Annotated in this window: 49 protein-coding genes, 1 tRNA gene and 1 pseudogene (2 of these 51 cut by a window edge); 21 read left to right on the forward strand and 30 right to left on the reverse strand. The window is 65.3% G+C overall.

Going from position 1 to position 57671, the window contains the following annotated elements:
* The 3 genes from RI03_RS04240 to RI03_RS04250 all read left to right on the forward strand — a co-directional run.
* A protein-coding gene (locus RI03_RS04240; RefSeq protein WP_010215456.1) for an ABC transporter ATP-binding protein crosses the window boundary here: on the forward strand, positions 1 to 398 show its 3' end. 415 nt of this gene lie to the left of the window's left edge; 398 of the gene's 813 nt are visible here — the last part of the coding sequence; its start codon lies off the left edge, out of view; it ends in the stop codon at positions 396 to 398.
* A 130-nt stretch (positions 399 to 528) separates the two neighbouring features.
* A complete protein-coding gene (locus tag RI03_RS04245; RefSeq protein ID WP_010162509.1) occupies positions 529 to 1737 on the forward strand; it encodes an ABC transporter permease in 1209 nt (402 codons plus the stop codon).
* Positions 1738 to 1909: 172 nt separating this feature from the next.
* Positions 1910 to 2842 (forward strand): 50S ribosomal protein L11 methyltransferase, encoded by a 933-nt coding sequence (locus RI03_RS04250; RefSeq protein WP_010215458.1) that lies wholly within the window; start codon positions 1910 to 1912, stop codon positions 2840 to 2842.
* A gap of 148 nt (positions 2843 to 2990) precedes the next feature.
* On the opposite strand, the gene xylA is transcribed toward RI03_RS04250, so the two are convergent.
* The 8 genes from xylA to kdpF all read right to left on the reverse strand — a co-directional run bounded on the left by xylA (position 2991) and on the right by kdpF (position 12402).
* The gene (gene xylA / locus RI03_RS04255) at positions 2991 to 4301 is read right to left on the reverse strand and encodes a xylose isomerase (protein ID WP_010215459.1); all 1311 of its coding nucleotides are present in this window, start codon (positions 4299 to 4301) and stop codon (positions 2991 to 2993) included.
* Between the two features lie 20 nt (positions 4302 to 4321).
* Entirely contained in the window at positions 4322 to 5776 is a 1455-nt protein-coding gene (gene xylB, locus RI03_RS04260) for a xylulokinase (RefSeq protein WP_010215460.1), read from the reverse strand.
* An 8-nt stretch (positions 5777 to 5784) separates the two neighbouring features.
* Complete coding sequence (locus RI03_RS04265) at positions 5785 to 6891, reverse strand: glycoside hydrolase family 43 protein (protein WP_010215461.1); 1107 nt, start codon at positions 6889 to 6891, stop codon at positions 5785 to 5787.
* Between the two features lie 369 nt (positions 6892 to 7260).
* Positions 7261 to 7953: a response regulator gene (locus RI03_RS04270; protein ID WP_010162514.1), complete on the reverse strand. Its 693-nt coding sequence runs from the start codon at positions 7951 to 7953 to the stop codon at positions 7261 to 7263.
* Between the two features lie 10 nt (positions 7954 to 7963).
* The gene (gene kdpC / locus RI03_RS04275) at positions 7964 to 8551 is read right to left on the reverse strand and encodes a potassium-transporting ATPase subunit KdpC (protein WP_010215462.1); all 588 of its coding nucleotides are present in this window, start codon (positions 8549 to 8551) and stop codon (positions 7964 to 7966) included.
* 11 nt (positions 8552 to 8562) lie between these two features.
* Complete coding sequence (gene kdpB, locus RI03_RS04280; protein WP_026046438.1) at positions 8563 to 10584, reverse strand: potassium-transporting ATPase subunit KdpB; 2022 nt, start codon at positions 10582 to 10584, stop codon at positions 8563 to 8565.
* A gap of 11 nt (positions 10585 to 10595) precedes the next feature.
* Positions 10596 to 12299: a potassium-transporting ATPase subunit KdpA gene (kdpA, locus tag RI03_RS04285; protein WP_010215464.1), complete on the reverse strand. Its 1704-nt coding sequence runs from the start codon at positions 12297 to 12299 to the stop codon at positions 10596 to 10598.
* Positions 12300 to 12312: 13 nt separating this feature from the next.
* Positions 12313 to 12402, reverse strand: coding sequence for a K(+)-transporting ATPase subunit F (kdpF, locus tag RI03_RS04290; protein ID WP_138995611.1), 90 nt, complete (start codon positions 12400 to 12402; stop codon positions 12313 to 12315).
* Positions 12403 to 12921: 519 nt separating this feature from the next.
* Here kdpF and RI03_RS04295 point away from each other — a divergent pair.
* On the forward strand, positions 12922 to 15549 hold the full coding sequence (locus RI03_RS04295) for a sensor histidine kinase (RefSeq protein WP_010215466.1): 2628 nt from the start codon (positions 12922 to 12924) through the stop codon (positions 15547 to 15549).
* A 10-nt stretch (positions 15550 to 15559) separates the two neighbouring features.
* Here RI03_RS04295 and RI03_RS04300 read toward each other — a convergent pair whose 3' ends face one another.
* The 4 genes from RI03_RS04300 to RI03_RS22595 form a co-directional block, all read right to left on the reverse strand.
* The gene (locus RI03_RS04300; protein WP_010215467.1) at positions 15560 to 17074 is read right to left on the reverse strand and encodes a lipopolysaccharide biosynthesis protein; all 1515 of its coding nucleotides are present in this window, start codon (positions 17072 to 17074) and stop codon (positions 15560 to 15562) included.
* Positions 17075 to 17211: 137 nt separating this feature from the next.
* Entirely contained in the window at positions 17212 to 18306 is a 1095-nt protein-coding gene (locus tag RI03_RS04305; protein ID WP_238542260.1) for a glycosyltransferase, read from the reverse strand.
* A 100-nt stretch (positions 18307 to 18406) separates the two neighbouring features.
* Positions 18407 to 19078, reverse strand: coding sequence for a transglutaminase-like cysteine peptidase (locus RI03_RS04310; protein ID WP_010215469.1), 672 nt, complete (start codon positions 19076 to 19078; stop codon positions 18407 to 18409).
* Positions 19079 to 19884: 806 nt separating this feature from the next.
* Positions 19885 to 20945 (reverse strand): IS630 family transposase gene (locus tag RI03_RS22595; protein WP_170318340.1). Its coding sequence is split into 2 segments (ribosomal slippage): positions 19885 to 20453 and positions 20453 to 20945, totalling 1062 coding nucleotides; the frame shifts between segments, so codons are not numbered across the junction.
* Between the two features lie 108 nt (positions 20946 to 21053).
* Here RI03_RS22595 and RI03_RS04325 point away from each other — a divergent pair.
* From RI03_RS04325 to RI03_RS04345, 5 genes are all read left to right on the forward strand, one after another.
* On the forward strand, positions 21054 to 21539 hold the full coding sequence (locus RI03_RS04325; protein WP_010215473.1) for a polysaccharide biosynthesis/export family protein: 486 nt from the start codon (positions 21054 to 21056) through the stop codon (positions 21537 to 21539).
* A 79-nt stretch (positions 21540 to 21618) separates the two neighbouring features.
* A complete protein-coding gene (locus RI03_RS04330) occupies positions 21619 to 22101 on the forward strand; it encodes a hypothetical protein (protein ID WP_238542262.1) in 483 nt (160 codons plus the stop codon).
* Between the two features lie 24 nt (positions 22102 to 22125).
* Complete coding sequence (locus tag RI03_RS04335) at positions 22126 to 23439, forward strand: outer membrane beta-barrel protein (RefSeq protein ID WP_010215475.1); 1314 nt, start codon at positions 22126 to 22128, stop codon at positions 23437 to 23439.
* Positions 23440 to 23464: 25 nt separating this feature from the next.
* Complete coding sequence (locus RI03_RS04340) at positions 23465 to 25639, forward strand: GumC family protein (RefSeq protein WP_010215476.1); 2175 nt, start codon at positions 23465 to 23467, stop codon at positions 25637 to 25639.
* Positions 25636 to 26322, forward strand: coding sequence for a hypothetical protein (locus RI03_RS04345; protein WP_010215477.1), 687 nt, complete (start codon positions 25636 to 25638; stop codon positions 26320 to 26322). The genes RI03_RS04340 and RI03_RS04345 overlap by 4 nt, the downstream gene beginning before the upstream one ends.
* Here RI03_RS04345 and RI03_RS04350 read toward each other — a convergent pair.
* The 6 genes from RI03_RS04350 to epsC form a co-directional block, all read right to left on the reverse strand.
* Positions 26268 to 27692: an O-antigen ligase family protein gene (locus RI03_RS04350; protein ID WP_238542263.1), complete on the reverse strand. Its 1425-nt coding sequence runs from the start codon at positions 27690 to 27692 to the stop codon at positions 26268 to 26270. The genes RI03_RS04345 and RI03_RS04350 overlap by 55 nt on opposite strands.
* 47 nt (positions 27693 to 27739) lie before the next feature.
* On the reverse strand, positions 27740 to 28396 hold the full coding sequence (locus RI03_RS04355; protein ID WP_010215480.1) for a sugar transferase: 657 nt from the start codon (positions 28394 to 28396) through the stop codon (positions 27740 to 27742).
* 214 nt (positions 28397 to 28610) lie between these two features.
* Positions 28611 to 29495 (reverse strand): cell wall hydrolase, encoded by an 885-nt coding sequence (locus tag RI03_RS04360; protein WP_010215482.1) that lies wholly within the window; start codon positions 29493 to 29495, stop codon positions 28611 to 28613.
* Positions 29496 to 29728: 233 nt separating this feature from the next.
* Positions 29729 to 32212, reverse strand: coding sequence for a TonB-dependent receptor plug domain-containing protein (locus tag RI03_RS04365; protein WP_010215483.1), 2484 nt, complete (start codon positions 32210 to 32212; stop codon positions 29729 to 29731).
* Between the two features lie 224 nt (positions 32213 to 32436).
* Positions 32437 to 33453 (reverse strand): gamma-glutamyl-gamma-aminobutyrate hydrolase family protein, encoded by a 1017-nt coding sequence (locus tag RI03_RS04375; protein WP_010215484.1) that lies wholly within the window; start codon positions 33451 to 33453, stop codon positions 32437 to 32439.
* Entirely contained in the window at positions 33450 to 34421 is a 972-nt protein-coding gene (gene epsC, locus RI03_RS04380) for a serine O-acetyltransferase EpsC (RefSeq protein WP_010215486.1), read from the reverse strand. Before epsC ends, RI03_RS04375 begins: the two co-directional genes overlap by 4 nt.
* A 171-nt stretch (positions 34422 to 34592) precedes the next feature.
* On the opposite strand from epsC, the gene RI03_RS04385 reads away from it, so the two are divergent.
* Positions 34593 to 35933 (forward strand): dicarboxylate/amino acid:cation symporter, encoded by a 1341-nt coding sequence (locus tag RI03_RS04385; RefSeq protein WP_010215487.1) that lies wholly within the window; start codon positions 34593 to 34595, stop codon positions 35931 to 35933.
* 229 nt (positions 35934 to 36162) lie between these two features.
* Here the strand turns inward: RI03_RS04385 and RI03_RS04390 are convergent, their stop codons facing one another.
* From RI03_RS04390 to RI03_RS04395, 3 genes and pseudogenes are all read right to left on the reverse strand, one after another.
* Complete coding sequence (locus RI03_RS04390) at positions 36163 to 36603, reverse strand: Csu type fimbrial protein (RefSeq protein WP_443208544.1); 441 nt, start codon at positions 36601 to 36603, stop codon at positions 36163 to 36165.
* 3 nt (positions 36604 to 36606) lie between these two features.
* A pseudogene (locus RI03_RS25335) lies at positions 36607 to 36810 on the reverse strand (spore coat protein U domain-containing protein); the annotation flags it as partial.
* Between the two features lie 208 nt (positions 36811 to 37018).
* A complete protein-coding gene (locus tag RI03_RS04395) occupies positions 37019 to 37573 on the reverse strand; it encodes a FimD/PapC C-terminal domain-containing protein (protein WP_010215489.1) in 555 nt (184 codons plus the stop codon).
* A gap of 386 nt (positions 37574 to 37959) precedes the next feature.
* Between RI03_RS04395 and RI03_RS04400 the strand changes: the two genes are divergently transcribed.
* From RI03_RS04400 to RI03_RS04415, 3 genes are all read left to right on the forward strand, one after another.
* Complete coding sequence (locus tag RI03_RS04400; RefSeq protein WP_010215490.1) at positions 37960 to 38265, forward strand: hypothetical protein; 306 nt, start codon at positions 37960 to 37962, stop codon at positions 38263 to 38265.
* Between the two features lie 625 nt (positions 38266 to 38890).
* Complete coding sequence (locus tag RI03_RS04405) at positions 38891 to 39793, forward strand: phosphotransferase (protein WP_010215491.1); 903 nt, start codon at positions 38891 to 38893, stop codon at positions 39791 to 39793.
* 137 nt (positions 39794 to 39930) lie between these two features.
* Positions 39931 to 41139, forward strand: a complete 1209-nt coding sequence (locus RI03_RS04415; protein WP_238542265.1) for a glycosyltransferase — start codon at positions 39931 to 39933, stop codon at positions 41137 to 41139.
* Positions 41140 to 41500: 361 nt separating this feature from the next.
* Here RI03_RS04415 and RI03_RS24510 read toward each other — a convergent pair whose 3' ends face one another.
* Entirely contained in the window at positions 41501 to 42166 is a 666-nt protein-coding gene (locus RI03_RS24510) for a hypothetical protein (protein ID WP_238542267.1), read from the reverse strand.
* 78 nt (positions 42167 to 42244) lie between these two features.
* Between RI03_RS24510 and RI03_RS24515 the strand changes: the two genes are divergently transcribed.
* The 5 genes from RI03_RS24515 (at position 42245) to RI03_RS04440 (ending at position 48229) form a co-directional block, all read left to right on the forward strand.
* Positions 42245 to 42778 carry a hypothetical protein gene (locus RI03_RS24515; protein ID WP_238542269.1) on the forward strand — a complete coding sequence of 178 codons (534 nt, stop codon included), beginning with the start codon at positions 42245 to 42247 and terminating at the stop codon, positions 42776 to 42778.
* 301 nt (positions 42779 to 43079) lie between these two features.
* Entirely contained in the window at positions 43080 to 44714 is a 1635-nt protein-coding gene (locus RI03_RS04425) for a Na+/H+ antiporter (protein ID WP_026046445.1), read from the forward strand.
* A gap of 319 nt (positions 44715 to 45033) precedes the next feature.
* Entirely contained in the window at positions 45034 to 46098 is a 1065-nt protein-coding gene (locus tag RI03_RS04430; RefSeq protein ID WP_010215497.1) for a DUF47 family protein, read from the forward strand.
* Between the two features lie 12 nt (positions 46099 to 46110).
* The gene (locus tag RI03_RS04435; protein ID WP_010162549.1) at positions 46111 to 47124 is read left to right on the forward strand and encodes an inorganic phosphate transporter; all 1014 of its coding nucleotides are present in this window, start codon (positions 46111 to 46113) and stop codon (positions 47122 to 47124) included.
* A 295-nt stretch (positions 47125 to 47419) separates the two neighbouring features.
* Positions 47420 to 48229 (forward strand): response regulator transcription factor, encoded by an 810-nt coding sequence (locus tag RI03_RS04440; RefSeq protein WP_010215498.1) that lies wholly within the window; start codon positions 47420 to 47422, stop codon positions 48227 to 48229.
* A 177-nt stretch (positions 48230 to 48406) separates the two neighbouring features.
* On the opposite strand, the gene RI03_RS04445 is transcribed toward RI03_RS04440, so the two are convergent.
* Positions 48407 to 49189, reverse strand: a complete 783-nt coding sequence (locus RI03_RS04445; protein WP_010215499.1) for a winged helix-turn-helix domain-containing protein — start codon at positions 49187 to 49189, stop codon at positions 48407 to 48409.
* Positions 49190 to 49338: 149 nt separating this feature from the next.
* Here RI03_RS04445 and RI03_RS04450 point away from each other — a divergent pair, with 149 nt between their 5' ends.
* Complete coding sequence (locus tag RI03_RS04450; protein WP_010215500.1) at positions 49339 to 50109, forward strand: class I SAM-dependent methyltransferase; 771 nt, start codon at positions 49339 to 49341, stop codon at positions 50107 to 50109.
* A gap of 96 nt (positions 50110 to 50205) precedes the next feature.
* Here the strand turns inward: RI03_RS04450 and RI03_RS04455 are convergent, their stop codons facing one another.
* Both RI03_RS04455 and RI03_RS04460 read right to left on the reverse strand, forming a co-directional pair.
* Positions 50206 to 51378, reverse strand: a complete 1173-nt coding sequence (locus tag RI03_RS04455; protein WP_010215501.1) for a hypothetical protein — start codon at positions 51376 to 51378, stop codon at positions 50206 to 50208.
* A 230-nt stretch (positions 51379 to 51608) separates the two neighbouring features.
* Positions 51609 to 51699, reverse strand: a tRNA-Ser gene (locus RI03_RS04460).
* 112 nt (positions 51700 to 51811) lie between these two features.
* On the opposite strand from RI03_RS04460, the gene RI03_RS04465 reads away from it, so the two are divergent.
* Positions 51812 to 52711, forward strand: a complete 900-nt coding sequence (locus tag RI03_RS04465; RefSeq protein WP_010215502.1) for a peptidylprolyl isomerase — start codon at positions 51812 to 51814, stop codon at positions 52709 to 52711.
* Positions 52712 to 52886: 175 nt separating this feature from the next.
* Here the strand turns inward: RI03_RS04465 and RI03_RS04470 are convergent, their stop codons facing one another.
* From RI03_RS04470 to RI03_RS04485, 4 genes are read right to left on the reverse strand one after another with little or no spacing between them, the layout of a single operon-like run.
* Positions 52887 to 53486 (reverse strand): ABC-type transport auxiliary lipoprotein family protein, encoded by a 600-nt coding sequence (locus RI03_RS04470; protein ID WP_010215503.1) that lies wholly within the window; start codon positions 53484 to 53486, stop codon positions 52887 to 52889.
* The gene (locus RI03_RS04475; protein WP_010215504.1) at positions 53483 to 54454 is read right to left on the reverse strand and encodes an MlaD family protein; all 972 of its coding nucleotides are present in this window, start codon (positions 54452 to 54454) and stop codon (positions 53483 to 53485) included. Before RI03_RS04475 ends, RI03_RS04470 begins: the two co-directional genes overlap by 4 nt.
* Positions 54455 to 54457: 3 nt before the next feature.
* A complete protein-coding gene (locus RI03_RS04480) occupies positions 54458 to 55288 on the reverse strand; it encodes an ABC transporter ATP-binding protein (protein WP_010162558.1) in 831 nt (276 codons plus the stop codon).
* Positions 55288 to 56385 carry an ABC transporter permease gene (locus tag RI03_RS04485; protein WP_010215505.1) on the reverse strand — a complete coding sequence of 366 codons (1098 nt, stop codon included), beginning with the start codon at positions 56383 to 56385 and terminating at the stop codon, positions 55288 to 55290. Before RI03_RS04485 ends, RI03_RS04480 begins: the two co-directional genes overlap by 1 nt.
* A 62-nt stretch (positions 56386 to 56447) precedes the next feature.
* Here RI03_RS04485 and RI03_RS04490 point away from each other — a divergent pair, with 62 nt between their 5' ends.
* Entirely contained in the window at positions 56448 to 57119 is a 672-nt protein-coding gene (locus RI03_RS04490) for an HAD family hydrolase (RefSeq protein ID WP_026046447.1), read from the forward strand.
* Between the two features lie 58 nt (positions 57120 to 57177).
* Here the strand turns inward: RI03_RS04490 and RI03_RS04495 are convergent, their stop codons facing one another.
* Positions 57178 to 57671, reverse strand: the end of a protein-coding gene (locus RI03_RS04495; RefSeq protein ID WP_010215507.1) for a DUF445 domain-containing protein. It continues 724 nt past the right edge of the window; only the last 494 of its 1218 coding nucleotides appear in the window; its start codon lies beyond the right edge, outside the window — the gene reads right to left on this strand; its stop codon occupies positions 57178 to 57180.

A 57671-nucleotide genomic window follows, 5' to 3' on the forward strand; every position in this document is an offset into this window, starting at 1 on the left:
AGAATGTCGAGCTGCCGCTGCTGTATCGCGGCGACGCCAAGACCGCGCGACGCGCGGCGGCGATGGCGGCGCTCGACAAGGTGGGCCTCGCGAACTGGTGGGACCATACGCCCGCCGAACTGTCGGGCGGACAGCAGCAGCGCGTCGCGATCGCGCGCGCGATCGTGACCAGCCCGGCGGTGTTGCTGGCGGACGAGCCGACGGGGAACCTCGATTCGGAACGCTCGGTCGAGATCATGGAGCTGCTTTCCGGGCTCAACCGCGATAGCGGGATCACGGTGATCATGGTGACACACGAACCCGACATGGCTGCGTTCGCGCGGACGATCGTGCATTTCAAGGACGGGCTGGTGGAGCGGATCGATACGCAGCATCGTGCTGGGGAGGAACCGGCATGACCCGCGCAACGATTAAGCCCCTCCCCTTCAGGGGAGGGGTTGGGGTGGGGCCGTGCCGCGAATCTAGGGCCTCGGTTCTGCTGCACTGCCCCACCCCCAACCCCTCCCCTAAAGGGGAGGGGCTAAGATAATGCTCGGCACCACGCTCCTCCTCGCGCTGCGCTCGATCGCGCGGCACAAGCTGCGCTCGTTCCTGACCACGCTCGGCATCATCATCGGCGTGGCCGCGGTCGTGACGATGGTGACGCTCGGCAAGGCGACCACCGCCGCGGTGCAGAAGTCGATCTCCTCGCTCGGCACCAACATTCTCCAGGTCCGCCCGGGGCAGGGCTTCGGGCGTGGCGGCGGGGGCCCGCGTCCGCCCGATTTCAAGCCGCAGGACGCGATCGCGATCCGCGACCAGATCGCTGGCGTCACCGCGGTCGCCGCGCAGGCCGGCACCACCGCGACCGCGATCTACGAGGGCGCGAACTGGTCGACCACGCTTAACGGCACTACCAACGCCTATTTCCAGGTCCAGCCATGGCCGCTGACCGAAGGGCGCACCTTTACGCCCGCCGAAGAAGCCGCGGGCAAGTCGGTCTGCATCATCGGGAATACGGTCAACACCAACCTCTATCGCGGCGGCTCCCCGCTCGGCACGCGGATGCGGATCGGCGGGATTTCGTGCGACGTGATCGGGCGGCTGTCGGCGCGCGGGCAAGCCGGGTTCGGCGGCGATCAGGACGATGTCGTGATCATGCCACTCAAGGCCGTGCAACGCCGCTTCACCGGTTCGACCGACCTCAAGCTGATGCTCGTCGGGGTCGATCAGGCCTATTCGAGCGCGACGGTCCAGGCCTCGATCGAGGATCTGCTGCGCGAACGGCGCAACATCAACGGCGGCAAGGACGATGATTTCAACATCTTCGACACCGCGCAGATCTCGGCGACGCTGACGCAATCGACCACGCTGCTGACCGGGATCGTCACCGCGGTGGCGGGGATCAGCCTCGTCGTCGGCGGGATCGGGATCATGAACATCATGCTCGTCTCGGTGACCGAGCGGACGCGCGAGATCGGCATCCGCCTCGCGATCGGCGCGGTGGCGGGGGAGGTGCTGCTGCAGTTCCTGGTCGAGGCGATCGCGCTGTCGATGCTCGGCGGACTGATCGGTCTGGTCGTCGCGCAGATTGCGGTGCTGTCGCTCGCGGGGGTGATGAAGGTCGATTTCCTGTTCGATCCGCAGATCAACATGATCGCCTTTGCGATCTCGGCGGTGATCGGGGTGGTGTTCGGCTATTTCCCCGCCCGCCGCGCCGCCGCGCTCAACCCGATCGACGCCCTCCGCCACGAATAGCCGCGCGCAGCGCAATACCTGTTCCTTCTCCCTTCGTGGCTTTGTGGCTTTGTGCGAGGCCAATCTTCTTCTGAAGAGGACAGGATGGACTCGCACAAAGGCACAAAGCCACGAAGAGAAGCAGGTTTTTAGGACGCTTGCGCGTCGGTGCGTGGGCGGTCAGGAACACCTCATGACCAGCTGGAAATTGAGCCTCCCCTGCACCCGCGCCGAGGCGGAGGCGATCGACGCCGCCGAGGACATTGCCGAGGGCGTCGTGCTGATGACGACCGAACTCGAGGAGGACGACCGCGAGCATTGGCGGCTCGACGCCTATCTCGAGGCCGAGCCCGATGCCGCGACGATCGCCACGATCCACGCGCTCGTCCCCAGTGCGGCGGGCGTCGCGCCGCAGGTCGAGGCGTTGCCCGAGGAGGATTGGGTGACGCTCAGCCAGCAGGGGCTCGAACCGATCACCGAGGGTCGGTTCGTCGTCCACACCAGCGCGCATCCGGCCGATGTGCCCGCAGGCGGCCGCGCGTTCCTGATCGAGGCGGGGCAGGCGTTCGGCACGGGGCATCATGCCACCACCTCGGGGTGTCTCGCGATGCTCGACCGGATGGACGGGCAATCCTTCGCACGGGTAATCGATATCGGCACCGGCACCGGCCTGCTTGCTTTTGCGGCGCGGCATCTGTGGCCGGAGGCGGAGATCGTCGCGACGGACATCGACCCGCGTGCGATCGTGGTGACAGCGGAGAATGCCGAGACGAACGGCGTCGAAGCGGTCGATCTGACCGTCGCGGACGGGACGCTCGACGACACGATCGTCGCGCGCGCGCCGTATGATCTGGTGATCGCGAATATTCTCGCGGGACCGCTCGTCTCGATGGCACCCGAGCTTGCCGCCATCGCCGCGCCGCATGCGACGATCGTGCTGGCAGGGCTGCTGGAGACGCAACGCGCCGACGTCGTCGCTGCGTTTGCGGGGTGCGGGTGTGTGCTTGAGGAGACCGATCGTCGGGGCGACTGGTCGATCCTGCGGCTGAGCGCGGGGAGTGAGCGCTTTGTGCCGACGCAGCCGATCGATCCCAAGGGGCGGGATGGCTGGGCGCTGGATTTGTAGGGGGGACTGAACCCGTCCCCTTCCGTTCGTTCCGAGCGTAGTCGAGAAACCTGTGCTGTGCCGGGTTTCTCGACTGCGCTCGAAACGAACGCGAAGAGAAGGTTGAACGAAGTGGACCGCGCACATCTCTGTGCGCAGCCCGTCTTGTTCAGATGAAGCGGTTGATGAGATTCTCGATCCGCTCCTGGCGACCAGAGCGCGGCTGCGGGTCGATGCTGTGCTCGACCGCGAGATCCGCGATCCCCGCCAGGTCGAGACCACCGACCTTCTGGCCGAAGTCCGCATCCCAACCGGCGTAACGCTCGGTCTTGATCGCATCGAGGCGACCGTCCTCGATCAGCGCCGCTGCATTGAGCAGCCCCTTCGCGACGACGTCGATCGCGCCGACATGGCCGTGGAACAGGTCGACTGCGTCCATCGACTGGCGGCGGACCTTGGCGTCGAAGTTGAACCCGCCGGTGGTGAAACCGCCTGCGCGGATGATCTCCAGATTGGCGAGCGTCAGTTCCTCGACCGAGTTGGGGAACTGGTCGGTATCCCAGCCATTCTGCGGATCGCCGCGGTTGGCGTCGATCGAGCCGAAGATGCCGAGCGCTGCTGCGGTTGCGATCTCATGCTCGAACGTGTGGCTGGCGAGGGTCGCGTGGTTCGCCTCGATGTTGACCTTCACTTCATTCTCGAGGCCGTAGCGCTTGAGGAAGCCGTACACCGTCGCGGTGTCGAAGTCGTACTGGTGCTTGGTCGGCTCGAACGGCTTGGGCTCGATCAGGATCGTGCCGGTGAAGCCGATCTTGTGCTTGTGCTCGACGACGAGCGACAGGAAGCGCCCGAGATTGTCGAGCTCGCGCTTGAGATCGGTGTTGAGCAGCGTCTCATAGCCCTCGCGACCGCCCCACAGCACGTAGTTCGCGCCGCCGAGACGATGGGTCGCTTCGAGCGCGTCGCGGACCTGCATCGCGCCGAACGCAAACACTTCCGGGTTGGGGTTGGTCGCGCCGCCGGCGGCGAAGCGCGGGTGGCTGAACAGGTTGGCGGTGCCCCACAGCAGCTTGCGACCCGACGAGGCCTGCAGCCGCTCCAGATGATCGACGGCTTCGGCGAAGTTGCGGCGATGCTCGGTGATGTTGGCGGCATCCGCCATCACGTCGACGTCGTGGAACGCGTAGAAGGGGATGTCGAGCTTGGTGAAGAAGTCGAACGCGACTTCGCGCTTCTGCGCGGCGGCGGCGGCATCGTTCGCGCCGGCATGCCACGGGCGGTTGAACGTCCCGCCACCGAACACGTCGGAACCCGGCCAGCAGAAGGTGTGCCAGAAGCAGGCGGCGAAGCGCAGATGGTCTTCCATCCGCTTGCCCATGACGACCCGGTCCTTGTCGTAATAGCGATAGGCGAGCTCGTCATCGGTCTTGGGGCCCTTGAAGGCGATCTGGGGGATGTCGGCAAAGAAATCATTGGCCATTGGGGCGCTCCTTCGAAAAGTCAGTTGGATGCGGTGAGGGGGGCGATGCGGGCGTAGGCGGCGCGGAACGCAGCCTTCTTGGGCGCAAGCCGTGCGGTCAATTCCGCATCGGGGGTGATCCGGTGCGAAACGGGTGGGGCGACGCAGACTTCAGCCGGGGTCCCGCCGTCGACCGCAATCTGCGCGAGCCGCGCCGCGCCGAGCGCGGGGCCGACTTCGCCACCCTGGAGATACACCAGCGGCACCTCCATCGCGGCGGCGAGCGTCTCGCCCCAATAGCGCGAGCGTGCGCCGCCACCGATGACGGCGAGTTCCGCGACTTCGGTGCCCGCTTCGCGCAGCACATCGAGCCCGTCCGCCAGCGCGAACGCGACACCCTCCAGCACCGCCTGCGCGAGCCGGTTGGCGTCGGTGTCGTTGTCGAGCCCGAAGAACGCCCCGCGGACCTGCGCGTCATTGTGGGGTGTGCGTTCGCCCGAGAGATAGGGGAGGAAAATCTCGGGACCGTTCGCGACACCCGCCGCTTCGGCGCGCTGAAAGAGTTCGGCGGCACCGGTCGCACCGGTCAGCCGTGCAACCCAGTCGATGCACGAGGCCGCGCTCAGGTGGACCGACATCTGGTGCCACATGTCGGGTAGGCAATGCGCGAACGCATGGACCGCACGCGCCGGGTTGGGCCGGAATGCGTCATTTGCAACGAAGATGACGCCCGAGGTGCCGAGCGACAGCAACGCCTTGCCGTCGGTGACGACGCCGACGCCCGCAGCACCGCCGGCATTGTCGCCAGCGCCACCCGCGACCGGAACCTGCGCCATGCCCCATGCCTCGGCGATATCAGCGCGGAGCGTGCCCGCGTCGTCCGTGCCCTCGACCAGCCGCGGCATCTGCGCCTCGGTGAGGCCGCAAGCAGCGAGCAACGTCTCGCTCCAGCGACGACCCGCGACGTCGAGCCATAGCGTGCCCGCCGAATCCGACATGTCGGAGGCCTTCTCGCCGGTCATCCGCAGCCGGACATAATCCTTGGGTAACAGCACGGTCGTAACCTGCGCGAAGATCTCGGGCTCGTGGCGGCGGACCCATTCGAGCTTGGGCGCGGTGAAGCCTGGCATCACGATATTGCCGCCGACCGTCCGGAACTCACCCGTGACCGCTTCCAGCGCCGCGCATTCCGCGAAGGAACGTCCGTCGTTCCACAGGATCGCGGGGCGCAAGGGTTTATCGTCCGCGCCGAGCAGGGTTGCACCGTGCATCTGCCCGGCAAGCCCGATCCCGCGGACCGACCGCCGGACCTCCGGGTCGATCGCGAGGACTGCGGCGGTCGTCGCCTTCCACCAGTCCTCGGGGTCCTGTTCGGACCACAAGGGCTGCGGCCGCTGGACGGTGAGCGCGGCGACGCCTTGGCCGACGACCGCGCCATGCGTGTCGAGGACGACGGCCTTGACGCCCGACGTGCCGATATCGATTCCGAGAAACATTCGCGGCCTTACTTGAGCAAGGGGTCGATCGTCTTGATCGTCCCGTCGGTGTTGAAGGTCAGCTCGGTCACCTTGACGTTGCGCAGGTGGTTTTTGTTGCTCAGCTGCGTGTCCGCATAGAACAGCCACCATTTGCCGCCGGTCTGGATGATCGAGTGATGCGTCGTCCAGCCCTGCACCGGGTTCATGATATGCCCGCGATAGGTGAATGGGCCGTATGGGTTCGTGCCGGTCGCATAATTGAGGAAGTGCGTGTCGCCGGTCGAGTAGGTGTAATAATATTGCCCGCCGCGCTTGAACATCCACGACGCCTCGAAGAAGCGCTTCTCATGGTCGCCGCCGAGGATCGGCTTGCCTTTTGCATCGAGGATTACCGCATCGCGCGGCGTCTCGGCGAGGCTCTTCATGTCGGGGTTCATCCGCGCGACCTTGCCGGTCAGCGCGGGCTGGCCGTCCTGCAGCAGATCGGTATCGCTGCCGTTGGGGTCGAACGTCCCGTTCTTCCAGCGCTGGAGCTGCCCGCCCCAGATGCCGCCGAAATACATGTAGCTCTTGCCGTCCGCGTCGGTGAAGACCGCGGGGTCCATCGAGAACGCGCCCGTGATCGGCTTGGGATCGGCCTTGAACGGGCCCATCGGGCTCTTCGACGTCGCAACGCCGATCATGAACTTGCCGAGGCCGTTCTTGTCCTTGGTCCGGTCGCGTGCCGGGAAGTACAGATAATAGGTGCCGTTCTTGTAGGCCGCGTCGGGCGCCCACATCTGCTGCGACGCCCAGCGGACCTGCTTCACGTCGAGCGCGACCGGGCCGACCGTGACGGGCGCGCCGATCCGGTCCATCTTCAGGATACGGTAATCGTGCATCGCATATTCGTTGCCGAGATCGTCGTCGGGGATGTCGGTCGGGACGTCGTGGCTCGGATAGACGTAGATCTTGCCGCCGAAGACATGCGCCGAGGGATCGGCGGTGTAGATCGACTTGACCAGCGGCTGCGACAGGAAGCGCTTGGCGTCCGTCTGGCCGGTTTGCGCGGGGTGATCCTGCGCGATCAATGCGGTGGCGAGGCCTGCGCCGCCAAGGCCGCACAGTGCGGCCAGATACATGCCCTTCTTCATCCTGGATCTCCCGAATCTCGCGCTCGTTGGCGCGTGTTGAGGGAAAGTTAGCGCTACCAGACGGGTTCGACAAGGAGTTTCGACGTGTGTGGCCTCTCGTCGCCCCGTACCATCCTCGCTTTGAGGTCCCCGTGCAGGCGGGCGTTCTCTAACTCTTCCGTCATCCTGAACTTGTTTCAGGATCCAGCCCTCCGCGAGTGGGGTCTGGGCTTGTTGCGCGGTGGATGCTGAAACGAGTTCAGCATGACGGCAGAATTGGGGGGGCGCGGTGATGATCGACCTGTTGGACGCCCCCGCCAGGGGTTTCGCGGAGGCGGGGATCATGGAGCGGCGGCGCCCGAAGCCATGACGCAGTGGCGGGAAAATCGCCTATCGCTCCCCCGTCGCGAGCCGATACCCGACCCCCGGCTCGTTGATCAGCAATCGCGGCACCGCCGCATCCTGCTCAAGCTTCTGCCGCAACCCGCGGATCACGATGCGCAGGTAATCGACATGGCTTTCATGCGCCGGCCCCCAGACGGTACGCAGCAATTGCGCATGGCCGATCACGCGGTCGGGCCGCTTCGCAAGCTCGGCGAGCACGTCATATTCCTTGGGTGGCAAGTGCACGACCTCGCCCCCGCGCCGGACCCGGCGATGTTCGAGATCGATCTCGACGTCCCCCGCGGTCACGTTGACTCGCTCCGCCTGTGTCGCCAGCCGATGCCGGAAGGCGGTGCGCAACCGCGCGAGCAATTCCTCGGTATCGAACGGCTTGATCAGATAATCGTCCGCGCCGAGATCGAGCGCGGCGACCTTCTCAGCCGTCTCGTCGCGCGCCGAGACGACCAGCACCGTCGCCTGCGAGCGCGCCTTGATCAGCTGGATCATCTCCAGCCCGTCGCGGTCGGGCAATCCCAGATCGAGCAACACCGCGTCGGGCTTGGCGATGTCGACCAGCGACAGGCCCTCGCGCGCGGTGCTCGCCTCGGATACGGTGTGCCCCGCGCGTTCGAGGGCGACGCGCAGCAACCGGCGGATGTGCGCGTCGTCTTCGACGATCAGGACTTTATGGGCGGGCATGAGACGCCTGTTACGGCCGCTTGCTCATCCGGTCGAGCGCAAGGTTGAGCGCGAGCACGTTGACCCGCGGTTCGCCCAGGAAGCCGAGCAGCGGGGTTTCCGCCGTCTGCTCGACCAACTGGCGAACGCGCGCCTGGTCGATCCCGCGCGCCTTGGCAACACGCGACGTTTGATAAAAAGCCGCCTCGGGGCTGATATGGGGATCGAGCCCCGAGGCAGAGGCCGTCACCAGATCGGCGGGAACAGTAGAACCTGGTGCCGTAACTTGTGCCGCGGCCATGTCGGTCTTGACCCGGTCGACCAGCGCCTTGCTGGTGGGACCAAGGTTCGAGCCCGACGAAGCGGTCGCGTCATACCCCTTGCCGGCCGCCGACGGGCGACCGTGGAAATAGCTGGGCCCGGCAAAGCCCTGGCCGATCAGCGCGGAGCCGATCACGGTCCCCTTCGCGTCGCGGAGCAGGCTGCCGTTGGCCGCCCCCGGCGCGATCACCTGGCCGAGGCCGGTGAGCGCGAGCGGGTAGACGAGGCCGAGCAGGAGCGCGAACAGGAGCGTCAGGACGATCGCTGGACGCAGCGCGGATTTGAAATCGGTAAGCATGGTTCAGATCCTCAGGCGAGGTGAAGGCCGGCGACGACGAGGTCGATCAGCTTGATCCCGATGAACGGCGCGATCAGGCCGCCGAGGCCGTAGACCGCGAGGTTGCGTGCGAGCAGCGGCCCGGCACCCATCGGCGTGTATTTGACGCCTTTCAGCGCGAGCGGGACGAGCAGCGGGATGATCAGCGCGTTGAAGATGATCGCCGACAGGATCGCGCTGTTCGGGCTCGACAGCCCCATCACGTTCAGCACGCCAAGCCCCGGATAGAGCACGACGAACATCGCCGGGATGATCGCGAAATACTTGGCGACGTCATTGGCGACCGAGAAGGTCGTCAGCGCCCCGCGCGTCATCAGCAACTGCTTGCCCAGGCCCACGATCTCGATCAGCTTGGTCGGATCGCTGTCGAGGTCGACCATGTTGCCCGCCTCGCGCGCGGCCTGCGTCCCGGTGTTCATCGCCACGCCGACATCGGCCTGGGCGAGGGCAGGGGCGTCGTTGGTCCCGTCGCCGCACATCGCGACGAGCTTGCCGCCCTGCTGTTCCTTGCGGATCAGCGCGAGCTTGTCCTCGGGCGTTGCCTCGGCGAGGAAATCGTCGACCCCCGCTTCGGCCGCGATCGCGGCGGCGGTGAGCGGATTGTCGCCGGTGATCATCACCGTGCGGATCCCCATCCGGCGCAGCTCGACGAAGCGTTCGCGTACCCCCGCCTTGACCACGTCCTTGAGCGCGACTGCACCGAGCAGCCGCCCGTCACGAAGCACCGCGAGCGGGGTCATCCCGCCGCGCGCGATCTCGTCGGTGATGCGCTTGAGCTCGACCGAACCCGCCGCATCCGAAGGCAGCGTCTTGAGGATCGAATCGACTGCGCCTTTCAGCACCGTGACCTGCCCGATCTTGACGCCGGACGCGCGGGTCTGCGCGGTGAACGGGATGATCTCGGCATCGGCCGGGAGCACCGCATTCTGGTGGAACTGCTCGCGTGCCAGGACGACGATCGAGCGGCCCTCGGGCGTCTCGTCGGCAAGGCTCGCGGTCATCGCGGCTTCGGCGAGCGTCGCGACGTCGATCCCGGCGAGCGCGCGGAATTCGCTCGCCTGGCGGTCGCCGATCGTGATCGTCCCGGTCTTGTCGAGAAGCAGGACGTCGATATCGCCCGCCGCCTCGACCGCGCGGCCCGACTTGGCGAGCACGTTGAAGCGGACCAGCCGGTCCATCCCGGCAATGCCGATTGCCGACAGCAGCGCCGCGATCGTCGTCGGGATCAGCGTGATGAGCAGCGCGGCGAGCACCGCGACCGAAATCCCGCCACCGGCGTAGTTGGCGAAGCCCGGGATCGTCGCGACCGCGATCAGGAAGATGATCGTCAGGCCGACGAGCAGGATCGTCAGTGCGATCTCGTTCGGGGTCTTCTGGCGTTCGGCGCCTTCGACCAGCGCGATCATCCGGTCGAGGAAGCCCTGGCCGGGTTCCGCGGTGATCTGCACCGTGATCTGGTCGGAGATGACGCGCGTGCCCGCAGTCACCGCCGAACGATCGCCGCCTGCCTCGCGGATGACCGGCGCGCTTTCGCCGGTGATCGCGGCCTCGTTGACCGAGGCGACGCCGACGATGACTTCGCCGTCCGCGGGGATCAGGTCGCCCGTCTCGACCAGGACCTTGTCACCCTTGGCGAGTTGCGTGGCGGGGACGAGTTCCCACGCTCCCGCGACGTCGATCAGCTTCTTCGCCTTGAGTTCGGACTTGGTCGCGCGGAGGCTTGCCGCCTGCGCCCGGCCGCGCCCTTCGGCAAGGGCCTCGGCGAAGGTGCCGAACAGCACCGTCAGCCACAGCCAGACGATCAGCTGGATCTGGAACGAGGCGGCGAGCGGCTCGCCTCCCATCGCCAGCAGGACGGTGAGGAGGAGCGCGACCACTGCCGTGGTGAAGAGCACGGGGTTCTTCACCAACTGGCGGGGGTCGAGCTTCTTGAACGAGTCGCCGATCGCCGGGACGACCAGCTTCGTCGAGAACATGGAGGATGCGGTTGCCATTGTCAGGACCTTCAGAAAAGCTGGCCGTTGATCATCGCGAGATGATCAGCGATCGGGCCGAGGGCGAGGCTGGGCAGGAAGGTGAGGCCGCCGAGGATCAGGATGATCCCGACGAGCAACCCGATCCACAGCCCGCCCGTGGTCGGGAACGAGCCCGCGCCGGCGGGGATGTGCTTCTTGGCGGCGAGGCTGCCCGCGATCGCGAGCACCGGCACGATGATGAAGAACCGCCCGAGCCACATCGCGACCGACAGCATCCCGTTGTACCAGGGCGTGCCGGCGGAAAGACCCGCAAAGGCCGACCCGTTGTTCGCGGTTGCCGAGGTGAAGGCGTAGAGGATCTCCGCAAAGCCGTGCGGCCCCTTGTTGAGCGGCCCCGCGAGCCCGTCCGGCATCACCGCGCTGAGCGAGGTCAGCCCGAGGATGCACAGCGGCAGGATCGCGATCGCGAGGACGGCGAGCTTGACCTCGCGGCTCTCGATCTTCTTGCCGACATATTCGGGGGTGCGCCCGACCATCAGCCCCGCGACGAACACCGCGAGGATCGCGAACAGCAGGAACCCGTAGACGCCAGCGCCGACGCCGCCGATGACGATCTCGCCGAGCTGCATGTTGAACAGCGGGATCATCCCGCCGAGCGGCGTGAAGCTATCATGCATCGCGTTGACCGCGCCGCACGAGGCGGCGGTGGTGACGACCGCGAACAGCGCGGACGCGGCGGTGCCGAAGCGGACTTCCTTGCCCTCCATGTTGCCACCGGCGACGCCGATGTGATGGAGGATAGGATTGCCCTGCGCTTCCTGCCAGTAGCAGACGGTGACGCCCGCCACGAACAGCACGGTCATCGCGCCGAGGATCGCCCAGCCCTGCCGTGTATCGCCGACTGCCTTGCCGAAGGTCCAGGTGAGCCCGACGCCGATCGCGAAGATCGACAGCATCTGGACGAGGTTGGTGAGCGCGGTCGGGTTTTCGAACGGATGCGCGCTATTGGCGTTGAAGAAGCCGCCACCGTTGGTGCCGAGCATCTTGATCGCTTCCTGGCTCGCGACCGGACCCAGAGCGATCGTCTGCTTGACGCCTTCCAGCGTCGTCGCATCGACCGACATGGCGAGTGTCTGCGGCACGCCGCTGACGATCAGGAACAGCGCATAGACGACGCAGATCGGGAGCAGCACGTACAGCGTGACGCGCGTCAGATCGGCCCAGAAATTGCCGATCGTCTTCATCTCGCGCCGCGCAAAGCCGCGGAACAGCGCGAAGGCGACCGCGATGCCGGTGGCGGCGCTGAGGAAATTGTGGATCGTGAGCCCGAGCATCTGGCTCAGGTTCGACATCACCGCCTCGCCCGAATACCACTGCCAGTTGGTGTTGCTGACGAACGAAATCGCGGTGTTCATCGCGCCGTCCGGCCCGACGCCGGCAAACCCGCGCTGGTTGAGCGGCAGGAACGCCTGGAGCCGCAGCACGGCGTAGGTCAGCAGCACGGTGACGAGCTGGAACAGCAGCATGTGGACGGCGTACCGACGCCAGCCTTGCTCGACGGTCGGGTCGATTCCGGCGAGCCTGTAGAAGCCGGTCTCTACGGGGCCGAGCACGACGTGGAGCGGCGTGCGCCGCCCCTCGTAGAGCGCGAACAGCCACATCCCCATCGGCTTGGCGATCGCCGCCAGGATGGCGACAAAGAGCGCGATCAGCGCCCATCCCTGAATGGTCATCGATGCAGGTCCTTCAGAACCGCTCGGGCCGGACGAGCACGGCGACGAGATACAGGAGGAGGCCGACCGCGGTCAGCCCGGCGAGCGCTAGGTGGAGCGACATCTCAGGCTTCATCACACAGGCGGACGAAGGCGAGGGTCAGCAGAAACAGCCCGCCAAGAATGGCGAGCCAGAGAAGATCGGGCATGTTGGGGCCTTTCCCGGCGACTCCGCCCCGAATGGCGGCTTCTGAGGGGCGAGATAGGCGCGGGGCGCATTAAGGTGCGCCGGGTAAGGCGCGGGCGGGGCATTAAGAATGCATAAGGTTTGCGCGTGTGCGGTGGCGTTGTGGGGGCGGGGTGCCTAGGCTTCGTCTGTGATTTGCCGTTGTACCCCTGCCGTCATTCCCGCGAACGCCGGAATCCATTGGTTCCGCCGGTCCGCCGTACTGCGGAGATGCTGCCTTATGGATCCCCGCCTCCGCGGGGATGACGGAGAGGGGGAAGGCTTCGCAACCGTTACCCGTCACCCCGGCCCTGTGCCGGGGTCCACCGGCGGCCAGGCCCAACGCTTGCGGAGTTCGCGGCGCGGTGGATGCCGGGACGAGCCCGGCATGACGGGACTACACCCGAAAGCCCCCGCATGCCGGTAACCGACGACCGTCCATCGCCCGACGCCCTTCTCCGCGCCGCGAAGCGCGAGGCGCGGGGCAAGCTCAAGATCTTCCTCGGCGCCGCCCCCGGTGTCGGCAAGACCTTCGAAATGCTCCGCGAAGGTGCCGAGCGGCTCAAATCGGGCACCGACGTCGTCATCGCGATCGTCGAGACGCACGGCCGCGCCGAGACGCAGGCGCTGGTCGCGCCGCTCGAAATCCTCCCGCGCCGCCAGATCGCCTATCAGGGGCACAGCCTCGACGAGATGGACATCGACGGCCTGCTCGCGCGCGCGCCGCAACTCGCGCTGGTCGACGAGTTCGCGCACACCAACGTCGCGGGCAGCCGACACCCCAAACGCTGGCAGGACGTGATGGAACTGCTCGACGCGGGGATCGACGTGTACACCACGCTCAACGTCCAGCATGTCGAGAGCCTCAACGACGTCGTCGCGAGCTTCACGCGGGTCCGCGTCCGCGAGACCGTCCCCGACAGCGTGTTCGACGATGCCGAGGTCGAGGTGGTCGACCTGCCGCCCGACGAGCTGATCGAGCGACTGAAGGCGGGCAAGGTCTATATCCCGGCCGAGGCGACCCGCGCGCTTGACCGCTTCTTTTCCAAGGCGAACCTGTCCGCTTTGCGCGAAATGGCGCTGCGTCGTGCGGCGCAGAGCGTCGACCAGGCGATGCTCGAGCATCTCGACACCCACGCCGTCGGCGGCACCTATGCCGGGGGGGAGCGCGTGCTGGTCGCGGTCAGCGAATTGCCCGGATCGGAAACGCTCGTCCGCGCCGCCAAGCGGCTCGCGGATGCACTCAAGGCCCCGTGGCAGGCGGTCTCGATCGAGACCCCGCGCACCGAGAGCTTCGGCGATGCGCAGCGCCGCCAGATCGCCGACACGCTGAGCCTCGCCGCCAGCCTCGGCGCGACCATCGCGACGATCCCGGCCGAGAATGTCGCGAGCGGCCTGCGCGCGCAGATCGAAGAAATGCGCGCGACCCAGCTCGTCATCGGCAAATCGGTGCGCAGCTGGTGGTTCACCCTGCGCCACGGGTCGGTGGTGGAGGCGATGCTCGCGGGGACCGACGGGCTCGCGATCCATGTCATCCCCGCCGGAACCGCGCCGCCGCGCCAGCGCACGCCGGCGATCCGCGCCGACTGGGGGCTCGCGGTCAAATCCGTGGCGGTCTTCGCGCTGGTTGCGCTCACCGCCGCGTTCGCCAAGCTGGTCGAGCCGGTGATCGGCGTCGGCGGGATCGACCTGATCTTCCTGCTGCCCGTCATCATCGCCTCGGGGCGGTTCGGGCTGTGGCCGGGGGTGACGACCGGGCTGCTTGCGGGGCTGACGTACAACTTCCTGTTCCTGCCCCCGCTCTACACCTTCACGATCGCGGACCCGCAAAGCCTGCTGACGATGTTCGTGCTGATCGGCATCGCGACCTTCACCGCGAACCTGACCGGCCGCCTCAAGATCCGCGCGACGCTGGGGGTACGCGGCGCGCAGGAAAATGCCGCGGTCGCCGCGTTCGGGCAGGCGCTCGCGCGCGTGTCGGACTGGGAGGCGACCAGTCGCACCGTCAGCAGCGAGATGGCGCGGCTGCTTGGCCTGTCGGTGATCGTGCTCGACGATCGTGACGGGCAGCTCGAGTGTATCGCGTGGTCGAGCGAAGAGATGCCGACCTTCGGCCCGGTCGACCGCGCCGCGGCCGACTGGTGCTGGAGCAAGGGCGAGGCGACCGGCGCGGGGACCGGGACACTGGTATCGTCCGACTGGCAGTTCCAGCCGCTCAAGACGTCGCTCGGCGTGCTCGCGGTGGTCGGCCTGTCGGCACATGATGGCGGCGATCCGGTTGGCGCGGGGCGCGCGGTGTTGCTGGCGACGCTGCTCGGACAGGCGGCGCTCGCGCACGAACGGTTGAAGCTCGAGGACCAGGTCCGCGAAGTCTCGGTGCTGCGCGAACGCGACCGGCTGCGCGCGGCGTTGCTGTCGTCGATCGGGCATGACCTGCGCACGCCGTTGACTTCGGTGGCGGCAGCGATCGACGCGATCGCTCGGGATCATCCCGATGCGCCCACCGTGCCCGTCGCGCGAAGCGAAGTCGCACGGTTGCGGCGGTTCCTCGACAATCTGGTCGACATGGTGCGGATCGATTCGGGCGCGCTCAAGCTCGCGCCCGAAGCGACCGACCTGACCGACGCGGTGGCAAGCGCGGTGCATGACCTCAAGACCCTGCTCCACGGCAGCCGGATCGACCTGCGCGTGCCGCCCGACCTGCCGCTGGTGCAGGCGGACCCGACGCTGCTTCATCACATCCTGATCAACCTGCTTGCCAATGCCGCGGTCCACGGCGGTGCGGGCGCGATCGAGATCGGCGGGCGGCGGGTGCGCGACGAAGTGACGCTGTCGGTGCGCGATCACGGGCCGGGGTTGCACCCGGGGTCGGAAGCGCAGGTCTTCGAGACGTTCGCGCAGGGGCGTGGTGGCGACCGGCATGGCGGGAGCGGTCTCGGCCTGGCGATCGCCAAAGGTTTTGCCGAGGCGATGGGCGTGGGGATCGCCGCGCATAACGATCCCGAGGGGGGCGCGGTGTTCAGCCTGTGCTTCCGGTTGCGCTGATCCGCTGCGGCTAGTGCGCCGGGCGTGATCCGGCGAAAGGCCCGAACCGCCTGCGCAACTGACTGATCCGATCGACGATCATCGTTTCGATGCCGGGCGGACGGTCGTGTGCGCGCCACAAGGCGAACAGCGTCGCCAGGTAGCACGCCAGCGCCGTCCCACCACAGGCGGCGAGCCCGATGGCTAGCGGAATGCCGCGAAGATCGTGCAAAACCGGGCGAAGCGCGAACAGTGTCAGCACCATCACCATGCCCGCACCCAGCGGACGCCATGTGCCGAGAAGCTGATCGACGATCGACAGCCCGATCAGCCGCCTGACAAGCCAGCTACAGACGGCGAGCATCAGGACCGCACTGATCACCCGTCCTGCAATCAGGCCGTACGTTCCGTAATAATAGGCGCCCACGAAAACCAACGGGATCTTCAGCACGAGTTCCACCACGTTGCGGTGCAAGGTGATTTCGGTCCGGCCCGTCGTCATGGCGAGCGAGACCAACGGCGCGGTGATCAGGGCCGGTATCAGCGGCAGGGCGAGCCATTGCAGCATCGGCCAGCACGCTTGCCATTTCGGCCCGAGTGCAAGCCGGACGACGGGTTCGGCCAACAGGCTCAGCCCCAATACAATCGGCAGGCCCGTCGTCAGCATCATCCCGACCGACCGCGCATAGGCGCGGCTGAGTCGCTCCGCGTCCCCTTGCAGGGCGGCAAAGGCGCCGGGTAGCGGCCGCGTGATTGGCTTGATCATCGCCTGGTCCGGGATGGCGGCGAGGTCACCGGCCAGCGAGAAACTGCCGAGTTCCGCCTTCCCGACAAATCGCGCCAGCATCAGCCGGTCGATCTGCCAGTTGAGCGCGCCGATCGTCTGGGACGCGGTCATCCATCCGACGAAATGCGAAAACACGCTCCAGCGCGCGAGCGACCACCGGGGGCGGTAGGGCGCGAACCAATAGGTCAGTGCCATCGTTGCGACCGGCGCTGCGACCGTGGCGGTCGCGAGCGCCCAATAGCTCCGTGTCATAATGGCGAGCGGGACCGCGCACCCGAGCGCGACGATCTTGCCGATCACCTCGATCAGCAAGTCGCGGCGAAAGTCGATCGCGCGTGCGTAATGCGCCATTGCCGGGCTCATCAGCCCGCGCACCGTCGGCGCGATACTGAGGAAGCAGATCAGCGGTACCAGGCGCGGCTCGTGATAGAGAAGCGCGAACGGCCAGGCGAGCGCGGCAAGGATCAACGTCAGCACGCCACCGCGGATCAGACCGATCGTGAAGGCGGTGTCGAGCAGGTCGGGCGTGATCGCGTCCGACCGGACGAGGACCTGCGTGATCGGAATTTCGAAGATTGCCTCGACGATCTGCACCAGCGTGAGCGCGACGGCGACCATCCCGAAATCGGCGGGCAGCAAGAGGTTGGCGAGCAACAGAAGACCGACGAAGTCGATCGAGCGGGTGCCGAGCTTGGAGGCGATCAGCCATGCCGCGCCGGACAGCGTCCGGCCTGCCAGATCCTGCGGCCGCTCGGTCATCGCGTTTTGCCGGAAGGCAGAGGAGGGCGCGGCACCGTTCGCGGGTCTTTTCCGGGGAAAGTCGGCAACGCGGGTTGCGCCCGTCGCGCGGCTACGTCGTGGCCGGGAGGCATGGTGGAGGCGTTGGTCGTCATGCGCTAGCCACGGTCCTGCCAGGCGGCGGCAACGACGGCGGAAAAGTCCGTCCCAAACCGATCCGGACTGAACGTGCGCGCGCGCGCGACCGCCCGGGCCGGGTCGAAGGCTGGCAGCCAGGTCTCGAACCGGTCGAGCGCCTCGAGCAATGCCTCGACCGACTTCTCGGCAAAGAACACGCCGGTTTCCTCGGCAACGACCGTTTCGACCGCGCCGCCGCGGGCGAAGGCGATGACCGGGCGGCCCGAGGCCATGACCTCGACCGGGATCAGCCCGAAATCCTCCTCCGCGGTAAATACCAGTGCGCGGGCGCCGGCATAAGCGTCGCGCAACGCGGAGAACCCCATGCGCCGCGTGAAGCGGATCGACGGTCCGGCCCTTGCCTGCAGCGATGCCAGCATCGCGCCATCGCCAATGACGTGCAGTTTCCGGCCACTCTGGTTGAACGCGTCGATCGCCAGGTCGGGGCGTTTGTAGGGGACCAGTTGGCCGACCCAGAGATATTCGTCGGTAGCGTACGGGGCGGGGGCGAAAAGCCGCGTATCCACCGGCGGGTAGACGACGGTGGCCGCGCGCCCCCAGCTCTTGGCGATCCGTCGCCGGATATAGTCGCTGTTCGCCATGATACGGTCTGGCCGTGCCGCGCTGACCGTGTCCCACATTCGCAGCGATGGCGCGAACAATGGCATCAGCAGACGGGCCGCCGCGCCACCGTCGGCATGATATTGGGCGTATTGATCCCACAGATAGCGCATCGGCGAGTGGCAATAGGTCACGTGGACCGCATCGGGGCGCGTGATGATCCCTTTCGCGGGTCCGGCTTCACAGCTGATCACCAGATCGTAAGCGCTCAGGTCAAGCGCCTCGAGCGCGCGGGGCATCAGCGGCAAATACTTCTGATAGTGACGTGTCGCAAACGGCAGTCGTGCAATAAAGGTCTGAAATATCTTGTGCTTCAGGATCGTCGCGGAGATGGCGCTGCGGTCTACGACATGCGTGAAGATATCGGCATCGGGGTACATCCGGCAAAGATGCTCGAGAACGCGTTCCCCTCCACGCATCTGGACGAGCCAGTAATGAATGATCGCTACGCGCACCCCGGCCCCCATATGCTGCGCGAGACCTAGCCGTGACGCGAGGTCGGAGTCCAGTATGGGATGACAGTATTTGCGATGACTTCGACAAAGGGCAGCTCGATCAGCCCGTCATATACCAGCGCGTCGGCTTCCCGGGGTACTCCGCAACCAGCCAGGCATAGCGCGTGCTGGACCAGGGCTCGATGAAGTTCGATCGGCTGTCGAGAACCACGTCCCCCGCATCGAGCCGCGCGATCAGCACCGTGTGCAGCCCGATATCCGTACGATAGACGATCGCGAAGAACAGGCGGGCGGGCGCAAACCCGGCGGCGATCAGGTCAAGTCGCTTCTGGATCGCGAGATCCTCGCAATCGCCGGACGCGTTGCGGCCCGATCCGCTCGGCCGCCACAACTCGGGCACGCCGTATAACGACTGGTCGCTCTGCTGGCGCACATGCGCGTTGATCGAGGCATCGATGCGTTTCAGCATCCGCATCCGTTCCGCGTCGTCGCGGTCATCCTGCGCCGGAGCAGGGGCTGGTGTGAGGAAAGATGCGCCTCCGACAGTCTCGTCGTGCGCGTCGGACTGCGCGGCGCTACGGCGCGGTGCCGGGGGTGGTGCCCCCGCCAGCGTCGTGCAGACGCCCGGTTGTGCCTGGCACAATTCGATGAACGCGCGCGGCATCGGGCTGGCGGCGCCAACCGGAATGAAACGCGGGCCTGCCGCCTTTGCCGCCGTCGGCATCGCCCCTGCAACCGTCAAACCCAACACAAGCAACAAAAAGCGCGTCACGACCGACCCCGTTAGAATGGTCGTGAAGCTTTGCTCGTGCGGCGGTTATGGAAGCGTTACGTGTGTCAGATAAATTATAGTAAACAAGGATTTAATGTGCTTTAATGAGACAAAAGATGCCATGCCGGCAGCAAGATGACAGCCCAGGCAAGCACACCGCATCCGAACGTCGCGACGATCCGTACAAGAGGTGGCCAGCGTTCTGCGTCAGTTTGACTAGAGTGTTGCGGCGTCGCCCTTTTCATCGTGAACAGGTGCCGCCGGTGAGCGGATGACGGCCACGCCCGTTCCTCAGTAAGCCGAACTTTGCGGGGCAACATGGCAAGCAATCCTGTACAACGGTTGCCAACCGTAACCTGATCCGCGCCGTAGTGATAGCGCTTGTCTGTCAATCCTTTGGAGTATGGCTTTGTTTTGCAGGGGGATAACCTGCATCGAACAACGCTGTTCGCAGCCCCATGCGTGCTGAAGCGGGGGTGATTGGGCACAGATGGACCGGCTCTTTGTCTGAGGTGGCTATTGCAGGACGTATGCCTCCTATAGAGTATACCCTTGGTGCCGTTCCCTCTATACTGTCGACACTATGCTTTAGCTGAGGTAAAGCGTGATAGAATTCTACAAAGATTGCCGAATCATCATCAATTTTTAGATCTGAGAGTATCCGAACGGTGAGTACCTGGATAATGTACAAAACTGTAAGGCATTACATCAGTTTGTATATTTGTACTCTGACGGCAATTATGGGGCAGGTGCCGATGGCTTATGGTATAACCATGAGCCAGGCCGCTTATACCAAGACTCTCTGATCAGGACCGATGGGCCCACGACCGCAGTCCGATGGACATGATGCGCCACGGCTGATCGGTGAGGCGGTTCCAGGCGAAGCAGCAATGGTCGAGGATGTCGTCGTAGGATTTGAAGATGCGGTTCGACAGCCAGTTGTCGCGCATGAACTGCCAGACGTTTTCGACCGGGTTGAGCTCGGGGCATTTTGCCGGCAGCGGCAGCAGCGTGATGTTGGCCGGGACGATCAGCCCCGCCGAGAGATGCCAGCCTGCCTGGTCAAGTATCAGCACGGCATGGGCGCCGGGCGTCACGGCGGCGGATATCTCGGCGAGGTGCAGCGTCATCCCTTCGGTATTGCAGCGCGGGAGCACCAGGGCCGCTCCCTTGCCCTCGGCTGGGCAGATGGCGCCGTAGATGTAGGCCGAGGTGGTACGTTGGTCCTTCGGCGCTGACGGACGTGTCCCGCGCTTGGCCCAGCGCCGGGTGATGCCGTTCTTCTGGCCGACCCGCGCCTCATCCTGCCACCACAGTTCTATAGGTGTACCGCCAGGGAGCGCTGCCCGGATCGCTGCCACTTGGGCGGGGAAGCCTTTTTAAAAACGTCGATGGCGTCAGCCGCCTGCGCATGATGCCTCGGTCGTGCCGTCAGCTTCCTGTAGCCCATGGCGCGCAGGTCGCGGCTCAGCGTCTGCTTGCTGACCGACACACCATATTCGTCGAACAGCCACTGGATCAAATCGACGATCCGCCAGCGCACCACGCCATGCGACGCCGGGACCGGGCCCTGTTCGATGGTCTCGGCAAGCGCCCGCTTATGCTCTGGGCCAAGCACTGGACGGGGACCGGGGGCTTTGCCGTCGAGCAAGCCGTCGGGCCCGCTGGTATTGAAGCGCAGCACCCAGTCTCGAACCGTCTGCAAACCAACGCCGCCGACCTGTGCCGCCGCGTGCCGCGCACCACCATCGTAAATCACCGCCAGCGCCAGCAGCCGCCGGACCTGATTGGCGTCACCGCTCAAACGCGCCAACCTTCGAAGACCAGACCCGTCGAAATCGTCCCTTAGCCCAACCGCTGATGCCACCGCCAACCTCCCACCGTTTGCGATGTTGAATCAGATCATGACCGACTTGGGAATCCCCGGCGCTGAGTCAGGCTCCGAGGGACTTGGTATTATGTCGCGCCGGCGGCCGTGTCCGTCGGAGAGGATCCGCTGGAATCCGATTATACGCTTGGGGTCGCAGACAAGGTTCGCGTGATCGTCTTCGACGAACCGTCGCTGTCGGGCGAGTTTGTGGTCAATGCGAACGGATCATTATCGATGCCGCTGATTGGGGATGTTCGCGCCATTGGCAATACCGCCGGCGACATCGCGCAGACTATCCAGGCAAAGCTTCGACAGGGATATGTCCTGGAACCCCGTGTCAGCATCGATATACTGACCTTCAGGCCATTCTATATCCTTGGCGAAGTAAACAAGCCCGGGGAATATCCATATTCATCGGGATTGACCGTTGACGGTGCCGTAGCGACTGCGCAGGGATATACCTACCGAGCAGAGAAGAAGTCGATCTATATAAAACGCGCTGGAGAGGCGCGCGCGGTGAAAATGAAACTCATGCCGGATCTTAAAATACGTCCGGGCGACACCATTAGAGTCGGCGAGCGGTATCTGTGATGATCGACTTTGTAAGAGCGTTGGTCTTGAAATATGCCAGCCGACGAGCTGGCGTAGGGGAACGTGAAGGGATTGCAGCATGATGGGTTCCGGAGCGCTTCGTATCGTTGCCATGCTGTTGTCCGGCACGTCCATTTCGGCTGACGTCGCTTATGGCCCCGCTGGGCTTCCGGCGCTGGAGGATCAGGCGCAGGCCGCACCCTCAGCGCCGGATGCATCGCCGCAACCCGACCAGGAGCAACAAATCTCGCAACTGGCCGCGCTGCTGATCGCCGCCTTGCAGACAAAGGGGCTTCAGCGCGGCCAGATCGAAGGCCAGTTATCCCTGGCGATCGGCCAGTCGCAAGCCGCATGCGGCGTGTCGCAGTCGGCGCTGACTCGCGCGGCGGCGCAGGTTGGCCAACTCAGCCCGGACGCCTCGGTCGCGGTCCGCAATATCACCGGGGCACTGGCACGGTGCGAGGTCAATGGCACCGCGGCACTCGCCAATGCGCAGACCCTTGTCGAGCAGGGAACGACCCTGGGGCTTTCGGGGGGAAGTTCGAACTACACGAGTCAATAGCGTTGCATTGCTGGGGGGCATCGAATGACGCAAAGCGTAAGCTTCTGGACTTTGGGGATCGGCTTCGTCGCCCCGTTCGTCGTGTTCGGATCGACCCCGGTCTTTGCACAGAATGTCGGCGACAGCTTCGTCGTGCCCAATCTGCCGATCCAATATGATCGCGGGCGGAACACCGGCGTTCTGGACCGGTCGCGGCCGGAGTTTGACGCGCTCGGCGTCAAGCTCGGCGGGTTCACGCTGTTTCCGCGCGTGGAGACGACGCTGGGCTATTCCGACAATGTGTACCAGACCGATACCGCTCGGACCGGAGACGCATCGTTCGAGCTCTCCCCCAGCGCGCGGCTTACAAGTGACTGGTCGCGCAATGCCTTAACGCTGGAAAGCGGCGCAGGCATCAAGCGGTTCCTGTCCGAGACGCGGCGAAACCAGGAGACCTGGTATGTCGGCGGATCGGGACGGTACGATGTCGGCGGGCAGATCACGGTTTCCGGCTCGGCGCGAACGCAACGTGCGGTCGAACCGCCAACCTCGGCCGCTTATCCGACGGCTGCGGCGGCGGCGTCGCAGTATCAGACGACGCAATTCCAGCTCAATGCGGGATATGCGCCGGGGCGATTGCGGCTGCAGGGCGGGGTCGGTTTCGTCGCGCTCGGTTTCGACGATGTCCTGACGTTCGGCAACGGCGTGATCAGCCAGCGGAACCGCAATTCGCACACGTCGAGCGGGACCGGCCGCGCTGAATACGCGCTCAGCCCCGATACCTCTTTGTTCGTCCAGGGAAGTTACGAACGGGTCGATTATGCGCGCCCGTTGGCAAGCGGTATCCCGAACCGCAGTTCGGATACGTATCGCGCGCTTGGGGGCGCGACGTTCGATCTCAGTACGTTGCTTCGGGGGTCGGTCGGGATCGGCTATATCCGGCGCAGCTATGACGCCGCCATCTATCGCAGCATCGGTGGCCTGACGGCGGAGGCCCGTCTCGAATATTTCCCGTCGCCGCTGACGACCGTCACGCTGACCGGGCGTCGTCTGATCGAGGATGCGTCCTTCACGAACTCTGGCGGTTTCGTGAACAATACCGCGGCGCTGCGGGTCGATCACGAACTGCTGCGCTATGTCCTGCTCAATGCGCAGGTCGGCTATGAGCGCGATACCTATCGCGGGTCGAACGCGAAGCTCGACATCGTCCGGGCAAGCGGTGGCGTGCGGTATGTCCTCACGCGGATCTTCGGAATCGGCGCGTCGGTGACGCACGACCTGCGTTCCGCGAAGGGCACGGGGGCGGGCACGTCCTATCACGAAACCCGCTTCCTGCTGTCGCTCGTGGCGCAGAAATGACGTTCCTCGTCGAAAAGTATCGCAAATGGACATGATTTCCGAACCGCAGAGCCTGCCGCGCGGCAGTCGGCTCGATCAAAGTCGTCACATCGGCCAGAAGCCGGTGACGCTGACGTCGCTTGGGGGCACGCTGCGGCAACGCTGGCGCGTGATCGTCGGGGCGGTTTTGCTCTGTTCGCTCGCTGCGCTTGCCGCCGCCTTTCTAATCACGCCGCGATATGATGCGGTGGCGCGGATCCGGATCACCCCGGCAAGCCAGGCACCGCTCGACTTCGAAACCGCCAAGGACCAACCGCTCGACCAGGCGCTGGTCAATACCGAGATCGCCACGATCCGCTCGCGCGATATCGCGCGCCGGGTCGTCCTGCAGACCGGATTGCAGCATGACGTCGAATTCGCCGGCGCGCAGGCGCTCGCCGAGAGGCGTGGCGGTCCGCGCGCCGCAATCGAAACCGCGCATGCGACCGAAGTCGCGACCTCCGGGCTGCTCCGGCAGCTCTCCGTCGCGCAACAGGAAAAGAGTTACGTCCTGTCGATCGGCGTGCGATCGCGCGACGCCGCCAAGGCGGCACGGCTCGCGAATGCGGTCGCGTTTGCCTATATCGACAGCACGGCGGACTTGCAGACGAGCACCGCGACCCGTCAGGCACAAAGCGGGTTGAGCGCGCTGCAGCGGCTCTCCGCGGAGGCGGAGGGGGCCGCGACCACCGTCGCGCGCTACCGCTCCGCAACCGGGATCGTCCAGGGCGGGGCGATCGGCACGATCAACGAACAGCAGGTCGGACCGGTCTCGCAGCAACTCGCCGCCGCGCAGGCGCAGGCGGCGGCGCTCCGGTCCGACGTCGCCGCAGCGGAGCGGCAGATCGCGTCGGGGGTCAGCGATGCCGTCTCGGCGGTCCGCTCCGCCCCAGCGATCACCGACTTGCGGCGCCAGCGGACCGAGGCCGAGCGCCAGCGCGCGCAATATGCCGCGCGCTACGGCCCCAAGTTCCCCGCGCTCCTCCAGAGCAACCAGCAGATCGAGGCGCTCGACCAGCAGATCCGGCTCGAACAGACCCGCATCATCGAAGGGTTGCGGAGCGAGGCCCGGTCCGCCGATGCCAAGGCGGCCGACCTCAACCGGCAGCTCGCGGGCCTGAAACAGCAGATCGCGCTGAACAACCAGGCAGCGGTGCGGGCGGAAAGCCTCCAGCGCAAGGCGGATGCCGCGACCGCCGCGTACAACCGCATGGCGGGCACCGTCCAGCAGGCCGCTCAGGCGCAGCGCAGTAGCGAACCCCAGGCCCGGGTGCTCGAGCGCGCGGTCGTCCTCTCCCGGCCGACCTATCCCAACCGCCCGGCGATCGGCGTCGCGGGCGTGCTGCTCGGTCTGGTCCTCGGGGTCGGCGCGGCGCTCGTCGGCGAAGCGGTGCAGAGCACCGTCCGCAGCCCGGAGGAAGTGGAGACCATGCTCGGGCTGCGGTTCGTGACGGCCATTCCGCAATTGCGCGGGCGTCGGATGGTCGACGCGTCGGGGCGTCGCTGTGCGCCTGCCGACACGCTGCGTGACGCGCCCGTTTCCGCGTATTCAGAGGCGTTCCGCGCGATCCGCAACCTCGTCCGCTCCACCGGGGTCAAGATCATCGCGATCGGTTCGACCCTGCCATCCGAGGGGAAGACGACGAGTGCGTTGTCACTTGCCCGCGTGATGGCCTTGTCGGGCGACCGCGTGCTGCTGATCGATTGCGACGTCCGGCGGGCCGGCTTGATGCGCGCGCTGGGGTGCGCGCCCGAGGCGGGGACGATCGAGGTCCTTACCGACGCCGCCGTCCTCGACCAGGTGGTGCAGCAGGATTTCATCCCCGGGCTCGACCTGCTCTGCGTCCGCACGCCGACCTTCACGCCGACTGACCTGTTCGACACCGGCGCGATGGCAGCCCTGCTCGATCGGGCACGGGACGGGTACGATCATATCATTCTGGATACGCCGCCCTTGCTCGGCATAGCCGATGCCAGGACGCTCGCGACGCTCGCGGATGGCGTTCTCGTGCTGATCAAATACAATGCGACCCCGCTTTCGGCGATCGACGCTGCGCTTGCCGGGCTCGAGCAGGATGGCGCAGTGGTGCTGGGCGGCGTGTTGACGATGGTCGATCCGCGCTCCGAAGCGATGGGGGCGCTGTATTATTCCGCACGGTACAGTCGATATTATCAGCAATGACGACATTGCGCGCCCGCGTGCCTCACAGGTGGCGGGGGGCGTTCCCGGCGCTGTTCGCCAGTATCGCGTGTATCTGCGTCGCTATCGGCGCGGCGCGGCTGGCGGGGGATGAAGCGCTTGCAGTCGTGATCACCGAGGCGGTGCAGGCGCGTTCGCCCACCGCGCGCGATGCGGCGCTGGAGGCATATGGGGATCGTGCGGCCGCCACGCTGCCGCCACGCGCGCTCGCGCCGCTGGCGCAACTGGCGATCAATGCGGCGCACTCCGCCGCCAGTCCCGAACTGCGCAGTCTGAACGGCGCCCGGGCCGATGCAATGGTCGGCTGGTTACGCCGAACCCGACCCGACTGGGGCGCAACCTGGCTTCTCGTCGCGCAGCAGGAACGCCTTCACCACGCGGGCGCGACATCTACGGCGGTAGCGGCGGTGGCGAGGAGCTACCGGCTGCGACCGTTCTGCGCGGCCTGCGCGGCGTGGCGGATCGCCTTTGCCCGACTATACTGGCCCGCGCTGGACGCGGCGACCCGCACCGCGGCGATCGAGGAAGCGGTCTGGCAGACCCGTTACGACAATGGTCGCCGGAGCGGCTATGAGCATCTGCTCGGCAACTCCCCCGCCGGAGTGGCCTATCAGTTGCGCATGTCCGGTGTCGGCCAGGGCGACGCCAACGTGGTTTCGCGCTGACGCGATCGGGGAGGTCCGGCGGAACCGATTGCCACACCGCCGAGGGTCCGTCCCCAGACGAGCCCGAGAAGCGCCGCGGACAGCGCGGCAATCGCGGGAACGTTCAGCGCAATGTCGATCAGCGATCCTGCTCCCGCGATCGCCACCGCAAGCAGCATCGCGCGGGCCAGCGTCGCGCGCAACAGCCCGGGCGTCCGCACGATCCGGGATCCGATTCCGAGCACGGCGATGGCGACCAGCGCGACCGCCGGCCATCCGGCTTCGATCGCGAGTTGGAGCGGCGCGTCATGCGCGGCGCCGAAATCCCCGACGAGCAAAACCGTATCCGGCGTGAGGGTTTGCGCGTTGAACCGACTGAAGCCGCCCAACCCGTAGCCGAACACGGGCGCATCGCGCGCCAGACGAAAGTAATGGCGCAGGACCGCAATCCTGCCCGATCCGTCCGCGTCGGCGATCGAATAGCGCGCGAGGACCGATGGCGCCGCGAGCCACACCGCACCGGCGCCGATCGTGAGAGCGAGCAACGCGACGACGCGATGTCTCGGAGACGTCGACGGCACGCGCGAAACAGGATGTGGCGCGAGGGCGTAGACGCCATGCGCCACGATCGTTGCCGCGAAAGCGGCGCGGGACTGGGTCATCGCGACCAGGACGAGCGCAACGATCGTCCCGATCAGCGCGAGCGGGATCGCCAGCGGCGAATGGGGGCGGGAACGCGCGCGCCAGATTTCCCAGCGATCGCGCGCGACGCCGGCCATCAGCAGGCTGATCATGCCGAAACTGATCCCCGCCGCATTGGCATTTCCGATGAGGCCCGTGAACCGATGGTTGCGGTGGTCCATCATCATGTCCGCTAGCCCCGGTGGCCCGAAACCGCGCAAGGCGAGCATCGCGACGATCAGCAGCGACGCGCAAACGCACAGGCCGGTCGTGACCGCGCGGGCAAACCCGCGCAACCGCCCGGCCATGCCGCATGCCAGCACGAGGGCCACTAGTGCGAAGGCGTGGCACCAGGCGATGCCAAGGAGATCGGGGTCGAGCGGTGTCGGGACGAGTCCGCGCGCAAGCCCCGGAACCATCGGTACCGCGGTCCACGAGAGGAGCAGGATCAGGGGGATCGCTACTGGGCCCATCCGCCGGACGAGGGCGGGGTCGCTCGGCACCAGCAGGAACGCCAATGCCGCCCAGCCGAGATACAGGATCGATGCGGATGCGGACAGCAGCGCCGAATTCGCCCCGTCGGCGGCGAACGGCAGGATCAGCACCGGCGCCAGGCCATAGGCAAGCCAACGATGCCCGTGCTCGGCCATCGTGCCCGATCGGTGCCGCTGGGCGAACGATCCGGTCGGTACGCGCGGAGCGGGTCGCACCGGCTGCCCCTGGCCCGGACTGTCCAGTGAATGAGGCCCTGAGCGCTTCAGAACGAACCGCGTTGCAACAGGACCGCCGGTACCGTCAGCATGACGATTCGCCCGTATAGCTTGACGCTTTTTCGACGCGCATAGACGACATCAAGGGCGACGCGCCGGCGATAGCTGGTATTGTTGCGGCCGCTGACCTGCCACAGCCCGGTAATCCCGGGACGGACCGCCGTATAGTGCGAGAAGTGCCGCCCGTAGCGCGCGATTTCCGCGGAAACGATCGGGCGGGGGCCGACGAGGCTCATCGTCCCCTGCAGTACGTTGAACAGTTGCGGAAGCTCGTCGATGCTCGAGCGGCGCAAGAACCGGCCGAGCGGCGTGACGCGCGGGTCATGCCGCAGCTTGTGGTCGAACATCCATTCGGTACGGGCAATGGGATCCTGCTCGAGCAGGCGTGCCAACCGTGCGTCCGCATCGATCGTCATCGTGCGAAACTTGAAACAGGAAAAGGTCTCGCCGTGATAGCCCACGCGCTTCTGCAAATACAGCGCGGGTCCTTTGCTCGACGACCGCACCAATATCATTATGAAGATCAGCAAAGGCGCGAAGAAGATGATGAGCGGGATGGCTAGCCCGATATCCAGCAGCCGAATAATGTCGAACCGATACGGTGCAGCCGGGAAGCACGTCGGTTCTGCAGTACCAACTTGCATCAATATTCCCCCGGATTATCACAAGAATCGTCGTACGTGAATATCGTGTATATAAACCCCAGATAAAACGGAAACGCAACAAGTCGCTATAGGTTAAAGAATGGTTCAAATGACGTAGTTTTAAGTAAATATCGCAAAACAAAACGGATTTTTGTAATCCAGGGATTGGAATCACCGTATCGGGTGATTCTGCACCTTCGCGTCGATGAAGCTATCAGTTCGACGGAATGGCCAGGCCTGACGGCTTTCTCCGGGCTTCCGGGAAAAAGACCGTTTTGCCGCTCCGTGCGGCAGATTGGGGGTGTGTCGTCGATTCCGCCTGGATCAGCTGCGGTTTGGCGGTGTCGGGGGCCGGGGCCGGGCCTGCCGGAGGCGGGGCGTGCTGGGACTCGCTCGTCGCCAGTACGCTGGGTTCGAGGAGCGTGCCGGTTGTGGTCGCCGGAACCGGAACGGTCGGCGTTGCGACGGTTGCTGACGGGTATCCGCCATAAGGCCGGGGCGGACGATAGAAGACATGATGCCCGATGATCGCAACCTTGGCGAGCTCGTCGGCCCAGCGTGGAACGATCCAGACCGTATGATAATGCGTTGCCTGCCCGGCAGCGAACGAGATGGTCCCGTGCAGCGCCGCCTCGGCAACCGCCCGCGCGCGCGCCATGCCCGCGGGATCGGGGCGGCGGGCCAGCGAGCCGTCGCACGTGAAGGTGAATTGGCACCCGCTGCGACGCTGTGCACCGTCATAGACCACGTCGCAGACGGTCTTCGGGTAATGCGGGTTGCGCAACCGGTTGAGCACGACCTGCGCAACCGCTTGCTGTCCCACCACCGGCTCGCTGGCGGCTTCGTAATAGATTGCGGTGGCGAGACAGGTCGTCGCGGCGGTGCGGTCCGGCTCGGATAGCGAGGCCGGGTCGAACGGCGGTGGCGTCGGGTTGGTCGCGGCCAGCGGACGCGCGAGGTTGGTCGCCAGCGCCTGGGTCGTACTCAGCGCGAGCGTTTGTTGCGGGAGGAAGGTTTCAAGCGCGAGGTCGGGCGCGGGGTATCGTCCGGGCTGCGGTGCTGGCGAAAGCGACGGCGGCAGGTCGCCCGGCGCAAGCACGTCTGTTCCGTTCGATGTGGAAAGGTAGATGAGGCAGGACGTCGCCACCAATAGAAGTACGATAAACGCGGTCGCGTACAGTGTGGAGAGACGGGCATGCGCGATCATGCGAACCGGGGTCGCATCGTTTCGAGAAGACTGTCAATCGATGTCGCGGAAGTACCCGATAGACAAAGACAAATCGGCCGCAATAGTGGTTCGGGGGCAGTCGACGCTGCCCCCGAATGGCGTGGCTACCAGTTCAGGCCGACCCGCCCGTAGACGTAGCGACCATTGAACCCGAACGGCGAATAATAAGGGAACGCAACCAGACCGCTACCGTTCAGCACCGTCCCGCGCGATGACGCCAGCTTGACGAAGTCGGGATAGGTGTCGAACAGGTTGTTCGCGCCGACCGCGAGGTTGAGATTGCGCATCGCCTTGTAGCGCAGCTCGAGGTCGAAGATCGTATGACGCCCGGTGTGGATGTCGTCTTCGGCGAAGCCGGTGCTGCTTGGCTGGTTGACGTCGCCATAATAAGACGCGCGCGCGGTCGCGCCGAGGCGGTCGAGCGACCAGTCGACCGACCCGACGACCTTTTCGCGCGGAGTGCCCTGTTCGAACGACACGATCCGCTGGCGGCTGAAGATCGGCAGCGTCGCCGTCCCCGCCGACGAGGTGATCACCGCTGCGGCGGGCGCACGCGTGACCTTGATGTCGTTGATGTTGGTCGCCGCGGTCAGATCGAACGTGCCGGCGCTGCCCGTCGCCTTGCGGTAATGCGCGACCACGTCGATCCCCTTGGTGGTCGAGCGGATCCCGTTGAGGAAATAGCGCCCCGCAGTCACCGCAGTGATCCCCTCGTCGCGCAATCGCCCGACGACGACCGCGCCGCTGAGATTCTCCGACAGCGCGATCTGGTCGCGGATCTTGATGTGATAGGCATCGACCGACAGATCGAACCCGCCCGACCGCAGCACGATTCCTGCCGAAAGGTTGCGCGCGCGCTCGGGCCGCAGCGCCGTCCCGCCCAGCGCCGCGCCGACCAGGCTGGTCGACGGGAACAGCCCGGTCTCGACGATGACGCCGCTGGTCAGCACCGCGGAGGTCGAGGTGAAGAACTGCTGCTGGAGCGAGGGTGCGCGGAACCCGGTCGAGGCAGTCCCGCGCACTGCGAACCAGCGCGTCACGTCATAGCGCGCAGAGAGCTTGCCGGTCGCGGTCTCGCCAAAGTCGGAATAGCTTTCCCCGCGCACCGCGGCCCCGAGCGTCAGCCCGTCGACCGGCTTCGCCTCGAGGTCGACATAGCCCGAGACATTGTCCCGGTTGGCGTTGACGACGTTCGACGGCTGGAACCCCGGGAACCCCTGCGCGCCCGAGCCGAGCGTGCTGCCAGCGCCCGGCGCGCGATTGTACGACGTCGGCTCGCCCGCGCCGATCTTGAAGCCCTCGCGGCGGTATTCGAGACCCCAGGCGATGTTGATCGTCCCCGCGCCGAGTGGCTGCTCGCGCGAGACGTCGATCCCGCCGACGAGCTGGTCATAGGTCAGCTTGCCGTCATAGAAATTGGTCTGCGAGGCGGCACCATAGGTCGAATTGCCCGAGTTGCGCGTCTCGAAGTTGAGCTGGTTGCGTCCGTAGGACACGTTGAAGTCGACCTTCCACCCCGACAGTTCACCGCGGATCCCCCCGGTCGCGGTGAGGTCGTTCGATTCGACCGCGATCAGCGGCAGGAAGCCGTCGGGATAGAGGCTGGCGAGTGCGGCGGCATTGGCGTTTGCGTCGGTCCCGCCATTGACGCGCGGGGTCGCGGCACTGACGCTGTCGCGGTGCTGGTACCCACCGAAGCCGTAGAGCGTCCAGCCGGTGTCGCCGAGCGGCTTCCCGGCGTTGAGGTAGCCGCTATACTGCTGGACGTCGGGATCGCCGAAGCGCGAGCGGACCCGGATCGGGGTCTTGCGCGGGTCGAAATCGCCGCGGCTAGTGGGGTTGCGGTCGAGATACTCGCCCGACAGCGTCAGGAACCCGTCGGACCCGAGCCCGACGCCCTGCCAGCCCGCGACCGTCACCGTCTCGCCGTCGCGTTCGCTGCGGTTACCGCGCGCGGTCGTCACGTCGGTGATGTCCTGGCCATAAGTGACGCTCGCGCCGCCGCCGTGCCGCGCCTCGCGCAGCCGCAGGTTGACGACGCCGGCGATCGCATCCGAGCCATATTGCGCCGCCGCGCCATCGCGCAGCACCTCGATCCGGTCGAGCGCGACCGAGGGGATGGTGTTGAGATCGACCGAGGCCGACCCGCGTCCGACCGACCCGTTGGTGTTGATGAGCGCCGAAGTATGCGCGCGCACGCCGTTGATCAGCACCAGCGTCTGGTCGGGCGAAAGCCCGCGCAACGTCGCGGGGCGGACCGAGTCGGTGCCGTCGACTGCCGCCGAGCGCGGGAAATCGATCGAGGGGACGACCGCGGCCAGCGCGCTGGCGAGTTCGGTCGTGCCCTGTCGCTGGAGCGTCGCGGCGCTCAGCACGTCGATCGGCGAAACGCTGTCGAGCCGCGAGCGGCCGCTGGTGCGCGTGCCGGTGACGACGATGTCGCTCGGTTCGGCGGGCGCGTCCGCGGTTGGGGCGGTCGCGGTCGGGGCGGCGTCCGCGGGGGCGGGGGCGACCTGCGCCTGGGCGTTCGTTGCGATGACGAGCGCGAGCGTGGAGGCGGCGGCAAACAGCGGCCGAAGGTCGGTCATGACGGAGTCCCTTTGGTTTTCAGCGGGTGACACGGCGTGCTTGTGACGCTTTCGTGCCGGTCGCTCTTGGCAGATGAAGCGGATCGGGGACGCAAAGAAATCCTTGCATCGCGCTAGTAAAAAACTTGGTCGGAAAAGAGCGGCCCGGCGACAGGGTCGCCGGGCCGAGGTGACGCCAGGGAGCTAACCTTGCGCGTATCGTGTCGCCCGGTGGGGCGAAAACCCTATTGCGCGTTCTGCGCACCGCCACTCGCATTGAGCGAGAGCGTATCGTTACCCGACGAGACAGAATCGTTGCCGAACGTGTCTGCCGAAGCCGTATTGGCGTCCGCGGCAGCGGGGTCGTTCGGAACCGTCTCGTTGACGATCGCGGTGTTCGCGCCCTCATCCCGTTTGGCGCAGGCCGAAACCGTTACCAGTGTCGCGGCCATCAGTGCGGTCGTCAGCAGAGTCTTTCTCATCATTTCCCTTTCTTTGTGGTGAACGCGATCATCTGGCAGACGCCGCCGCGCGTAGCGACGACCCCAGCAGCGTGAAGAACGCACGGCTTTCCGGCGACCGCTCGACATCCCATTCCGGATGCATTGCACGCCCAGCACGTCCGCACCGCACGGCCGCGCCCGGATCGCCTCGATAAGCCCGTCATCGGCGGCGGTCGCCTCCACCGTCAACCCGGCACCGAGCCGATCGATTCCCTGCTCATGGACCGAATTGACCGACATCCGCGCCCGCCCGGTCGAACGCGCGAGCATGCCGCCCTGGTTGAGCTCGACGTCGTGGCAATGGCCGAACAGCTCCGTGTAACACCCGTCCCACGACCCGCGATGGTGCCGGTCGCACGCAGTCGTCAGCGATCCGCCGAACAGCACGTTGATTTCCTGCAGCCCGCGACAAATGCCGAACACCGGCTTGCCCGCCTCGATCATCCCACCGGCAAGCGCCAGCGCAACCGCGTCCCGGTCCGGGTCAGCTTGCTGCTCGGCGGGAAGGGGCGCGCCGCCATAGTGTTCGGGCGCGACGTTGGACCGTGAACCGGTCAGCAACAGCCCGTCGAGCAACAGGGTCAGCGCGGCGATGTTCGCGTCATCGCGGATCGCGGGCACAAGCACCACCGCCGCTTCAGCAAACCGCGCGAGCGGCGCGATGAAACGAGTCGCCACGGCCTGCACCGGCCGCACGCTGGTTTCGTTGCAGCACAGCACGCCGATGACCGGCCGTCGCGGGATGCCAGGCGCGATCAATGCGTTGCCGCCCGTTGCAGGACGTCGCGCAGGTCGCGCCCGGCGGCATGATCGAGCCGTACCGCCTCGGGCTGGACCAGCACGCTGTCCTCGGGCACGTCCGAGAGCAGCCAGACATTCCCGCCGATCGTCGACCGCGCGCCGATCGAGACGCGCCCCAGGATCGTCGCGCCGGCATAGACCACGACGTCATCGCCGAGGATCGGGTGCCGCGCGTGGCGCTCGCGGACATCGTCGCGGGTCGCTCCGGCCGGGCTGCGCGCGCCGAGCGTGACATGCTGGTACAGCCGCACGCGCGCGCCGATGATCGCGGTCTCGCCAATCACGACGCCGGTGCCATGATCGATGAAGAAGCTTTCGCCGATCGTCGCGCCGGGGTGAATGTCGATCCCGGTACGCTCGTTGGCGATCTCGGAAATGACCCGCGCGACGATCGGTGCACCGAGCGTGTGGAGTTCGTGCACGATCCGGTGGTGGAGACTCGCAATCGCGCCGGGATAGCAGACCAGGATCTCGTCGACGCTGCGCGCGGCGGGATCGCCCAGGAACGCCGCTTCGACGTCGCTGTCGATCAGCCGCCGGATATCACCGAGTGTCGCCGCGAACAGCCGGGCGATCGTCGCCGCCTGATCGGAATCGAACGGTCCGGCCTCGTGCTGCCAATAGCCCAGTTCCGCGCCCACCTCGCGTTCGAGTTCTCCCAGCGCGGCAAGCAGCTTGGCTGCGACGAAACCGTCCTCTTCCCCCGCCGCGCCGCGAAAATGGCCGAGCCGTCGTGGATACAAGGTCGCCGCGAGCAAGCCGATGACCTGCTCGAGCCCCTCGCGCGATGGGAAGCTGGCGACGTCGCGCGCCTCATCCTGCCGGGCGCGCCACGCCGCGCGGGCGGCACGCAGGTCGACCACCGCGGTACCGACCGGCGAGGGGAGGGTATCAGATTTGGCAGAGAGTCCGGGTTGCAGGGTCATCAGTGCCTCCGAGCGTGATCATATCCCATCAAACGAGTAGGGAATGAAAGAATTGCTTCGGCGACGCCAAGCATGGCTTTGCGGACGGGACGTCCGTGCGGGTCCATGACGCGCACCCTGTCCTGCGCGTCCCGCGTGCGGGTTTCGCCAGACGTTACCGGAGCCTGTTTCATGTCCCATCCTGCGCCGCTTTCGCGTTCCGCGCTGCGCCTGCCGTTTGGCGCGCAAGTGCTGTTGGGGATGGGAATCGGGTTGGCGCTCGGGTTCGCCGGACGCGCGCTCGACGGCGGATCGGGCACGGCGCTGGGCGAGACGCTCCACACCGTCGGCCAGATCTTCGTGCAGTTGCTGAAGGCGCTGGTGCCGCCGCTGGTGTTCACCGCGATCGTCGCATCGATCGCGGCGCTCCGCGACCTCGAGAATGCCGCGAAGCTGGTCGTGCAGACCTTGCTGTGGTTCGCGTTCACCGCGCTGATCGCGGTGACGATCGGGATCGTGCTCGGGCTCGTCATCGAACCCGGGCTTCACGCCGGGATCGACCGTGCCGCCGCGAAGCTGCCGTCGAGCAGCGGATCCTGGCTCGATTTCCTCAAGGGGCTCGTGCCCGTGAACCTGTTCGGGATCGGCGCAGCGACGACGATCGAGGACGGTGTCGCGAAGACCGCGGTGTCGTTCAACGTGTTGCAGATCATCGTCGCGGCGATCGCGATTGGGGCGGCGGCGGTGCGCAGCGGGGAGGGCGGGGCCGGCTTCCTCGCGTTCAACGCCTCCGCGCTGATCGTCTTCCGCCGGCTGCTGCGCTGGGTGATCGCGCTGACGCCGATCGGCACCGCTGCGCTGATCGGCGATGCGGTGATCCGGTATGGCTGGAGCTCGCTATCGGCCCTGGGGTCGTTCGCAGGTGCGGTCTATCTCGGTCTCGCGCTGGTGTTGTTCGTCGTTTATCCCTTGCTGCTGCTGGCGAACGGGTTGAGTCCGCTGCGCTTTTTCGGGCACGCCTGGCCCGCGATCCAGCTCGGGTTCGTTTCACGCTCCTCGGTTGGGACGTTGCCGATGACCGAGCAGGTGACCGAGCACGGCCTCGGCGTCCCGCGGGCCTACGCCGCCTTCGCGGTCCCGCTCGGCGCGACCACCAAGATGGACGGTTGTGCGGCAATCTATCCCGCCTTGTCGGCGATCTTCGTTGCGCAATTCTTCGGGTTGCACCTCCATGCATCGGATTACGGGCTGATCGCGTTCGTCTCGGTGATCGGCTCCGCCGCGACCGCGGGGCTGACCGGCGCGACGGTGATGCTGACGCTGACGCTCTCGACGCTCGGTCTGCCGCTGGAGGGGGCGGGGCTGCTGCTCGCGATCGACCCGATCCTCGACATGGGGCGCACCGCGGTCAACGTCGCAGGACAGGCGCTCGTCCCCACGATCGTCGCAAAGCGCGCCGGAATCCTCGATCTCACGGCGTTCGGTCGGGCGCGCGCGAGTGCCGGGGCCATGCCGGAACCGGCGTCGATCTAGGGTTTTGAGCGGTCTCGGGGCGGAAGGGATTCGAACTCAAGCGCCAGGCGATGGATTTATCGCGATGCTGGTTCGGCCGGTTTTACTGGCTACCACGAAACAAGCCGCGTCAGCCCGATCGCCCGAAACCCGCTTTTGCGGTCTCGTTCGATCCCCGGCGGGTAAGATCGACATGCCCGCCACCTTTTCGCAACGGGACCGCTGGCGGGAAGATGCGGTCTAGGGGAGATCAGTAGGTCACGGTGGCGATGATCGTGTCGGCATAGGCTCCGGGACGGACATTCTGGCCGCCGGGAATGCGTGCATAGATGGACAGTCGTTGGGCGGCACCTGTCCCGGTTCCGGGCTTCGTGCTTGAGCCGATCGTATTGCCCCAATTTGTGGTCCTGCCGCTATCCTGGAACATCTTGTAATTCAGCACCGTGGACGAGGGCCCGGTCATGCGGCGGGTCGCGATCGTGGCGCCGCTGCCATTGCCGATGCTCAAGCCGAGACTATAGGCAGTCGTGTTCGTGCACGTGGCGGTGATGACGGCGATGCCGTCTTTCTGGACGTTCGCATACGTTCCGAAGCTGAGGCTTTCTGAAGCAACGGTGCACGCCGCCTGGACGATTGCCGTCATGGTGAACGTGGTGGTTACTGTGGATGCGCTCGAGACGCGCGCCGTTATCGTATCGGTATAGGTTCCGGGAGCAACGAACTGACCCGCCGCCATTCGGGGATAGATGTTGAGGATCTGCTTGCTGGCCGTCCCGGTCCCCGATCGCGAGTTGGTGCCGCTGGTGTTCCCCCACACGATCGCGCGCGAGGCATCCTGGAAGAGTTTATAGGCCAGGACGGCGCCACCGGGACCGGTCAGTCGCCTGGTCGTGACCGTCGCCCCCTGGCCGACGCCGCGTTCAACCCCACATCATAGACTTCCCCCTACGAACAATTGATTGTGACCGGCACCGCACCCGGATCCCGTGCAGTACCGGAATAGATGCCGAAATTGGCGGACACGGTCGAGATCGCGCAGGTCGCAGTGGCCGCCCCCGGAAGCGCTGTCAGGACGACCAAAGCCGCAAAAAACATCCGAAGCCGCATCACTTTGTCGGTATCTTGCAGGAAAGCGGCCCGACCGTCGGGAGATCACCGGCTTTCGGCTGATAGTCGAACGACAGCGAACAGAGTGATCCGTCGGGAAGCGACACGTCGATCATGTTGTGCGGCTGCAACCCGGTGACATAGGTTTCCCCATCGAACCCGACCGGAGCGATCGCGCCGGACTGCCGCACGGTTGCGGTGCTGCCGATTGGGATCGCCACGCCGGCCGCGTCGACCAGGATGAGCAAGGCGCCGTGGCTTGCCTGAGCAGGAAATCTGACGATCACGCCAGCGTGGTCCGGCGGGCGCACGATACGCAAGTCGGTCTCGAGCGTGACGTCTGGCGGGACATCCGTCGCTTCGATGCCGATATGGTTGAGGTCGAACGCCCGCAATTCAGGGACCAGCAACAGGCCACGCGCGTTGGTTCGGCCGACGTCGCGATTTTCGTACAGTACGCGGATGTTGGGCAAGCCGCCGGTATCGACCACCGCGAAGCTATCGTCGATCGCATTCGCAGCGAATACGCCGCCATTTAGACGCGACTGCCACACCCGCCAGGCTCAACCCGAGCAGAGGTGACTGAATAACACGCCGTCGCTTCTCTGGTGAAGGGTGCCAGCATGGGACGCAAGGATCGGCATGTACCTAGGGCGTGTTGACGCTGCGGTTTTCCAAGGGGTGTGAATCTGTGATTCAAGGCTGCCTTTTGGGGGCGGCGTTTGCTCGAGGAGACTCTTCGGATGCGGCATGGTCGCACACCGGGGCACCGGTGTCGGCAGGGTGCGGCCGCAAAGCCCCGGCAGAATTCAGCGCCGCGCTCCGCTAAAATACCCAGCGGCAAAGTCATGATTTTTTAGGGCATGGCGGGCAAAGTCGTGCGCTGAGACCGTGGTTGAGCAAACCGGTGTACCGGTCTTGCTGGAGACGGCATGTGAGTATGGTAGAACGTGTCGCGCGAGCGTTACGGGCGAGAGATGAGACCGTCGTTCACTTTCGGGGTGCTGAGGCGCCGACCTGGGCCCAGTACCTCGAGGATGCACGATCATTCCTCTCGACCCTGCGCGGCCCCACAGAAGCGATGCTCGAAGCCGTCAGACCCATTCCCGAGCATTGGCTGGCCGATGGCATTCTGGACGAATCCAGGCGGGCGGCGATCCTCTCGTGTCGAATTGATGTGTGGAGTGATTGGAACGACTTGCTCGATGCCGCGATCGAGGAGCACATAGACCCCGAGCCATGCTGACGGGCCCGGGTCCCGGCAGGGTTTCCCGTCCAGAGCAGCAAGTGCCGGGGCACTTTTTTCGCATCGATCCCCGTTCGTTGGGAGCGCGCGAGACGTGGGGGCAGTAAGGACGGCGTTGCGTTGATGGTCCCTTTCGGATCGCGTGTACCGAGTCGGCGATGCCGTGGGATGACGCAATCGGGCAGGACGCATCTAACGGATCCAACCCTGCAACTCCGCTGGATAATGCCGTCAATGCTTGTTCGTGATTGACCAAATCAACCCCGAGACGGGTCCTTCCTGAAGCTCGGGGACACCATTGTGGCATTCGATCCAACGCGACAGACTGCTTGTCCGGCAAGGTCACAGCGGCTGCGGTTTATCGGGCGTCGGACCTTACCCAGTCCACCTTTTGCAGCGGCTGACTTGCGACGAAAGGAAGCAGTAGCGGTCCCTAGCATTGGTCGCGGCCGCTTGCGTGCGCGCCTTCAAGCCAAGATGGCTAGTGCACTGAAAATTGCGATGTCCTTGCATGTTCCAGACTAAGGCACTCATCTAGCGATCTTTATGTTGAGTTAATATAGTGTTAAGGTTAGGGAAGGCGATGGCTTTAGCTGAGTATCTAGCGCGCACGTCCCCCAGCGGAATGACAGACGATACAGCGGCTGCCCTCGATGTTCTGGGGCGGGCGATCTACCCGGAGGGTGGCCGGGCAATCAACGAAGTCGACGTCATCCGAAGCGAATCGAGCGTTGCTGATGGCGCGGCGATCTTTCTGTTAGATCGTGCGTTTGTCCTCTTCGTCGCGCCCCATGAGCATCCCGAGGCGGCCGAGATGCAACGGACTGCCATGGTCCGGATCCAGCAGTCTTTGCCGCAGGCTCAGTGCAGGATGCTGCTGCCTATTACTGCAAGCGGGTATCTAGCCGAGCGTTCCTTCATCGTCCTGCCGCGGTGCAACCCGCTCGCGTCGGGTCGGATCGGGCGATTTTTCGAAAAAAGGCGGGTCGCGGACGAGATTCTACCGTGGCTACGCGAACTCGCGGTCTGGAAGGTGCGCGAGACGTCGGATCCTCAGCGGTTTATCGAATCCATGCAGGCGCTGATCCGGATGGAAGACCTTCCGGGCGATTTGCTCGATACGGCGCGGCGGATCGAGCAGGGTCTTCGCGCAACCACGATCAGGCCATGGCATATTCCGATGCACGGCGACCTCTGGCGCAACAACATCATGCGACGAGAAGACGGTAGCCTTGCGGTCATCGACTGGGCGGGCAGCGAAGTCGACGGCTACGGGATCTACGATCTCGTCCGGTTCAAACAGTCCCTCAACATTTCGAAGGCGAGCTACTGTCACGAATTGCGCTGGTATACCGAGGCTATGGGAGGCGAAGACGGTGTGATCACCCATCTGCTGGGGGCGCTGGGCCACTATGGCGACAGGTTGGGGGAGTTCCCCCGCGAACGCTTCGTGACCCTGGCGAGCGAATGTTATGCGCTGTTGATGTCCGGCCTAAGCCTTGGGCGAGGCGGGGTCGCGCACGCTTGACCAGCGCATCCTGGTGGAGTCGTTAACCGGCGTTTCGGCCCAGGACTGCAGTTTTGCGAGGTCCCGACGGTGCCTCGCTTCCGCCAAGGCCGCTTTCAGTGCGGTGATCATGCGCTGCCATTCCATAATGTACCAGCGTGATTACCCGATCAAGGTTACCAATAAATGACCACACCGTGCTGAATTTAGATGATGATGGCCTAAAGGATGAACCGATGAAGGTTCTGGTCAGTTCGCCGATCCCGGTCGTCAAAAGCGGTACGGCTTATTTCACCCTCGACCTATGGGCTCGAGACGTGAATGCGCAGGCTCAGGTCGCGGCGGTGACGGTGCTGTGCAATGTCGAATCCGCAATCGAGGGTGCGATGATGCCGCTCGATCCCCGGATCGACGTCATTCCGGCAGCGTCGGGTGCAGTTTCGGGCGATGTCTTGGCAGGAGCGGTAGCGCGCGCCGATGTCATCCAGATCACCGGGCAGGCCGGCTGGCGTGCCGCGGCGGAGTCCAGGCGGATCCTGAGAGTAGCGAAGCGATCCGCAACACCCGTATTTCTGGGCATATCGAGCAATCGAGCGCGTACGAACGTCATCAACGCGCAGAAGCAGTCGTTCGCACACCGCCTTCGCGCGCGGATCCGGGCTTTTGACATCACGGCAACGCAGCGATGGCTGGCGCGCCGGTCGGCAGGGGTATTCGTGGTAGGCGAAGGGCTCCGCAAGCTGATCGAGCCGGTCGCGCGAACGATTCATGTCGGCGTCGCGAGCTGGGTCGAGGAGAGCGATATCGCGCCGCCACGGCAGAGAGGTGTCGATCTCGCGCGGGTGTGCATGGCAGGCCGGCTCGAACCGATGAAGGGATTTCACATCGGGATCGAAGCGTTCGCGCTTGCCGGGCCGCAACACTTCGCCGGACTGACCATCATTGGTGAGGGGGCGGAACGCGAACGCCTGACGAGCCTTGCAGGTCACGCGGGTATCGATGCGTTCAAGATGCTACACGGCGTTTCTTACCCCGATGGCTTCTTCGCGTTTCTCGATCGTCAGGACATCGTGTTGATGACCAACCTCAACGACGAGCAGCCCCGGCTGATTTTCGATGCGATCAGCCGCGGGTGCATCCCGCTGTGCCCCGCTACGCCGCCTTACCGGTCACTCGGGCTTGATCCCAGGGTGCTGTACGAGCAAGGTTCGGCGGAATCGCTTGCCGCAAGGCTGCGAGAGCTAGCGGATCCGGATGTACGCATGGCGCTCTCCCAAAGCATCGCTGCACTGGCACGCACCTATACGGTGACCGCCATGCATCGAGCCCGGTTGCAGTGGATGAAAGAGGCTCGATCAACTGCCTGAACGCGCCTCTTCAATCGTCACCGTCGAAACACTTTCGCGTCGAGCCTCTCCTTTCCGGACGCGGGAGAACGGCGAGCAGGGCCCGGCTCCGATCGACCCAGACCGCCGGTGGTAGGCAGGGCCGTCGCACGTCACCCGACCGGGGCCGAACGCGCCACTGCCGGGACAGCAAACCTTGGCCCGTCCCTGGACCGTAAGGCCCGTGGTCGAATGACCGGTCGGTTCTATGGAGAATTTCGGTATCCCTGGGTATAGCCCGCTCTGACCACGCTCGCCAACGGGCCTCGTTTTACAGAAGGCGCCTTGTAGCTTGATGCAAAGAAAGAAAGGTCGCTTCGCAAGTCGGCGGTCCGGGCGCGTTTTACTTGTCGCCGCGGGAGGGATGACGCTGTTTCTGGTGATCCTCATAGTGTTGATCACAAGCGGCCGCCCCACGGTCGAGGCGGGACTGCCGCCGACCGCCGAACAGGTCGGCGCAGGTCGAGATGCCTTTCTGCAGTTGAAAGCCAGTCGGGATCGACCCGACGGTCGAAGCAGCATTCACTTCGGGCCTGCGCAGCTTGACGGGATGAGTGCGATGGCAACGCACGGTTTTCAGCCGGACCGGTTGAGAATGGCGGTTGACCGGGGCGTTTTGAACATTGCGGGAAGCCATCGTCTGTTCGCCGGGCGCTGGCTCAATATTGCCGTGACCACCCAGGGTCGCAGTATCGGATTCCCGCCGGTTCGGTTGACGATTGGCGCACTGACCTTGCGCGGCGCGCTCGCGCGGTGGACGATCGAGCTTGGTCGCCTGGCGGTACGCTTTCGTCATGTCGATTTGCCGCCGCTCGATCAACTCGTCCGTACGGTCGCGATCAGCGACGATCAGGTCGCAGCGGAGATCCATTTCTCCCGCAGGAGCGGGTTGGTGGATCAGATGGCGGGTCTCCCGAGCGGCTCGGTTGACGAAGCGCTCGTGGCGAAGATCTATTGCCGCCTGGCGTCCGCTCAACGCGCGCAGCCGCTGAGCGAGTTGACCGATCATTTGCACCGCGCGTTTGCGACGTCGGATCCGAATGCCGGAACGCCAGATCATAATCGCGCGACGTTCATCGCCCTCGCCATGTTGCTGGTCGACGAACGAGCGGGCGATCTTGCCGGCTCGGCGCGGGCCGATACCGCATCCTGTCGCTCGCGTGCACAACTGGGGTCGCATGGGCCGATCGCGACGATCCGGGGACGCTCGGACTGGCCGATGCATTGGGCGTTGTCGGCGGCACTCGCGGCGGGCACCGGCAGCCACCTCGCCGAAGCGATGGGAGAATGGAAGGAATTGGCGGACAGCCTCGCCAAGCAATCCGAATTTGCGATTGGCGATCCCACCGGCTTTTCTTTTGCCGACCTGGCAGCCGACCGATCCGGATATCAGGTAGCGCAGGCTGCCGTCCGGCCCGAAACGGCAATGGCCTTAGCCAACCGCCTCCGCAGCGTCACATCCGAGGCGCTGTTGCCGACGGACCTTACCAACCGCGAAGACGGCATTTCGAACGCGGAGTTCGTCCGCCGGTACGGCGGACTGGCCGACCCCCGGTTCCACGCGCACGTTGCCCAGATTGATGCGACGCTCCGGGAGGGCGAAGTGTTGCGAAATCCATAAACGCAAAGCGTGCGATCCAAAGCGGGGATCGAGTTTCGACACCACCGACCGCGATACACATCAGTCCCTGCGTTTCCTCTTCTGACGCCGGCCCCGTATCCGAGGCCGGGGAACGGGGCGGCCCTTCCCATGATGATCGTCGTGGGGAACGACAAGCGGTCCTGACTGACCGAATGTAGGTCGTGCGATCAGCGCGAGTCGTTGATCTTGCGCCCCAAAGCCGCACTAACCCGTCTCGGCTCAGGGGCAAAAGACGTGCTACGCGCGCTGCCGTGGCGTTGGGCCATGCAGGAGTGCAGGCTTGGAATCCGTATCGATTGTGTTGATCCTGCTGCTTGCGGTCGTCGTAAGCGGGGCCGTCTCGCGGATGCTGCCGGTCGCTGTTCCGACGCCTCTGGTCCAGATCGCTTTGGGATTCGTCGTAGGTCTTGCCACGCATTTGCGCGTCGCGCTCGATCCCGAGCTCTTCATGCTCCTGTTCCTGCCACCGCTTCTGTTTCTCGATGGCTGGCGTATCCCAAAGGACGCGCTCTTAAAGGATTTGTCGACCGTCGTTGAGCTTGCGTTGGGCCTGGTCCTGCTGACCGTGATCGGCGTGGGCTTTCTGATCCACTGGATGATCCCGGCCATGCCGCTCGCCGTGGCGTTCGCGCTGGCGGCGGTTATATCGCCCACCGATCCGATCGCGGTGTCGGCAATCGCCGCGCGCGTTCCGATTCCGAAGCGGATGATGCACATTCTCGAAGGGGAGTCGCTGCTGAACGACGCATCGGGCCTGGTGTGCCTGCGCGTCGCGATCGCCGCCGCACTGACGGGCAGTTTTTCGGCCACCGGGGCGGCGTTGAACTTTCTCTGGATGGCGGGGGCAGGGATCTTCGTCGGCGTCGCGCTGACGCTGGCAGTGACGCGGACGAAGGCGTGGGTATCACGCCGCTTTGGCGAAGAGACGGGGTCGCAGATCCTGATCAGCGTTCTCATACCATTTGGCGCCTATCTGATCGCCGAACATGTCCACGCATCTGGTATCCTTGCCGCGGTGGCGGCGGGCGTGACGATGAGCTTCGCGGAGATTTCGCGTCAGGCGCTGGCGGTCACCCGGATGCGGCGTAATTCAGTGTGGGACACGATTCAGTTCGCGGCCAACGGCATGATTTTCGTGCTGCTGGGGGAACAGTTACCCGAGATACTCTCGGGACTCGATCAGACCGTCGCGCTGACGGGCCATATCAGTCCGTGGTGGCTGGCCCTGTACGTTGCGGCGATCATGGCAGGCCTCGCCGCGTTGCGTTTCGTCTGGGTGTGGGTCTCGCTTCGGATCACGCTGTTGCGGCGCGCACCGGGAGGCGAGACCGGATCTAGCCCACCCTGGCGGCTGGTCGCGGCAATGTCGTTTGCCGGGGTGCGCGGTGCGATTACGCTCGCTGGCGTGCTGACGCTGCCGATGGTGATGGGAAACGGCACGCCCTTCCCAGGGCGCGAGCTCGCGATCTTCCTTGCAACGGGGATCATCCTCAGCTCGCTCGTCCTTGCGAGCATCGGTCTGCCGCTGCTCCTGCGAGGGCTGACCATGCCGCCCGAGCCTTCGCAGCAGGCAGCGGAAGACATGGCGCGCGTGGCGGCTGCCGAAGCCGCGATCAAGACGATCGAACGCGTGCAGCATGCACTGGCCGAAGGGCGCAAAGATGCGGACATCTATGCCGCTGCCGGCGCGCGCATCATGGACGGATATCGCGAACGGATCGAAAGCCGTAGCCTGGGCAGCGACGCCAGCCAGGCGGCGCGCGAAAACGAGCGGATCGAGCGCGAACTCCCGCTTGCCGCAGTCCGCGCAGAGCGTGCGGAGATCCTGTCGATCGCGCGCGAACGTGGCTTGGGCAGCGAGCTTGCCGCCAAACTTTTGCGCGAACTGGACCTGCTCGAGGTGCGGTACAAGTAGCGTGCCCGCGCCAGCGTGGGCCCGCGGTACCGGAGGATCGGTGTCCACGGAAAGCAGCGGTTTCTGCCAACCGTTCAGGCCAAAGCGGCGGCAATGTTCGAAGTGGCCTACCGCATGAGCGCCCGCCATGACCATGCTGGCCTGCCGCATGGCGGCCCGCTGCAGGGAAGATTCACCTGCAAAACCTTGATCGTGCAAAGGGATTGGCGGGGCAGTCGCTCTTCGATACGGTCGAGCGTCTAACGGGAGTCCGACGATCCGCCAAATTGCAGCATTACCCTATCGGACTGATGGGACGAAAATCGACGCATCGGTGCGGGTGCTCCTGGTTACGTCGCGCGAAAGCAAGCGGTGGGTCATCCCAAAGGGCAATCCTATGGTCGGGATGGCGGCGCACGCCGCTGCGGCGCTGGAGGCCGAGGAAGAAGCGGGGGTCAGTGGTCTCGTCTGCCCGACGCCCCTGGGTTCGTATCGCTATCGCAAGCGTAAGGGCAATGGCGCGTCGCTCATGCTTGACGTCGATGTCTTCCCGCTGGCCGTCACGCGGGAAATGGATTCGTGGAAGGAGCAATCGCAGCGCGAGCGCCGCTGGTTCTCCCTCCCGGACGCCGCAAGTGTCGTTGACGAAAGCGATCTTCGCGATCTCATCCGTTCTTTTGGTCCAGCCGAATTCAAGACCGCCGCAAATCGCAAAGGTGTGTTGGCGACCGTAGCTCAAAAATCGAAGGTCAGTCCGATGTTTGCCTGGTTCCAGCGTCTCTTGCCCCGCACCGGCAACTTCTTCGAACTGTTCGAAGCGCATGCCGTCGCTATCGGCGCAGGGGCCGACGCGCTGTCGCGCTTGCTGCAGGATGGGACGCGTGCCGCCGCCGATCATATCCGCGAGGTGATCGAGCGTGAGCACGACGCCGACGACATCAATCGTGAAATGCTTCTGACCGTACGCCGCACCTTTCTCACGCCGTTTGACCGCGGCGCGATCACCAGCCTGATCGGCGCAATGGACGATTCGATCGACGAGATGCAGTCCGCGGTGCAGGCGATCGATCTGTACGAGGTGACCAGCTTCACGAGCGAAATGAAGGACATGGCCGCGATCATCGTCGATGCCGCACGTTTGACGGCGGAAGCGATGCCGCTGCTGCGCGACGTCGGGCGCAACGGGACGCGGCTGCATGAGTTGACCGAACGCATGGTCCGCATGGAGAGCCAGGCGGATGAGATCCACACCAGAGGCGTCAAGCGCGCTTTCAAGGAAATGGGCGCGACCGACACGCTCGGCTTCATCGTGTCACGCGAGGTCTACAAACATCTCGAGCGGATCGTCGACGCGTTCGAGGAGGTCGCGAACGAAATCGACGGCATCGTCATCGATCACGCCTGAGCGACCAGACCGATGCATTCCCTTGCCTTCCCTCTGCTGATCGGCCTCGTCGCCGTCGCGCTGGCGTTCGATTTTCTCAACGGCCTCCACGATGCCGCCAATTCGATCGCGACCGTCGTCTCGACGCGCTTACTGAAGCCAGTTCATGCCGTGCTGTTCGCGGGCTTCTTCAATTTTGCCGCCTATTTCCTGACCATCACTTTCCCCAGCCTTCATGCGGTCGCCTCGACGATCGGGCAGGGGCTGATCGCCAAGGATCTGGTGACCCCCGCGGTGGTGTTTGGCGCGCTAGTCGGTGCGATGTTCTGGAATGTCGTGACCTGGCTCAAAGGCATTCCCTCCTCGTCGAGCCATGCGCTGGTCGGCGGAATGATCGGATCGGGCGTCGCGCATGCCGGTTTTACCGGCGTGCAGTGGACTGGGCTTAACAAGACGCTGATCGCGATCGTCCTGTCGCCCGTGCTCGGCATGATCCTGTCGATGATCATCATGCTGGCCTCGAGCTGGCTGTTCCGCCGCGCCAGCCATCGCACCGCCGAGCGCTCTTTCCGGGCGCTCCACTTGATCTCGTCGGGGACCTACTCGCTCAGCCACGGCCTCAACGACGCGCAAAAGACGATGGGGATCATCACCGTCCTGTTGTTCTCGACCGGTTATCTGCACGGCGCGTTCGAAGTCCCGCATTGGGTCGCGATCAGTTGCTATATCGCGATGGGGCTCGGTACGTTGACCGGCGGGTGGAAGATCATCGAAACGATGGGATCGCGCATCACGAAGCTATCGCAACATCAAGGCTTCAGCGCTTCGCTCGGTGGTTCGGTTATGGTGTTCGCAGCATCGCTGCTGGGCATTCCGGTTTCGACGACGCACACGATCACGGGGTGCATCATTGGCGCAGGCGTGGCGCGGCGTGCGTCGGCGGTGCGTTGGGGAGTCGCGCAGAATGTCTTGATTGCCTGGATTATAACAATCCCGGCGTCGGCGGCAGTCGGGGCGACATTCTACCTGCTGACGACGCTGCTATAGCGAACTGCCGATAGCTGCGACACGTCCTGTAGGTCGGGAACGCTAATATCTATCACGTTTTTGCGACGGGACCGGGTAGCCCAGCGCCTCGAGGTAAGCCGATCCATGCTGCTCGACGCCCTTGCGATGACAACCCTGAGCGCTGTCGTGGTTTGCTTTCGGGCCGTACCGAGATGACGGGCTGAAGCTGGGGTTGCCGCGGTCACTGTGCCGGCTGGTCTGCTCGTCTCGGCATTGGCAGTCTTCGTCGTTGCAGAACCACTATTCCGCGCCCGATCGAACCCGGTTCAGAGCGATGCCGTCGGAAGCCAATGGCGACGTCGCGGGGTTTGACGAATGGTTCAATGGAACCCAACTTGACCGCTGTCACAAAAATGTCATGCATCAACGGATGCCGAACCTGTTGCTGCTAGGCCTTGCAAATCTTGACTGGCATACGCCCCTTTTGGAGGCGATTGCGTCGCGATACACGACGACGCTGCTAGGCCTCGCGGAGCTCGATACGCTCGAACGCGGCGTCCGGTTCGATGTATCGATCGTTCCCCTGAATGCCCTGCGATTCTTGCGCTCGACGGAACCATATGAACGACTGGGTGCGATCCTGGTGGTTGCCGATCGCGCTGACGAGAATGGCCGTATCGCCGCGTTCGCGTGGGGTGCCACGGATTGCATCGCGCCGGATATTTCGGGGGCAGAGCTCAAAGCGCGCTTGGCGGCCATCTTCCGCCGATGTGCGGGAGCACCGACTACCCCTCAGCTTACCCAAAGCCTGAGCGGTACCTGGTATCTCAACGTTACGCGGCGGTATCTGGTCAGCCCGCATGGCCAACGGATCGAACTTCCCGGCTCGACCTTCGAGATATTCCTGGCCTTGGCAAGCCGACCTCGCCGCGTTCTATCCCGATCGTTTCTGGTGGTTGCCCTTGGAAATGGCAAACACGCCGACACGCGCAGCATCGACGTGATCATCACGCGCTTGCGCAAGATCCTGGACCGGAACTGTCCGTCAGGTGCGGCGATGATAGGGACGGTGCGAAACGAGGGATATCAGTTGGCGCGCGACGTTCAGCGCGACGAGCATGGCTTCCGGATCCAGGACGTCTGATCTTTGAAGGCTTCCACCGGATCGACGCCATCATCGGGCTACCGTGTCCGGGCGCGGGCAGGCTCCGTGGCTTATACCCCGGATGCGTTTTGCAGGTTCGGGCTCGCTCGCCAATGCAACCGACCAGTGCGTGTCGAGGACGACGAAACTCGCGCGTTGCGGCCGCTTCGCTTTAAGTTACCGATCCAAGGTCTCGACTTTCAACGTCCGAAGTTGCGCAATGGTGGCCGCTGCCAGCCCGTTCGGCGGCGCAACCGCCATTCCCGTCCAGGTGACCCGCCCGGAGCCGTCGACCTCTTCCATGGACAGGGTCGAGATGCCGTTCCACAATATAAGCCGTGAACGGAACCACAATTGTCGCCGCTTCTGAACCGGGCCGGGCGGTGTCGGTGCGGATAGGACGTCCACCCCCATCCGTGACAGGCGGTCGGTAAGCAACGCCTGCAAGGCGATCGCGAGCGGGCGATACTGCGGCTTCCCCGTGTCGTTGGCTGTGGGGGTGACGACGAGCGTCAAGCGGTCGTGCGATCGAGATCGCATCGCCAGAAAGCCCGTGCCGACCAGCGCAACGACCGCCACTGCGATCACCAAAGATCGCAGCACGCTTCGTCGGGCAGGGGCGGCGGGGGGCGGTGCTGCGACGGGCGGCGCTTCGTCACTCAATCGGTAGCCGCGTTTCGGGATCGTCGCGATGAAGCGGGGCGCGCTTGCATCGTCGCCAAGCGCACGGCGCAGGTCGGCGATGACGACCGCGACGCTATTGGGGCTGACCGATCGGCCTTCCCAGACGTCCGCCAGAATCTCGTCCCGCGACACCGGGCTGCCACGGCTCCGGCACAGCATCTCGAGCGTGCGCGCGGCGCGATGTTCGAGCGGAATTTCGGTCTCCCCCGCGATCAGGCGCGCTCCGACCGCGTCGAACGTCCATGTCCCGATCTGCCATTGCGCCCGCGTCGTCATGGTCCCGCCCTAGCATTGGCCATGTGCAAAGCGGAATGGCGATCAACCGATCAGGGACGCCGATCGGCGCCGGGGGCAGTCTTTACGTCTTCTTGATGGCTTAAACCGGCGACGGCGCTGCCATCGATACGGCCACAAGGAGCCGACTTATGCAATGTTCCCTCAATCCGTTGATCCCGGCCGCAGCCCTGCTGCTGGGGATGACCGCGCCGGTCCACGCTGCCGGCGCGCGGACCGTCATCGACCAGGCGCTTGCGGACCCGAGCCGCGCGACGGACCGCCGACAGGATGCGCGGCGCCACCCTGCCGAACTGGTCGCGCTGGCACACGTAGCGCGTGGACAAAACGTGCTCGATCTCATCCCGGGGGGCGGGTATTGGACCCGCATCTTCAGCCGCGTCGTCGGGCCGACCGGCCATGTCTATGCGGTGTGGCCGAATGCCTATGCGAAGCTGGCAACGCGCGATGTCACCGCGTTGCGCAAAACCGCTGCCTCGCCGGCTTATCGAAACGTCGCGGTCGCGATCCAGCCGCAGGCGTTGCCTACGGCGCCGACACCGCTCGACGTGGTGTGGACGTCGCAAAACTACCACGATTATGCCGATCCGTTCCTGGGCAGTCCCGGACCCGACGCGCTGGCCCGGGACGCGTTCCGCCTGCTGCGACCGGGTGGGTATTTCATCGTCATCGACCATCGCAGTGCCGCCGGACGCGGGATGGCGGACACCGATACGCTCCACCGCATCGATCCGGTGATCGTGCGTCGCCAGGCGGAAGCAGCTGGGTTCGTCTTCGCCGGCGAGAGCAGGGTCCTCGCCAATGCGTCGGACCCGCTGACGATCAAGGTCTTCGATCCGGCAATCCGTGGTCGCACCAGCCAGTTCGCATACGCGTTCCGCAAGCCCGGCGGCGTACGATGACGATCAACTCCTGTGCGAGGAGTTCCGGAGCGGTGCCGATGCGCCGTCGCTCGCAGATCAGGTCGTCCTGCTGTTACATCGCTTCCGACCGCAGCCTCATCTCAGCGTCAACCCCGCTGGCTGTTCGAAGCGCATCATAGCCGCCCAACCGTAATGATCGGGCCTGAACGTACCGTCGGGACGGCGCCATGCGTCGTCGCTCGCGAGGACCAGTGTGTTCTTCCCCTTGTGGAGCGGTAGTTCGACCCTGGCGTTCTCCGGGCCGAACCGTCCCGCCGGTGCCAGGCGCTTGTTCGCTGGGTAATAGAAGTTCTCGCCCGCATAGACCTGTGCGCCGTTGAGAAACAGCCACGCGCGGGGAACGAAGCCGAGGTCGATTGTCCTGCTGCCATCGGCGACCGCATCGATCTCGACCTTGAGCCAGGCGATTTGTCGACGGGGGCTGTCGTTCTTCGGAATGGCGCGGGCCAGGTTGGCCAGTCCGTCCGGTTCGGCTTCGAATCGCTGCCAGCCTGTGCTCGGTATATCAGTCGGCGTCGGGATACCGCTGGCGGGCGCAGGCGTGACCGGACCGAGCAGCCAATGACGGACGACGCCCGGCTGCGGGACATCGATCAGCGACGGCGCGGACGACCCCGTGTCGTCGGGCCGAACAACCATGTTGGCGAAGATGGCAGGCCCCTTCACCGCGATCCCGCCGCGATCGGCGAGGCCCTGCAACCGCGGGACGTCCAGCGATGGCTCGGGAGCATGGTTGACGAACAATCGTAGCCGCCCGTTCGCGATCACGATGCGGAGGTGGTTCCATCCTGTCGCCACGACCGGCGCACTATGCTGGAAGCGCGAATAGGCGTTCCACTGCATGCGCCCGTTGGTAATCGGGGCATATTGCACACAATCATTGGCAGCCGGGCAGTCCGGGTTGGCGCGCAGATAGACGAACTCGGCGGTATCCGCGTCGCGCCGATGCAGCAGGATCCCGGTATCGGCGTAAGCGAGCGGCTTGATGTCGAACTCGACCGTTCCTTCGGCGAAGGTGCCGACCTTCAGCACGGCATACCCCTCGGTGACGGTCATCAGCCCGTCCGGGAACGCTTCGTCCGGCGCGAACGTCGTCTTCTCCCCCAGCCAGGTCTCGCGGGTCATCGAATAGGTCGTCGTGGCCGTGATCGAAGACGGGGCCGGCACCGGCGCCGCGGAGGCCGGCAAGCTCAGTGCCATCGCACCGAGGGCAAGGCACCGGAGGTGGCGCGGGAAACGGTAGGACATGATCAGGCTCCGATGAATGGGAGGCCTACGTGCCGGGCGCATGCGCCGATGTCGCATAAAGAGAAGGTAAAGACGGTAAAGACGGCCTTCCGAACGGCAGAGCGCCTGAATGGATGATCGCAAAGCTACCCCTTTGCGGTCCGCTCGACGGCGCCGGTCTGTCGCCCGTTCGATTTCGGTAGGGAAGGTTGGTGCCGGTGGTCCGTTGCGGACCACCGGGAACATGTCCGTGGCGGAGCGGGAGGGATTCGAACCCTCGATACGCTTTTGACGTATACTCACTTTCCAGGCGAGCGCCTTCGACCACTCGGCCACCGCTCCGCATGTCCTGGACAGGAACGTCGCCCTAGAGCGTCGATGGCGGCTGTGCAAGCGTGCTGCGCAGGAAGAGGAGGGATTGCATGGCGCGGGGTCGGCATGTCACGATAGCGGAATGATCCTGCTGCCCATGCTCCTGTCGCTTTCCACCACCCAGGGCGTTGCGCCTTCCGCGCCTGCGGCCAAGCCGACCGCCGGACAAATCGCTGCGGCAGCCCCCGCCGATGCGTGGGGCAGCATCGCGCCCGAGGACCTGTTGCTGATTGATTTCGCCGATGGCCAGCGCAGCGTCCTCTGGCTCGCCCCCGCGTTCGCGCCGGTGCATGTCGCCAATATCCGGACCATTGCGCGCAGCGGCTGGTGGGGCGATGCGACGGTCTATCGCGTCCAGGACAATTACGTGACGCAATGGGGCGATGCGACCGAGAAGAAGCCCCCCGCTGCTGGTATCACGGCGCGACCGCCCGCCGAATATGAATGGGCGTGGGGCGCGCATGGCCTGGCGGTCGCCAACCCGTATCGCGACGCTTACGCGACGCGTACCGGCTTCACGCCGAGCGGCTGGGCGGTGGCGGGCGACGGCAAGCGGCAGTGGCTGCCGCATTGCTACGGCATGGTCGGCGTCGCGCGCGATCTGGCCCCCGATACCGGGACGGGCGGGGATCTCTATACCGTGATCGGTCACGCCCCGCGCCATCTCGACCGCAACATTGCGTTGGTCGGGCGTGTGATCGACGGGATGGGCGCGCTGTCAGCGCTGCCGCGCGGGACCGGGGGCGGCCTCGGGCTGTACGAAGATCCAAAGCAACGTGTGCCGATCAAGCGGATCGTGATCGTGGCGGATCTGCCTGCGGCCGAACGTCCGGCGTTTCAGTATCTGCGCCCCGACACAGCGGCGTTCGCCCGAACGCTCGAGGCGCGGGCGAACCGGGGGTTGCCGTTCTTCACGGTACCCGCGGCAGCGGCGGACCTGTGCAACCTGATGGTGCCGGTGCGCAAAGTGCCGGCACGCTGAGGGGGGACGAAACACCGGTACGGCGAGCGGAGGATGCGGCCCCCTGATGGTCTCCCCCGGCCAAGGCCGGGGCCCAGGAGAGGAACCGGAGAAAGCTGGCGACAGCGATTGGTAAGCTTGGCCAGCTCGACTGGACCCCGGCCTTCGCCGGGGAAGGTGCCGTCTAGCCGTTGCGTTACCGTCCGACCCAGTCCGCCACTTCGACCGCAACCTGATTCGCCGCCTGGTTGAGCGCAACACCGACCGGCCCCGCCGCGATCGCGCTGACCGGGACACGCGCCTCGAAGCGGCGCTTTTCGACCACCTTGCCGGTGCTGCGGATCAGCGAGCCGTCGAAGGCGACGACCGCCATGTTGGTGCCGGCATCGACGCCGAAAGACCGGATCTCCCCCGACAGGACGGCGCCTGGATCGGAAAAGGACTGCGCGCTGCTCAGGACGATGCGCCCGGTGCGCGGCGGGATCGTGTCCGACAGCAAGCGTGCGAACAACCGCGCGGGCGGCTCGACCCATTGCGCCTTGGCGACATAGGCGATCGAGGTCTGGCTCGCCTGGACGGGGATCCGCACCCCGGCAATCGACTGAGCCACCGCGGGCACCTGGATCGTGATCGTCGGCGCGGTGCTCGACGACTGCGTCTGGTTGACCGGCAGCGTCGTTGCCGAGGTCAGCGTCAGCAGCGACGCCGGGGGCTTGGCGGCAAAGCTGATGCAGCCGGAGAGCGACGCGAGCGCAGTCAGCGCGAGCAGCGATTTGGTCGAACGGATCATGGTCACTGTCCCTTTCCGGGCTTGTAATCAGGCAGCTTGGATTGGCCGATCAGCGCGCCCGCACCGCCGCGATCGACCTTTTCGGCGACCGACGTCAGCGCCATCGACATCTGGCGCAGGTCGTGCACCAACTGCCCGACTTCGGGGACGGTCTGCTTCGAGAACGCCTGCAACCCTGGCCGCGCATCGCCGATCGCGGCGTCGAGCGTCTCGGCGCTGTGCTGTGCCGACGCGATCGTCTTGTTGAGGTTCGCCATCACCGGGCGAACGTCGTTCGACAGCACGCCGTTGGTCGTGTCGGCAAGGTTGCCGATCTGCTGCGCGGCGACGCCCGCCTTCTGGATCGCGACTCGCGTCTCCGCCAGCGTCGCGGCGATTTCGGGCCCGCGGTCCGCCAGCGCCGCGCTCAGGCGGTTGGTGTTGGCGAGAATGCCCTGGATAGACTGCTGGTTCTTGTCCGACAGCATGTCCGACAGGCGCTCGGTCAGCGTCGAGATCCGCTCGAGCAACTGCGGCGCCGAACTCAGCAAGGCGCCGAGGCCGCCGGGCTTGGTCGGGATCGTCGGGACGCCGTTCGGGCATTCGGACAGCGGATTTTCGACCGGGCAGGCAATCGGCGGCGCGCCCTTGACCGCGCCGTCGAGCTGCACCGTGCTGGTACCGGTGAAACTGCCCTGCAACGAGGCCGTCGTTCCGATCAGGATCGGCGTATCGGGAATGACGCTGATCCGAACGCGGACGAGCGAGGGATCGGGCTTCCACAGCGCGATTTCCTTCACCTGTCCGGATACGACGCCAGAGAAGGCAACGCCCGACCCCTTTGCCAGACCGTCGACCGACTGCTTGAAGAAGATGTCATATTCCTTGTCGGTGGCGGTGCCCCAGCGCAGGATCCACACCAGGAACAGCAGCATCACCGTCAGCAGGATGAGCACGACCGATCCGACCAGCACATGGTTCGAGCGGGTTTCCATCAGCTATTGCCCTTCCGCTGCAGCGTCAGCATGTTCGTTGCGCTCGAGTGTCGCCGTTGCGGCGCGGCCACGCGGGCCCTTGAAATATTCCTGGATCCACGGGTGGTCCAGCGCGAGCAGTTCGTCGATCGTCCCGACCGCGATGACCTTCTTGTCCGCCAGCACCGCGATCCGGTCGCAAATCGCGTACAACGTGTCGAGATCGTGCGTGATCAGGAACACCGTCAGCCCGAGCGTCTTCTGGAGCGAGCGAGTCAGTTCGTCGAACGCGGCCGCACCGATCGGATCGAGCCCGGCGGTCGGTTCGTCGAGGAACAGCAGTTCCGGGTCCATCGCGAGCGCCCGCGACAAGCCAGCGCGTTTGCGCATCCCGCCCGACAGTTCGGACGGATATTTCGGGCCGGCATCGGCGGGCAGGCCGCTCATCACGACCTTGTAGGCGGCAATCTCGTCGAGCAGCGCGGGATCGAGCTCGGGGTAGAATTCGCGGAGCGGGACCTGGACGTTTTCGGCGACCGTCAGCGTCGAGAACAACGCACCGCCCTGGAACAGCACGCCCCAGCGCTTGGTCAGATCCGACAATTCGGTCGTTTCGCGATTGAGCGTGGATTCGCCGAGGACTTCGATCGAACCCGACTTCGGCGTCTGCAGCCCGATGATCGAGCGCATCAGCACCGACTTGCCGGTACCCGACCCGCCGACCACGCCGATGATCTCGCCCCGGCGCACGGTCAGATTGACACCGTCATGGACGATCTGATCGCCAAATCCGTTGACGAGATCGCGGACGACGATGACGTCGTCATTGTCGTTTGGCGCGTTGCCGGTTTCCATCACGACCACCCGATCGAGGTGAAGAACACCGCGAAGAACGCATCGAGCACGATCACGAGGAAGATCGCCTGGACGACCGCGGCGGTGGTCCGCGTGCCGACCTGTTCGGCATCGCCCTCGACCAGCATTCCCTGGAAGCAGCCCGCCATCGCGATAATCAACCCGAAGAACGGTGCCTTGATCAACCCGACGTACAGATCGGTCACCGGCACGACCTCGCGGATGCGCTGGACGAAGGTGACGGGCGGGATGTCGAGCGACACCCAGCAGAGCAGCCCGCCGCCGACGATTGCGATGATCGACGCGTACATGCCGAGCAGCGGCATCATCACCACCGATGCGATCACGCGCGGCAGCACCAGTGCCTCCATCGGCGAAACGCCGATCGTGCGCATGGCGTCGATTTCCTCGGTCAGCTTCATCGTCCCGAGCTGCGCCGCGAAGGCGGACCCGGAACGCCCGGCGACCATGATCGCGGTCATCAGCACGCCCAACTCGCGCAGCGTGATGCGCCCAACGAGGTTGATCGTGAACACCTCGAACCCGAATTGCTGGAGCTGGACCGAGCCCTGCTGCGCGATCACGATCCCGATCAGGAAGCTCATCAACCCGATGATACCGAGCGCAGTAACCCCGACGACCTCGAACCGCTGCACGACCGCGTTGAAGCGGAACCGCTTGGGGTGAGTCGCGACATTCCAGAAAGCGATCAGTGTCGCGCCAAAAAAGCCGAGCAAGCCGTAAAGCGTATGCCCGGAGGAAACGACCGCGTCCCCCAGCTCGCCGACGACGCGGGTGAAGCTGCCGACGGCGGCGGGGCGCATCGCGACCGGCTGGTCGGCGTTGGCGACCTGTTGCAGCAAATGCTCGCCATCCGCGTCGAGTCCCTGGATGTCGGCGTCGTGCTGTGCAGCAAAGCGGTGGACGATCCAGGCACCGACGGTGTCGATCCGATCGATGCCGCTGAGATCGACATGCGCGACCTTGCCATCGAAGGCACGGAGACGTTCCGGCAGGTCGCCGATCCGGGCGAGCGACAAGCTGCCGGAAAAGCGTACCGTGTCGCTGTCTTGAGAGAAGGCGGCCATTTCGGTCATTCGCGCCCTCCTTGCTGTAATCGGACTGGATCGGCAAGCGTTGCTGTGGTGTGAACGGTACGATGAATCATCTTGCCGTCTATGACATGGACAAGACCATAACTTATTCGGCGACGTGGACGCGGTTCCTGGTCGAGACTGCGCGGGTCGAATCGCCGTGGCGACTGGGATTGCTGCCGGTCTTGGCGCTTGCCGGGGCGGCGTATGCGATGCGACTGATCGGACGCACGCGACTCAAGGAAATTGCGCAGCGATTGCTGCTGGGGAGGCGGATGCCCGAATCCGTGGCGGCGCGCGCCGCGCAGCGATTCGCGGGGCGAATCGGCGATACGGGAGTCTACACGGGTGCCCGGCAACAGATCGCGGCGGATCGCGAGGCGGGATATCGGCTCGTGATGGCGACGGCTTCTTATGGATTCTACGCGGAAGCGATCGCTGCCCGGCTCGGGTTCGACGCGGTCATCGCGACCGGAGTGGTCCGGACGGACGGCATGATCCACGCGAAAATCGCTGGGGAAAATTGTTACGGCCCGGCCAAGTTGCGGATGATCGAGGCATGGCTGGCGGAGCAGGGGATCGCGCGACGCGAATCGCACGTACGATTCTATTCCGACCACGCGTCGGATGCGCCCGCGCTCGAATGGGCGGACGTCGGAATTGCGGTCAACCCGCATCCGCCGCTGCGCGCGATGGCGAAGGTGCGGGGGTGGGCAATCGAGGATTGGGTGCGCTGACGCCCGAGGCGGCGGGGTTGTAGTTCGAAGGTCGGCGCGTTCCCCGTCCGTCTGTTTGCTACAGGGCCACGTCCACGGCATGGATCGTAAGCCCCACCAGGCCGCCCACCAAAGTTCCATTGACCCGGATATATTGCAGATCCCGTCCGACGGCATTCTCGAGCCGTCGCGTGATCGTCTGCGCATCCCAGCCACGAACCGTCTCGGACACGAGCCGGACGATCCCGTCGCCATAATCGGCCGCAAGCCCCACCACGGCCCGCCGGACGAACCGGTTGATCGTGCGCCGCAGTTTCGGATCGGTCTGCAACGTGCCGCCAAGCTGGCGCAGCGCATCGCCGACCGGCCCGGCGAGCATCCGGTCGGGGTCGCGCGCGATCCGCAGCATCCCGCCGCGCGCCTGCTCCCATAACCCGTCGAGCCACCGCTGCATCGCGGGGTTGTCGATGATCTCGGCTTTCACCGCAGCGACGCGGTCGCGCATCCGCGGATCATGGACGAGATCGTGGGCGAGCGTCGCCAACCCTTCTTCCGCCTTCTCGCGCAAGGGAT

This window comes from Sphingomonas sp. PAMC 26621 (genome assembly GCF_000251145.1).
Classification (GTDB): domain Bacteria; phylum Pseudomonadota; class Alphaproteobacteria; order Sphingomonadales; family Sphingomonadaceae; genus Sphingomonas.

Excerpts from the sequence above, each read along its gene's own strand:
- RI03_RS04270 (WP_010162514.1), bottom strand. The coding sequence starts at position 7,953 with ATGCCCGCCCATAAAGTCCTGATCGTCGAAGACGACGCGCACATCCGC.
- RI03_RS04400 (WP_010215490.1), top strand. The coding sequence starts at position 37,960 with ATGGTAGAACGTGTCGCGCGAGCGTTACGGGCGAGAGATGAGACCGTC.
- RI03_RS04335 (WP_010215475.1), top strand. The coding sequence starts at position 22,126 with ATGACGCAAAGCGTAAGCTTCTGGACTTTGGGGATCGGCTTCGTCGCC.
- kdpF (WP_138995611.1), bottom strand. The coding sequence starts at position 12,402 with ATGTCGCTCCACCTAGCGCTCGCCGGGCTGACCGCGGTCGGCCTCCTC.
- kdpC (WP_010215462.1), bottom strand. The coding sequence starts at position 8,551 with ATGCTTACCGATTTCAAATCCGCGCTGCGTCCAGCGATCGTCCTGACG.
- RI03_RS04365 (WP_010215483.1), bottom strand. The coding sequence starts at position 32,212 with ATGACCGACCTTCGGCCGCTGTTTGCCGCCGCCTCCACGCTCGCGCTC.
- RI03_RS24510 (WP_238542267.1), bottom strand. The coding sequence starts at position 42,166 with ATGATCGGTCAACTCGCTCAGCGGCTGCGCGCGTTGAGCGGACGCCAG.
- RI03_RS04465 (WP_010215502.1), top strand. The coding sequence starts at position 51,812 with ATGATCCTGCTGCCCATGCTCCTGTCGCTTTCCACCACCCAGGGCGTT.
- RI03_RS04480 (WP_010162558.1), bottom strand. The coding sequence starts at position 55,288 with ATGGAAACCGGCAACGCGCCAAACGACAATGACGACGTCATCGTCGTC.
- RI03_RS04435 (WP_010162549.1), top strand. The coding sequence starts at position 46,111 with ATGCATTCCCTTGCCTTCCCTCTGCTGATCGGCCTCGTCGCCGTCGCG.
- RI03_RS04455 (WP_010215501.1), bottom strand. The coding sequence starts at position 51,378 with ATGTCCTACCGTTTCCCGCGCCACCTCCGGTGCCTTGCCCTCGGTGCG.
- kdpB (WP_026046438.1), bottom strand. The coding sequence starts at position 10,584 with ATGGCAACCGCATCCTCCATGTTCTCGACGAAGCTGGTCGTCCCGGCG.
- RI03_RS04250 (WP_010215458.1), top strand. The coding sequence starts at position 1,910 with ATGACCAGCTGGAAATTGAGCCTCCCCTGCACCCGCGCCGAGGCGGAG.
- RI03_RS04445 (WP_010215499.1), bottom strand. The coding sequence starts at position 49,189 with ATGACGACGCGGGCGCAATGGCAGATCGGGACATGGACGTTCGACGCG.
- RI03_RS24515 (WP_238542269.1), top strand. The coding sequence starts at position 42,245 with ATGTTGCTGGTCGACGAACGAGCGGGCGATCTTGCCGGCTCGGCGCGG.
- RI03_RS04245 (WP_010162509.1), top strand. The coding sequence starts at position 529 with ATGCTCGGCACCACGCTCCTCCTCGCGCTGCGCTCGATCGCGCGGCAC.
- RI03_RS04355 (WP_010215480.1), bottom strand. The coding sequence starts at position 28,396 with ATGCAAGTTGGTACTGCAGAACCGACGTGCTTCCCGGCTGCACCGTAT.
- RI03_RS04340 (WP_010215476.1), top strand. The coding sequence starts at position 23,465 with ATGGACATGATTTCCGAACCGCAGAGCCTGCCGCGCGGCAGTCGGCTC.
- xylA (WP_010215459.1), bottom strand. The coding sequence starts at position 4,301 with ATGGCCAATGATTTCTTTGCCGACATCCCCCAGATCGCCTTCAAGGGC.
- RI03_RS04450 (WP_010215500.1), top strand. The coding sequence starts at position 49,339 with ATGCAATGTTCCCTCAATCCGTTGATCCCGGCCGCAGCCCTGCTGCTG.
- RI03_RS04440 (WP_010215498.1), top strand. The coding sequence starts at position 47,420 with ATGCCGTCGGAAGCCAATGGCGACGTCGCGGGGTTTGACGAATGGTTC.
- RI03_RS04300 (WP_010215467.1), bottom strand. The coding sequence starts at position 17,074 with ATGACCGAGCGGCCGCAGGATCTGGCAGGCCGGACGCTGTCCGGCGCG.
- xylB (WP_010215460.1), bottom strand. The coding sequence starts at position 5,776 with ATGTTTCTCGGAATCGATATCGGCACGTCGGGCGTCAAGGCCGTCGTC.
- RI03_RS04475 (WP_010215504.1), bottom strand. The coding sequence starts at position 54,454 with ATGGAAACCCGCTCGAACCATGTGCTGGTCGGATCGGTCGTGCTCATC.
- RI03_RS04265 (WP_010215461.1), bottom strand. The coding sequence starts at position 6,891 with ATGAAGAAGGGCATGTATCTGGCCGCACTGTGCGGCCTTGGCGGCGCA.
- RI03_RS04385 (WP_010215487.1), top strand. The coding sequence starts at position 34,593 with ATGTCCCATCCTGCGCCGCTTTCGCGTTCCGCGCTGCGCCTGCCGTTT.
- RI03_RS04490 (WP_026046447.1), top strand. The coding sequence starts at position 56,448 with ATGAATCATCTTGCCGTCTATGACATGGACAAGACCATAACTTATTCG.
- RI03_RS04345 (WP_010215477.1), top strand. The coding sequence starts at position 25,636 with ATGACGACATTGCGCGCCCGCGTGCCTCACAGGTGGCGGGGGGCGTTC.
- RI03_RS04405 (WP_010215491.1), top strand. The coding sequence starts at position 38,891 with ATGACAGACGATACAGCGGCTGCCCTCGATGTTCTGGGGCGGGCGATC.
- epsC (WP_010215486.1), bottom strand. The coding sequence starts at position 34,421 with ATGACCCTGCAACCCGGACTCTCTGCCAAATCTGATACCCTCCCCTCG.
- kdpA (WP_010215464.1), bottom strand. The coding sequence starts at position 12,299 with ATGACCATTCAGGGATGGGCGCTGATCGCGCTCTTTGTCGCCATCCTG.
- RI03_RS04295 (WP_010215466.1), top strand. The coding sequence starts at position 12,922 with ATGCCGGTAACCGACGACCGTCCATCGCCCGACGCCCTTCTCCGCGCC.
- RI03_RS04330 (WP_238542262.1), top strand. The coding sequence starts at position 21,619 with ATGATGGGTTCCGGAGCGCTTCGTATCGTTGCCATGCTGTTGTCCGGC.
- RI03_RS04485 (WP_010215505.1), bottom strand. The coding sequence starts at position 56,385 with ATGACCGAAATGGCCGCCTTCTCTCAAGACAGCGACACGGTACGCTTT.